At 35.5% G+C, this 48,467-nt stretch carries 43 protein-coding genes and 3 pseudogenes; 15 read left to right on the top strand and 31 right to left on the bottom strand.

Going from position 1 to position 48,467, the window contains the following annotated elements; translation table 11 throughout:
• Nucleotides 1–474: 474 nt before the first annotated feature.
• Nucleotides 475–1,683, top strand: a complete 1,209-nt coding sequence (locus BM211_RS14820) for an alanyl-tRNA editing protein (RefSeq protein WP_090998302.1) — start codon at nucleotides 475–477, stop codon at nucleotides 1,681–1,683.
• A gap of 19 nt (nucleotides 1,684–1,702) precedes the next feature.
• Here the strand turns inward: BM211_RS14820 and BM211_RS14815 are convergent, their stop codons facing one another.
• From BM211_RS14815 to BM211_RS14775, 8 genes are all read right to left on the bottom strand, one after another.
• Nucleotides 1,703–2,290, bottom strand: a complete 588-nt coding sequence (locus tag BM211_RS14815; protein ID WP_090998299.1) for an HAD-IA family hydrolase — start codon at nucleotides 2,288–2,290, stop codon at nucleotides 1,703–1,705.
• 48 nt (nucleotides 2,291–2,338) lie between these two features.
• Nucleotides 2,339–3,424 carry an acetyl-CoA C-acyltransferase gene (locus tag BM211_RS14810; protein ID WP_090998296.1) on the bottom strand — a complete coding sequence of 362 codons (1,086 nt, stop codon included), beginning with the start codon at nucleotides 3,422–3,424 and terminating at the stop codon, nucleotides 2,339–2,341.
• Nucleotides 3,417–4,880, bottom strand: a complete 1,464-nt coding sequence (locus tag BM211_RS14805) for an acyl-CoA synthetase (protein ID WP_090998293.1) — start codon at nucleotides 4,878–4,880, stop codon at nucleotides 3,417–3,419. The genes BM211_RS14810 and BM211_RS14805 overlap by 8 nt, the downstream gene beginning before the upstream one ends.
• A 191-nt stretch (nucleotides 4,881–5,071) precedes the next feature.
• Nucleotides 5,072–5,620: a biotin transporter BioY gene (locus tag BM211_RS14800; protein ID WP_090998290.1), complete on the bottom strand. Its 549-nt coding sequence runs from the start codon at nucleotides 5,618–5,620 to the stop codon at nucleotides 5,072–5,074.
• A gap of 120 nt (nucleotides 5,621–5,740) precedes the next feature.
• A complete protein-coding gene (locus BM211_RS14795; RefSeq protein ID WP_090998287.1) occupies nucleotides 5,741–7,354 on the bottom strand; it encodes a long-chain fatty acid--CoA ligase in 1,614 nt (537 codons plus the stop codon).
• Nucleotides 7,355–7,652: 298 nt separating this feature from the next.
• Nucleotides 7,653–8,300, bottom strand: coding sequence for a 2OG-Fe(II) oxygenase (locus BM211_RS14790; protein ID WP_090998284.1), 648 nt, complete (start codon nucleotides 8,298–8,300; stop codon nucleotides 7,653–7,655).
• A gap of 312 nt (nucleotides 8,301–8,612) precedes the next feature.
• Nucleotides 8,613–9,176: a GNAT family N-acetyltransferase gene (locus BM211_RS14780; protein WP_090998279.1), complete on the bottom strand. Its 564-nt coding sequence runs from the start codon at nucleotides 9,174–9,176 to the stop codon at nucleotides 8,613–8,615.
• Nucleotides 9,177–9,200: 24 nt separating this feature from the next.
• On the bottom strand, nucleotides 9,201–10,214 hold the full coding sequence (locus BM211_RS14775; RefSeq protein ID WP_035434108.1) for a S66 family peptidase: 1,014 nt from the start codon (nucleotides 10,212–10,214) through the stop codon (nucleotides 9,201–9,203).
• 328 nt (nucleotides 10,215–10,542) lie between these two features.
• Here BM211_RS14775 and BM211_RS14770 point away from each other — a divergent pair, with 328 nt between their 5' ends.
• Both BM211_RS14770 and BM211_RS14765 read left to right on the top strand, forming a co-directional pair.
• Nucleotides 10,543–11,433 carry a hypothetical protein gene (locus BM211_RS14770; protein ID WP_035434107.1) on the top strand — a complete coding sequence of 297 codons (891 nt, stop codon included), beginning with the start codon at nucleotides 10,543–10,545 and terminating at the stop codon, nucleotides 11,431–11,433.
• Nucleotides 11,434–11,683: 250 nt separating this feature from the next.
• Nucleotides 11,684–12,151 (top strand): VOC family protein, encoded by a 468-nt coding sequence (locus BM211_RS14765; RefSeq protein WP_035434106.1) that lies wholly within the window; start codon nucleotides 11,684–11,686, stop codon nucleotides 12,149–12,151.
• Between the two features lie 111 nt (nucleotides 12,152–12,262).
• On the opposite strand, the gene BM211_RS14760 is transcribed toward BM211_RS14765, so the two are convergent.
• Nucleotides 12,263–13,501, bottom strand: coding sequence for an esterase/lipase family protein (locus BM211_RS14760; protein WP_090998276.1), 1,239 nt, complete (start codon nucleotides 13,499–13,501; stop codon nucleotides 12,263–12,265).
• 345 nt (nucleotides 13,502–13,846) lie between these two features.
• Between BM211_RS14760 and BM211_RS14755 the strand changes: the two genes are divergently transcribed.
• The 4 genes from BM211_RS14755 (at nucleotide 13,847) to BM211_RS14740 (ending at nucleotide 16,613) form a co-directional block, all read left to right on the top strand.
• The gene (locus tag BM211_RS14755; protein WP_035434103.1) at nucleotides 13,847–14,299 is read left to right on the top strand and encodes a helix-turn-helix transcriptional regulator; all 453 of its coding nucleotides are present in this window, start codon (nucleotides 13,847–13,849) and stop codon (nucleotides 14,297–14,299) included.
• A 24-nt stretch (nucleotides 14,300–14,323) separates the two neighbouring features.
• On the top strand, nucleotides 14,324–14,692 hold the full coding sequence (locus tag BM211_RS14750) for a hypothetical protein (protein ID WP_035434101.1): 369 nt from the start codon (nucleotides 14,324–14,326) through the stop codon (nucleotides 14,690–14,692).
• A gap of 83 nt (nucleotides 14,693–14,775) precedes the next feature.
• Nucleotides 14,776–15,504 carry a hypothetical protein gene (locus tag BM211_RS14745; RefSeq protein ID WP_090998273.1) on the top strand — a complete coding sequence of 243 codons (729 nt, stop codon included), beginning with the start codon at nucleotides 14,776–14,778 and terminating at the stop codon, nucleotides 15,502–15,504.
• A gap of 341 nt (nucleotides 15,505–15,845) precedes the next feature.
• Nucleotides 15,846–16,613, top strand: coding sequence for an ANT(4')-I family aminoglycoside nucleotidyltransferase (locus BM211_RS14740; protein WP_371261884.1), 768 nt, complete (start codon nucleotides 15,846–15,848; stop codon nucleotides 16,611–16,613).
• A 165-nt stretch (nucleotides 16,614–16,778) separates the two neighbouring features.
• On the opposite strand, the gene BM211_RS14735 is transcribed toward BM211_RS14740, so the two are convergent.
• Genes BM211_RS14735 through BM211_RS14725 form a run of 3 tightly spaced genes read right to left on the bottom strand, consistent with a single transcriptional unit; the run spans nucleotide 16,779 to nucleotide 18,314 of the window.
• Nucleotides 16,779–17,024 carry a DUF2164 domain-containing protein gene (locus tag BM211_RS14735; protein WP_035434096.1) on the bottom strand — a complete coding sequence of 82 codons (246 nt, stop codon included), beginning with the start codon at nucleotides 17,022–17,024 and terminating at the stop codon, nucleotides 16,779–16,781.
• Between the two features lies 1 nt (nucleotide 17,025).
• The gene (locus BM211_RS14730) at nucleotides 17,026–17,499 is read right to left on the bottom strand and encodes a peptidoglycan recognition protein family protein (RefSeq protein ID WP_090998267.1); all 474 of its coding nucleotides are present in this window, start codon (nucleotides 17,497–17,499) and stop codon (nucleotides 17,026–17,028) included.
• Nucleotides 17,500–17,510: 11 nt separating this feature from the next.
• The gene (locus tag BM211_RS14725) at nucleotides 17,511–18,314 is read right to left on the bottom strand and encodes a protein phosphatase 2C domain-containing protein (RefSeq protein WP_090998265.1); all 804 of its coding nucleotides are present in this window, start codon (nucleotides 18,312–18,314) and stop codon (nucleotides 17,511–17,513) included.
• 155 nt (nucleotides 18,315–18,469) lie between these two features.
• On the opposite strand from BM211_RS14725, the gene BM211_RS14720 reads away from it, so the two are divergent.
• Nucleotides 18,470–19,279: a YitT family protein gene (locus tag BM211_RS14720; RefSeq protein WP_090998262.1), complete on the top strand. Its 810-nt coding sequence runs from the start codon at nucleotides 18,470–18,472 to the stop codon at nucleotides 19,277–19,279.
• 34 nt (nucleotides 19,280–19,313) lie between these two features.
• Here BM211_RS14720 and BM211_RS27180 read toward each other — a convergent pair.
• Nucleotides 19,314–19,560 (bottom strand): annotated as a pseudogene (locus BM211_RS27180) (glyoxalase); the annotation flags it as partial.
• A 329-nt stretch (nucleotides 19,561–19,889) separates the two neighbouring features.
• Between BM211_RS27180 and BM211_RS14715 the strand changes: the two are divergent.
• Complete coding sequence (locus tag BM211_RS14715) at nucleotides 19,890–21,449, top strand: PAS domain-containing sensor histidine kinase (protein ID WP_090998259.1); 1,560 nt, start codon at nucleotides 19,890–19,892, stop codon at nucleotides 21,447–21,449.
• Nucleotides 21,450–22,079: 630 nt separating this feature from the next.
• Here BM211_RS14715 and BM211_RS14705 read toward each other — a convergent pair.
• Nucleotides 22,080–22,685: a hypothetical protein gene (locus tag BM211_RS14705; RefSeq protein ID WP_035434090.1), complete on the bottom strand. Its 606-nt coding sequence runs from the start codon at nucleotides 22,683–22,685 to the stop codon at nucleotides 22,080–22,082.
• A 403-nt stretch (nucleotides 22,686–23,088) separates the two neighbouring features.
• Here BM211_RS14705 and BM211_RS26505 point away from each other — a divergent pair, with 403 nt between their 5' ends.
• Nucleotides 23,089–23,235, top strand: coding sequence for a hypothetical protein (locus BM211_RS26505; RefSeq protein WP_218160810.1), 147 nt, complete (start codon nucleotides 23,089–23,091; stop codon nucleotides 23,233–23,235).
• Between the two features lie 39 nt (nucleotides 23,236–23,274).
• Here BM211_RS26505 and BM211_RS14700 read toward each other — a convergent pair whose 3' ends face one another.
• The 7 genes from BM211_RS14700 to BM211_RS14665 form a co-directional block, all read right to left on the bottom strand.
• Nucleotides 23,275–24,348 carry a WD40/YVTN/BNR-like repeat-containing protein gene (locus BM211_RS14700; RefSeq protein WP_090998256.1) on the bottom strand — a complete coding sequence of 358 codons (1,074 nt, stop codon included), beginning with the start codon at nucleotides 24,346–24,348 and terminating at the stop codon, nucleotides 23,275–23,277.
• 345 nt (nucleotides 24,349–24,693) lie between these two features.
• Nucleotides 24,694–25,665 (bottom strand): formimidoylglutamase, encoded by a 972-nt coding sequence (gene hutG / locus BM211_RS14695; protein WP_090998252.1) that lies wholly within the window; start codon nucleotides 25,663–25,665, stop codon nucleotides 24,694–24,696.
• Entirely contained in the window at nucleotides 25,644–26,915 is a 1,272-nt protein-coding gene (gene hutI / locus BM211_RS14690; RefSeq protein ID WP_090998249.1) for an imidazolonepropionase, read from the bottom strand. Before hutI ends, hutG begins: the two co-directional genes overlap by 22 nt.
• A gap of 12 nt (nucleotides 26,916–26,927) precedes the next feature.
• On the bottom strand, nucleotides 26,928–28,586 hold the full coding sequence (gene hutU / locus BM211_RS14685) for a urocanate hydratase (protein WP_090998246.1): 1,659 nt from the start codon (nucleotides 28,584–28,586) through the stop codon (nucleotides 26,928–26,930).
• Nucleotides 28,587–28,602: 16 nt separating this feature from the next.
• Nucleotides 28,603–30,120: a histidine ammonia-lyase gene (hutH, locus tag BM211_RS14680; RefSeq protein ID WP_090998243.1), complete on the bottom strand. Its 1,518-nt coding sequence runs from the start codon at nucleotides 30,118–30,120 to the stop codon at nucleotides 28,603–28,605.
• Nucleotides 30,121–30,229: 109 nt separating this feature from the next.
• Nucleotides 30,230–30,670 carry a hut operon transcriptional regulator HutP gene (hutP, locus tag BM211_RS14675; RefSeq protein WP_035437001.1) on the bottom strand — a complete coding sequence of 147 codons (441 nt, stop codon included), beginning with the start codon at nucleotides 30,668–30,670 and terminating at the stop codon, nucleotides 30,230–30,232.
• Nucleotides 30,671–31,149: 479 nt separating this feature from the next.
• Nucleotides 31,150–31,842: an aspartate/glutamate racemase family protein gene (locus BM211_RS14665; protein ID WP_090998237.1), complete on the bottom strand. Its 693-nt coding sequence runs from the start codon at nucleotides 31,840–31,842 to the stop codon at nucleotides 31,150–31,152.
• Nucleotides 31,843–32,099: 257 nt separating this feature from the next.
• Here BM211_RS14665 and BM211_RS14660 point away from each other — a divergent pair, with 257 nt between their 5' ends.
• Both BM211_RS14660 and BM211_RS14655 read left to right on the top strand, forming a co-directional pair.
• The gene (locus BM211_RS14660; protein WP_090998235.1) at nucleotides 32,100–32,399 is read left to right on the top strand and encodes a hypothetical protein; all 300 of its coding nucleotides are present in this window, start codon (nucleotides 32,100–32,102) and stop codon (nucleotides 32,397–32,399) included.
• A gap of 301 nt (nucleotides 32,400–32,700) precedes the next feature.
• Nucleotides 32,701–33,132: a DUF2621 domain-containing protein gene (locus BM211_RS14655; RefSeq protein WP_090998233.1), complete on the top strand. Its 432-nt coding sequence runs from the start codon at nucleotides 32,701–32,703 to the stop codon at nucleotides 33,130–33,132.
• A 26-nt stretch (nucleotides 33,133–33,158) separates the two neighbouring features.
• Here BM211_RS14655 and BM211_RS14650 read toward each other — a convergent pair whose 3' ends face one another.
• Together BM211_RS14650 and BM211_RS14645 are read right to left on the bottom strand one after the other, a co-directional pair.
• Complete coding sequence (locus BM211_RS14650; RefSeq protein ID WP_090998230.1) at nucleotides 33,159–33,665, bottom strand: CcdC family protein; 507 nt, start codon at nucleotides 33,663–33,665, stop codon at nucleotides 33,159–33,161.
• 92 nt (nucleotides 33,666–33,757) lie between these two features.
• On the bottom strand, nucleotides 33,758–34,465 hold the full coding sequence (locus BM211_RS14645; RefSeq protein WP_090998227.1) for a cytochrome c biogenesis CcdA family protein: 708 nt from the start codon (nucleotides 34,463–34,465) through the stop codon (nucleotides 33,758–33,760).
• Nucleotides 34,466–35,031: 566 nt separating this feature from the next.
• Here BM211_RS14645 and BM211_RS14640 point away from each other — a divergent pair.
• Nucleotides 35,032–35,940, top strand: a complete 909-nt coding sequence (locus tag BM211_RS14640; RefSeq protein WP_090998225.1) for an EamA family transporter — start codon at nucleotides 35,032–35,034, stop codon at nucleotides 35,938–35,940.
• Nucleotides 35,941–36,058: 118 nt separating this feature from the next.
• Here the strand turns inward: BM211_RS14640 and BM211_RS14635 are convergent, their stop codons facing one another.
• The 3 genes and pseudogenes from BM211_RS14635 to BM211_RS14620 form a co-directional block, all read right to left on the bottom strand.
• Nucleotides 36,059–37,957 carry an FtsX-like permease family protein gene (locus BM211_RS14635; RefSeq protein ID WP_090998223.1) on the bottom strand — a complete coding sequence of 633 codons (1,899 nt, stop codon included), beginning with the start codon at nucleotides 37,955–37,957 and terminating at the stop codon, nucleotides 36,059–36,061.
• Between the two features lie 135 nt (nucleotides 37,958–38,092).
• Complete coding sequence (alsR, locus tag BM211_RS14625; RefSeq protein WP_090998220.1) at nucleotides 38,093–39,022, bottom strand: acetoin biosynthesis transcriptional regulator AlsR; 930 nt, start codon at nucleotides 39,020–39,022, stop codon at nucleotides 38,093–38,095.
• A gap of 441 nt (nucleotides 39,023–39,463) precedes the next feature.
• Nucleotides 39,464–39,775, bottom strand: a pseudogene (locus BM211_RS14620) (NUDIX domain-containing protein); the annotation flags it as partial.
• Nucleotides 39,776–39,924: 149 nt separating this feature from the next.
• On the opposite strand from BM211_RS14620, the gene BM211_RS14615 reads away from it, so the two are divergent.
• The gene (locus tag BM211_RS14615) at nucleotides 39,925–40,131 is read left to right on the top strand and encodes a DUF3903 domain-containing protein (RefSeq protein ID WP_090998214.1); all 207 of its coding nucleotides are present in this window, start codon (nucleotides 39,925–39,927) and stop codon (nucleotides 40,129–40,131) included.
• A gap of 596 nt (nucleotides 40,132–40,727) precedes the next feature.
• On the opposite strand, the gene BM211_RS14610 is transcribed toward BM211_RS14615, so the two are convergent.
• The 5 genes from BM211_RS14610 to tkt all read right to left on the bottom strand — a co-directional run bounded on the left by BM211_RS14610 (nucleotide 40,728) and on the right by tkt (nucleotide 47,319).
• Nucleotides 40,728–42,491 carry an ABC transporter ATP-binding protein gene (locus tag BM211_RS14610; RefSeq protein ID WP_090998211.1) on the bottom strand — a complete coding sequence of 588 codons (1,764 nt, stop codon included), beginning with the start codon at nucleotides 42,489–42,491 and terminating at the stop codon, nucleotides 40,728–40,730.
• A complete protein-coding gene (locus tag BM211_RS14605; RefSeq protein WP_090998208.1) occupies nucleotides 42,491–44,242 on the bottom strand; it encodes an ABC transporter transmembrane domain-containing protein in 1,752 nt (583 codons plus the stop codon). The genes BM211_RS14610 and BM211_RS14605 overlap by 1 nt, the downstream gene beginning before the upstream one ends.
• A 127-nt stretch (nucleotides 44,243–44,369) precedes the next feature.
• On the bottom strand, nucleotides 44,370–44,594 hold the full coding sequence (locus tag BM211_RS14600) for a YneF family protein (RefSeq protein ID WP_035436970.1): 225 nt from the start codon (nucleotides 44,592–44,594) through the stop codon (nucleotides 44,370–44,372).
• Nucleotides 44,595–44,671: 77 nt separating this feature from the next.
• A complete protein-coding gene (gene sirA / locus BM211_RS14595) occupies nucleotides 44,672–45,112 on the bottom strand; it encodes a sporulation inhibitor of replication protein SirA (protein ID WP_090998204.1) in 441 nt (146 codons plus the stop codon).
• Nucleotides 45,113–45,318: 206 nt separating this feature from the next.
• The gene (gene tkt / locus BM211_RS14590; RefSeq protein ID WP_090998201.1) at nucleotides 45,319–47,319 is read right to left on the bottom strand and encodes a transketolase; all 2,001 of its coding nucleotides are present in this window, start codon (nucleotides 47,317–47,319) and stop codon (nucleotides 45,319–45,321) included.
• A 673-nt stretch (nucleotides 47,320–47,992) separates the two neighbouring features.
• On the opposite strand from tkt, the pseudogene BM211_RS14585 reads away from it, so the two are divergent.
• Nucleotides 47,993–48,301 (top strand): annotated as a pseudogene (locus BM211_RS14585) (hypothetical protein); the annotation flags it as partial.
• Nucleotides 48,302–48,467: the final 166 nt, after the last annotated feature.

Below are 48,467 nucleotides of genomic sequence, written 5' to 3'. Positions count from 1 at the left end.
TTGTACATATTTTTAGCGTTTTGGCAAGATTCTTGAAAATAAGAATACATACGATGTCCTTTTTTAATCCAAATCTGAAGAGTTTTATAATTTTTTTGATTTTCCGTTGTCATTTTTTCACCTCCTTGTTAAGGATATTATACCAAAACAAGAACGTACGTTTCTATTTATTTACTTGAAAATAAAATATTTTTTCGATTCACCTCACCACCTTCACATATGTTTAAAGGTGGGAGTCCTCTCGAAACATATGATAGAATTATAAATTTCTCGACATATTAGTTGCTGCTATGTAGAATACAACAAGACTACTACTTGCTTTCTACTTTTGTTTTTAACCTTGCCTATGTCAGAAATAGGCCCTGACCGCTTCTAGGCATGGCCAGATACTCTCGCCCATCTAAAAAGAAAAAGGGTTTTTAGGTTGATTTTTAAATTTGTATTTATAAAGTTAAGATTGAAAGGAGCAAGGTTGTGAACCACAAATTATTTTATGCAGATCCATATTTACAAACCTTTACAGCACAAATTACAAAACAAGCTCGTGACAAAGACGACAATTTATATGTTGTATTAACACAAACAGCTTTTTATCCAACGGGCGGTGGTCAGCCCCATGATACAGGGCAATTAAATACAACTCCGGTTATAAATGTAGAAGAAATAGATGGTGAAATTCGTCATTACGTTACCGAAGAGATATATGAAGATGAAGTAACGGGATATGTTTCTTGGAAACGTCGTTTTGATCATATGCAACAACATGCCGGGCAACATATTTTGTCCGCTATATTTTGGGATCACTTCAACATTCCAACAATCGGATTTCACTTAGGAAGAGAAATCGTAACAATTGATTTAGAAACTTCTGACCTCTCTCTCGAAATAGCTGAGGAAGCTGTAAATCTTGCTAATCAAATTGTATTTGAAAACCGTCCAATTACAGTTCAGTGGGTAAATCTAGAAGAAGCAAAGCAACTTCCATTACGAAAAGAACCAACTGTAACAGAAAATATTCGTGTTGTGATTATTGAAAATCTTGATTTTAACGGATGTGGTGGTACGCATCCGAAACAAACCGGTGAAGTCGGTCCGATTCAAATTGTCAATTGGGAGCGTTATAAAGGAAACATTCGTCTAACATTTGTTTGCGGATGGCGTACAATTGAACTAATGCAGCGCAATCAATTCCTCGTAAAAGATGCCATGCAACAATTACATAGTAAAGAAAGCGATATTCCAAACAAAATAATGCAGCTCCTTTCTACTCAAAAGGAAAATGAAAAGGCGTTGCAAGCAGCCAATGAAAAACTCATTCTTGTAGAAGCAAATGAATTGTTACAGCAAGCAGAAGAAACTTCATTTGGCAAACGAATTGCCGTTAGCTTTACAGATCGCTCTATGCATGAACTTGCTAAATTAGCAGCTATCCTTACAGTAAAAGATGACCACGCCATTACATTTTTTGTTACACAAAACGGCGAAAACTTACAATGTATTTGTGCATGTGGCCCAGCTGTTAAGCTAAATATGAATACCCTTTTAAAAACAGCCCTTCCTCTTATAGAAGGAAAAGGCGGAGGGAATCAAAAAAGCGCACGCGGCGGCGGGAAAGCAACTGTTACAGGCGAAGCATTTTTATCACACCTTATTCATATACAAAAAGAAACACAAGAAGCATAAATTTCTTCTTGTGTTTCTTTTATATTTGAAGACTCTTCTCTTTCATAATATGAAGTAGCTGATCATATGAATCGATGTAATAATCTGCTTCTGGAATTGCTTCGTTTTGAAAGGCACATGTTGTGATTCCTAGTTTTGTAGCTGGTATAATGTCTAACGCACGATCTCCCACAACGAAATGAATAGCTTGCTTCTTTTGCATATGAATATATGCTTCTGGATTCGGCTTTTTAGGGAATCCATCTTCCCAGCCGATAATTTCAGAAAAGTAGTGTAACCATCCATAGTACTCTAAGATCCGCAATACTTCTTGCTTCGAATTATGCGTTACAATGCAATTACAATTCGCTCTTTGTAACACTTCCTCTACTCTCGGAAACGGTTGATATTCCGATGGATGCAACGACCTTTCCATTTCTAATATTTGATCAATTTGCTGTTGTGATAACCCAAAATATTTTACAGCATGCGTAAATGAAATCTTTAATTGTTTCATAACCTCATCTTCATGTATGTGTTCCTCTACAACTCTTTTAAACGTACGTACAAATACACGATAACTATCTACTAAAGTACCATCAAAATCCCATAGTATATTTACCTTCATGCATATACTCCTTTTGGAATGATAATTAAATTAGATTACATGTAACCATTACGCTTTAAACAATAGTGCAAGTCCAACCCCTCCGCCAATGCCTAATGTTGCAATCACGTATTTCGCCTGTTTTCTTTGCACTTGATAAAATAATCTTGTTACGAGCATTGCTCCCGATGCACCGTATGGGTGCCCGGCAGCAATCGCTCCGCCGTTTACATTTAATTTTTCATAAGGAATGTTTAACTCCCTAGCACATGCAACAATTTTGGAAGCAAACGCTTCATTCATTTCAATATAATCAATATCGTCCATAGTAAGATTCATCTGTCGCAATAATTTTTGCACCGCAAATATCGGTCCACTACCAGGGAAATGAGGATCAACGCCCGCAACAGCACTATGTACAAACCGTAGTACCGGTTTATACCCAAGCTTTCCCGCTTGCTTTTCACTCATAATAAGAAGTGCACACGCTCCGTCGTTCACTCCACATGAATTTCCTGCTGTCACTGTCCCCTCTTGTAAAAAGGCAGGACGTGTTCGTTTTATAATTCTTTCATAATTCATACAATGTTTAACTGTTTCGTCTACTATAATATGAGAAACTGGCACAATTTCTTCTTGTAGATATCCTTTTTCTAATGCCACTAATGTTCGTTTATAGCTCAAACATGCATATTCATCTTGCATCTCCCTAGTAATTCCGTAACGCTTCGCTACATTCTCTGCCGCAACTCCCATATCAGGATCACCTATATGCTCAGGTGAAAAACGAGCTCGCTTTTCAAATTGTGAGGTACTTACACTTTCCACTCCACCAGCAACGTAACAAGTTCCTGCTCCGCCTTGAATTAGATGACATGCCAACCGAATTGCTTCCAATCCTGCACCGCACTGGCGATCAATCGTCACCCCAGGTACACTATACGGGAGACCTGCCTCTAATGCTGATAGCCGAGCTATATTCCCTCCAGGCCCGACAACATTTCCGAATATAACATCATCGATTTCGTTTTCGATTCCTTTACTTATATATGCAAGTAAAGGAGCTGCCAATTTTTCAACGGAATATTCTTTAAACATACCATTTATCTTTCCGATTGGAGTGCGTTTCGCTTCAACAATTACTGCTCTATTCATACGTCAACTCCTGCTGTTCAAACATTTCTTTTACTTCTGTCCGCGCAATTTTCCCACTACTTGTATGAGGAATGACATCTACAAAATACCACTCTGTCGGAATTTTATAGGCAGATAACCTTCCCAAACAAAATTGCTTTAGTTCCTTTTTTGATACTGTTCCTTTAACTAGTACTATCGGTTTTTCTCCCCAATACATATCCTTCTTACCAACAACCACTGCTTCCTCTATACTTGGATGCATCTGCAATACACTTTCAATTTCTTCAGGAAAAATGTTGATTCCGCCAAAAATTATCATATTTTTTTCTCGACCTACAATATATAAAAACCCATCTTCATCAACATAACCTACATCATGAACCGTCATCCATCCATCATTCGTTACGTGAGAAATAGGTGCATCGTCTATTATATACCCCATAAAAAACTGTTCACTCTTGACATAAATTGTGCCGACTATTCCTTGCTCTACTTCTTGTCCGTCCCCATTTCGAATACTAACCTTTACATTATGACATGGCCTTCCAACTGAAGATGGTTTATGTTCATTATCATGATGAGATAGTGCTGTAACAAAACTTAATTCGGATGCCCCATAAAATTCATATCGCTTTGTATTCGGAAAAAACTGTTTGATTTTTTGCTTTGCTTCAGCTTCCCATTTTGCACCTGATGAAATAATTTTTATCTCTCGTTCTATCACTCTTTCTTCTTTGTATAATGATTCTAACATCGTTGGGACTGTATACATAACAGAAATATCTTCATTTTTTAATAATGAAAGCACACGGTTTGGAATGAATTTTTCTGTCATGTATATCGTTTGTCCTATAAATAAAGCGCTCATTGCACCGTATAAAAAGAGAGAGTGAACAAACGTTCCAGATAGCAACACTGTCTCATTATTATTCATATGAAAATCATGAACATTACAAGCAAAGCTTTCTACCCATGATTGTTGTGAGCGGAGAAACGCTTTTGCTTTTCCAGTTGACCCTGATGTGAATCCCAAATAAAACGGTAACTCTCCTACTTTTTCTATATCATTTACTGTAATAGAGGCGTTTGTTATTCTCTCAGACCACGTACTAATCGCGAATACTTTACTATTTGTTTGAGGCAATTGATTACGTTTATGCTGTGCTACAACTATTATAGAAGGCTGTACAATTTGGAGCCGTTCCTCCAGTTCATGAATACTCCACTTCGGATCAAGTGGTACACAAATCCAACCTGCCATAGCAGATCCAGCGAATATTTGTAAAAATTCTACGCTATTATCTAGCAAAATAGCAATCTTTTTATTACATGATTCTTCCTCGTGAAGCCAATTTGCCACTTTGCAAACAGACCTATACCACTCTTTATATGTAACAATTCTATCTTTTGTTTTTATTGCAATTTTGTTCGGTTGGTAATAAGCATGTGCTGCATAAGATTTTGTAATTCCCACCTATTTCACTTCCTATTCTATATATCTATTTTAATTTTTCAACATATAAGTCACCGCTATGCAGCATACAACATGACCGCTTCTATGCATGGCCAGACGCTCTCGTCCGCCTAAAGAGAAAGAAGGTTTTTATATCAATTTTTTAATTTGTATTTATATATAACAAAAAGAAACACGTATTAACGTGTTTCTTACTTGGTATGATAAATTGTTCGTTTCAATGAACGTTGCAGTCTCGTTACAAGAATTGTCGCAAATACAGCCTTTAATAAATCTCCTGGTAAGAACACAACACTTAATTTCGCTGCTTTTACTACACTTATATCCATCACAAAAGCTTGTACGATAACACCAAAGAAATATACAACGAAAATGCCACCAATAATATTAATTAAAAATAACTTCAAAAATGATACGTTGCGAAGACGTTCTACGAAATATCCAATCACAAACGCTCCGATAACATATCCCATTAAATAACCGGCACTTGGTCCTACAAAAACCGAAAATCCACCGCGGCCTCCAGCTAACAACGGTGCACCCGCTGCTACAACAAGTAAAAATACGAATTGGCTAAGAGCCCCCAAGCGAGATCCTAACAAACCACCTGCAAGCATAACACCAAGTGATTGTAATGTAATCGGTACAGGTGTAAATGATAAAGCAATTGGTGGTAAAAGTCCTAACACTGCCATAATGGCACTAAATAAAGCTACAAAAACTAAATTTCTTGTATTCATATTGTGTTTTCTCCTGTTTGTAAACTATAAATGTAAATAAGGTAACATATCACATCTGATATGTTACCTTGCCCTTTTTATATTGTCAACCAAAATATAATTATAGTTTACAATCACTATTCAATCTTCTACATAATATTGCTCCAATTCTTTTCGGAGCGCTTGCTTTAAAAATTTTCCGACTGAAGTTTTCGGAATTTCTTTCAGAAAGACAATCTCATCTGGTAGCCACCATTTTGCAAATTGCGGTTTTAAAAAGTCATATAATTCTTCTTTTGTAACAGATTGATCTTGTTTTAGAACAACGCATGCAACAGGGCGCTCTTGCCACTGTTTATGTGGTACTGCAACAACAGCCGCTTCAAATATGGCTTCATGCGCCATTAAGGCATTTTCTAAATCAACAGATGAAATCCATTCTCCCCCGCTTTTAATTACATCCTTCGTTCGATCAACAATCTTAATACACCCTTCTTCATCAACCGTAACGACATCTCCTGTATATAACCAGCCATCTCGAAATCCCTCTGCTGTTCGCTCGTCTTTATAATAACTTGACGCAATCCAAGGAGCACGTAAACATAGCTCGCCCATTTCTTGTCCGTCCCATGCTACCTCTCCCTTTTCCCCAACAACTTTCATTTCCACACCAGGCACTAAATAACCTTGCTTCGCACGTATCGTAAGTTGCTCTTCATATGGCAATTCATTTTCATAACTTTTCAAACGTGCAAGTGTAACAAGCGGACTCGTTTCTGTCATTCCATATGCATGCACAAATGGGACGTTATATTTTTGCTCGAAGGCTGCAATCACACTCTTCGGCGCAGCTGCACCGCCGCATAAAAACCGCTTTATATTTGATAAGTCATAATGATTCTTTTCTAATTCTTGCAGCACACCAAGCCAAATTGTTGGGACGCCGGCTGCTAATGTTACTTTTTCTTCTTGCATCATCTCTAATAAAATTTTCGGTGTAAACATTGGTCCAGGAAGAACTTGCTTTGATCCAAACCATGTTGCTGCAAACGGTAATCCCCAAGCATTTACGTGAAACATAGGAACAACCGGCATAGCTGCATCACTTTCAGAAAGTGCCGTTGTATCTGCAAGGCCAAGCGCCATACTATGTAAAACTGTACTGCGATGTGTATATACGACGCCTTTTGGATTACCTGTTGTAGCTGATGTATAGCACATACCAGCTGACATATTTTCATCAATGTCTTTTAAAAATGGAAAATTAGGATCTCCTTCTTCAAGAAGCTGTTCATAATGGTATACAGGTTGAAGTGATGTTTCTGGAAGCTCTTTTTTATCGGTCATAATGATATAGGCTTGTACAGTTGATAATTCCCCTTGAATTTTCTCAACAAGCGGTACCATATCTTCGTCTATGAGTAATATGCGGTCCTCCGCATGGTTAATAATATAAGAAATATGCTGCGAGGATAAACGAATATTAATCGTATGCAGGACAGCACCAATACTAGGAATCGCAAAATATGCTTCTACATGACGATGGTGATTCCATGCTAATGTGCCAACTCGTTCCCCTTGCATCGCACCTAACTTTTGCAATGCACTAGACAATCGTCTCGTCCGCTCACCTAATTCCTTATACGTTAGCCGTGTAATTGTGCTATGTGTACGAGAGATAATTTCTTTCTTTGGAAATAATTTCTCTGCTCTTTCAATCATCGAACTAATTGTTAATGGCACATCCATCATCATATTTCTTCTCCTCCCTTATAAAAACGCTTTCAATATTAAGTATTATAAAATGACTTATTAACAGTTCATTGCATTCATGCAAGCTGCCATAAGTATAAAAATTGAAAGTGATTTTGTCAATATTTTTGGAAAATTTAGATAAATATTTATATATTTTTTTGAATGAAAGCACCGCTAAACATTAATGGCAATATCAACTAAAAGAGAGCCAATTCTGGACTGTACCCCAATTGTTAGATACAACTAATAATTGGAGGTGCACTTCTAACGTGTTAGCGTTTACGTGGTGAGTAGTTGACTACAAAGGTCTCCTCCTCATCCATTGCGTCGCAACCCATTTTTCACCTTTGATAACAGGTGCACTTCCATGTAAAGTGAGTTTGTTTAATGATGCATCCTGATAAAAATATTCGAAATATACCGCCATTCCTTTTTTCGGAGATACAGAAAGGTTGAGTTTAGGAAAGAAAGTCTCTCCGCCTTCTTCTACATCATTTAAGTACATGACAAGCGTACTTATACGATTGTTATTTGCTGACGCACTGTTTTCTGCAAAAAAATCATAATGCGCTTTATATTCTTGACCAACCGTATACTTTAAGACCTGCAACCCTTCACCGTGATTGGCAGGAACACTCATGATCGAAGCAATTCGTCTTTCGATTTTAGTAGCGGCCTCACTTTCTTCTAAAAACGTACCACTACTCGTCCGAATATCATTTATGTTGCGTGAAGCACCAATTTTAGAACGCTTTATTTTATTTTTAGACATTTCCATTAACAATTCACACTCTTCATCACTTAATACATTTGCTAACACAACAACAAGAGGCTCTTCTATTCTTGAAATAATTTGGATTTCTCGATCCTCTATTACAATTGTGTTTCCAATGTGGTTAAAAATCGTGAGCTCCTTATTTTCAACTGTTTGATTTTCAGTTGTCATGTTCCCCATCTCCCTTAAAAATGATTGGATAGTATGAATATATCACATTTTTCACACTATTCAATTTTTTAAGAAAATTAAAACAAATAATGTTCCGTTGTATTTTAACTATTGTCATAAAAAAACCTCGACTCACTTTGGAATCGAAGTTCATTATTTTTCTCTCTATCTCATATTGCATTAAGAAGAGTGTGGTTCACCTACACTCGTAAAAACCGCACTCTCGGAGAATATGAAGTCAAAACGGGCATACCTCTAGATGATTAAGAAAGTAGCAGAAAAGAAGAGTAAATCACTCTATTACTCTCCCTTTTATATATCATATTCCTCTCGCAAAATCGCATATATTTTCGTATCTCGATATGCTCCCTTTACAAACATATCTTTTCGCAACATTCCCTCATATTGCATTCCTAATCGTTTCATCACTCGTTCGGATTGTACATTACTAGCATGACATCTTGCTTCAATACGATTTAACTGTAATGTTTCAAATCCATAACGAATAAATGCCTTTGCTGCTTCCGTTGCAATGCCTTTCCCCCAATAGTTTGGTGATACTGCATACGCCAGCTCTGCCTTATGATGATTCTTGTCATATTCGATGAAACCACACGTCCCGATCATCTTTTTTTCGTTTTTCAGTTCTATTCCGTAAGCCGCCATTTCTCCTTTTTCATATTGATCCAAGATTGACTGTACAAATATTTGTGAATCCTGTAATGTTTTATGCGGATACCATACTGTATACGTCCCAATCTCTGGATTTGAAGCATATTCAAATACATCAGCAGCATCTTTTATTGTTAACGGTCGTAAACATAATCGTTCTGTAATGAGTGTTGGATATTTTTCTGAGATATTTCCATATTCCATTCCTGTCATTTCCTCTCTACATTCCTATTTAAAATGCTGTGTAATTACACCTTTACCATTTTCCACTTCAATTTCTGCAAATGCGCCGTTTATAAAGGTAATTTGCGGAGGCTTATGACCACAGTCTACATCATAAACAATTGGAATTTGCAGCTCATCAGTAAGTTCTGTATATACATCTTCAGCGGTATATTCATTCACTGGATGATTGGCAGCACTGCGCCCAAATAAAATGCCTGAACAATTATCAAGCCACCCTGCCAACTTCATTTGAACCAACGTACGTCGTAAATCAGTAGTCGTTAACTCACAATTTTCAAAGTACCAAATGAGCGGATCATCATGAAAATGGTTCTCCCTAAACTCTTGCACATTACCAAATGGCGTGCCAATGAGATGTCTAATCACATCAATACATCCGCCAAGCAATCGACCTGTAATGTTCACATTCCCATTCGAAATTGTTTTCCAATTTGTATCTTCTGTTAAGTGAAACACACACGGTGATGGATTATTATGTTGCCATTTCGCTTGATATTTCTCTGAAGAATATTGAGTGATTGAATCCCCTGCTTCCGTTGATAATACACTTTGCCACATTGCTGTTGTATGATCAGAATATTCGCCTCTTACATCTACAAAATTCGTCCCGTGAGCAGTCGCTATTCCTGTTTTTAACGTTATCGCTAATAATAAAACACTCGTATCTGAGTATCCCAATAACCATTTTTTATTTATCTTTTCAAAATCAATATCTTCTATTATTTCAATTAACAATTCACCACCCCAAGGAGGAATGATAATATCAATGTTCTCATCCTGGGTCATTTCCATAAATTCATCTGCTCTTTTTTTCACACTAGCAGACTTAGCTTTCTCTTGTGTCCAAACTGTTTCTCCGCAAACGACTGTATATCCTTTTCTTTCCATACTTTCACAAGATTGTTTAAACATATTATGTAACGCTTCATTTACACCAGAAGAAGGTGCTGTAACCCCAATTGTTGCCCCTTTTCGTAAAAACGGATATTGTATCATATGTATTTCTCCCATTCTTTTCTATATATTTAGATTTGTATTCGTGAAACTGCTATTAAAATCCTTCATTTCAAGCAATCACAACTGCTTACATTATCATCTCATATCTGTAAAACTTGCTATTCAGCTGCAAAAAATAGAAAAGGAAGTAGGAAAAACATTCTTCCCCCAAACGCTAAAACCAAATCATAGATTTTTCAATCTAATACTAATTGATTTTAGAATCCAATAAAGTGCCCCTCGATTTAAACTAAATTTAAGTGTTAATATTTACCTGATAATATTATAATTTCTTATATGGAAAATATATAAGAAACGGAGAATTATCATGCTGAATATAGATATTAATCGTTTTACTGATATTTGTTTTGAATATCAACAGTCTAGATTTTATGTTAGCAGAATACCTGAAGATTTCTTATCAGTTGCAAAAAAACGTTTCTCTATACCAAAGGATGATCAGATTATTGCTTTTTTAAGCTGCAATATGGTTGGTTCGGGGAAATATGGTGTTTACTTTACAAGTTCAGGTTTATATTGGAACAATTGGTTATTAGGTAAAGGGAATATGAAATGGGATAAATTAAATGAAGTGCAACAAATTGAAGTTGATAAAGATGGTTTTTTATCTTTTGATGCCCAAAAAAGTTTTAATATTAACCTGAGTGATTATCCACCACTGTTATTTAAGGAATTACTTATAACTCTTAAAAGTTCATTCCATAATTCAAAGCAAAATGATATACATCCAGTTATAAAAATTGATGAGATAAAATCAATCTGCTCTTTATTTGAGACGTATGATGAATTATTAGAACCTGATAATGGATTGTTTGTAGACACTCACATTTCAGACAAAAAGTTAAAGGAAATTGGAGCACGATATATTGTTTCAAAAGAAGAAGAAATCATTGCTTTTTTAGATACATCTGTCCTTGGTAATTTGGGTAAAGGATCGGATGGAATATTAATTTGTCAATCAGGTATATATTTTAGAGAAACTTTTGTACACTTGTATTTTCCATGGCATGTCTTTAGGGATATCCCTATTACTTTGATTTCAAACGAGTTAGAAATCGGAAAAGGAAACATATTTCATCTTCAACATGCTAGAATGTCTAATCAAGAGATTTTATTATTCATCAAGAATTTAAAACAGCATGTTACTGCTTTATATGAGGAAAATAAGTGTTTATCTAATATAAAGAATCGCCACTAAAAATAAGTTAATATTTTGTTTAATTTAAGTTTGAATATAAAAAAACGCTATACTTTTTGTAGGAATATACAGAAAGTATAGCGTTTTTTTATACTTGAGTGTAGTGAATATTCTTGAATTGGTGGGAAAGCATGGTTCATTACGCTACCTCTAAAGATATATAGAATTTTAATACTTTTAGTGGATTTAATATTGTTTTTACATTGCTATACTCTTAATATCCAATAACAAAGAGTAGGGGGAAAACGACATGATTAAAGGATTGTATGAAGCACACTTACCAGTTAGTAACTTGCAAAATTCAATTGAATTTTACCGGAAACTAGGATTGAAACTTGCTTGGTGTAATGAAGACACTGCTTTCTTTTGGGTTGAAAAAGGGAAAAGTTGGTTGGGCTTATGGGAAGGAAATGAGTATGAAACTCAATACCATCCTTCCTTACGACATATTGCTTTTCGAGTTTCATATGAAGATATAAAAGACTCTTTAAAGTGGCTACATTCTATTCAAGTTGAAGCTGTCCCATTTGGTAATAGAAAAACTATTAAACCATTTATTCGCCCACATCAAGGTAATGTTTCAGTATACTTCAATGACCCAGATGGTAATAGTTTGGAATTAATCTGTTATGTTGACGTGCCTAATGAATTAAAACATATTACAGATAAGTTGTCCTTCGTAGATTGGGAGGAACTAGTTAATAATACATTTAAATAAGAGATTGTAAGATAAGCTTATTTCACTAAACGGAGTCACAACACATCACTATCAGGCTAATATTTTGTGGAACAAGGGATTTCTTAAGTTGATGGATGTGTGGTACTCCCTCTAATTCAAAGGTAAACGATATATGTTACTAGCAACTTCATTATAAAACGAATATATATCACTAATCCCTAACGTATCCGCAAGATCGATTCCAATAAAATCGATATGATCCCAATTATATTTTGTCGCGGTATAATTCCAGACACCTTTTTGAGCGTTTCCTGCATACGGCTGATTTCGATGCCCTATCGGATATTGTGACGAAACAACACTAACAAGTCCATCATTTGGCCACCATTTTTCGTTAATAATTGGCTCTGCATATCCTTGTGTAAACTTTCCAATATGTAAGCCAGACAAGTACATAAGTGGATTCATCGTCAGTAAAGGGACAGAATATCCCGTCAGTAATGAACGATATGTCGCATCTCCTGTATAGGAAAAATAATATACGTCATCATATGTTTTTACCCATTGATTAAGCTCTTTAGATCCAGCTGTCGTTAAATCGTATGCACTAATATCTTTACTTTTCCAAACGGAACTATTAAGCATTCGATCCGCATATTGCAAGAAGCTCTCTCCTTGTTTTCGCTTTAATCCCCATTGTTCCAATTTAAAGTCATAGCCAAATGTTTCTGGATTATTACCTGATAAACTAGCAATCTTTATTACAAATTCTTTAATAAACGAAGACATCGTTTCTTCATCTGCAAACGTAGAACCGTTATGCGGCGTACCAATGCTTGTTACACTCCGTACCCAATCTTTATTCCCTTCAAATAACGGTGATATTCCTACCTCTGGATGTTGTTTATAATACTCTCGTTCTTCTAAACTTCCCTCCTTTAATAGTTGCAATAAAACCCTTTCTGTTTGACCACCCATGCTATGTCCAACGAAATGAACTTTATGTTGATTATCCCATTGGCTATATACCCCTGAAAATGTTTTTCCATAACGGGCATGTCCATGCGCTCTCGCATGTGCTTCTCCATAATCAACTGTTCCACCTTTTAAATACGAATATAACTCTGCTGCACGATCCCAATTGCTTGAAAATGGTCCAACCGAAGCTGTATATGTTCTATACCCTTGTCGATTCAAATTTGTCTCGATATCTTTAAAACCGCCCCAATACTTAAAACCAAACAATTCATCACGGCCCCAACCACCTAAACCATGAATAAGAACAATCGGTTCTTTTTGATTTTGTTCCTCTGCTTTTAATTCAACCGGTGACCAAAGTAAACCAATAATAAGTAAAATCGAAAGCATTGCCTTTACGTGTCTCCTCATAAAAAACCTCCTTTGTTTTAATTAAACTTTACTGAATTTTCTGTTATTTTTAAAGACATAAATATTTTTCTCAACATTTTTTGTCATATCTTTTTATAACTTTAGGAGATCATTTGCGTAGTTTTTAAATGATAAATAGTGTCTGTGTAGTAAAGGAAGTGAACTACGAAATAAGCATTAGTGGACATTAGAAAGGTTAAAAATCATACTCTTTGAGACATAAGCAACTATCAGTTACCTTTTATAAATCTTCCCCCAATATGCTTCCTATTTACAAAAGGTAACTGATAGTGTAATATTACACTATCAGTTTAATTGAACACTAATTCATGGAAGTGATGTTATTTGAATAAAGAAACTGTAATTGATTTGATTTCTAAGAATGTTCGTCTGATTCGTCTTGAAAAAGGATATTCTCAAGAAAAAATGGCTACTGTTCTAGGAATTTCTAAAAAGACATTGGTTCAAATTGAAAAAGAAAGAACATTAATTAGTTGGACGAATGCTATCGCAGTTTGTGCCTTATTTAAGGATGGGCAAATCTTAAAACACATTTTAGGAGAAGAACCTTTTGAGGTAATCGAAACACTAGCCCACGATGGTATGAATACGCCAAAAGTAAAAACATTAGGCGGAAAAATGTTTTGGAATGAGATTGCGAAAAAAGGAAAATTTCGAGTACAACAAAATGTGATTAGTCAACATTTTCGTATTTTAGATGATAGTGATTATAGATGGTATAGCACGTTTGAAGAGGAAGATGTTATAAATCATTTTCACGAATTAACTAACGAGTAATTAAATTTTAGAGGAGAAATTACAATGGAGAAGAACAAGAAAGTCACTATATTAAACAGTATATTAGTAGGAACCATCATACTAAATCTATTTATCTTTACTTCACGTATGCGCTTTTTCCCTTGGTTTATTGAAGATGCATGGGGATATTTAGGAGTATTCCTTACTGCACCAATTTTAATAGGTATTTATTTCATACTAAGGCGTTTTCACAAGCAACAACTAGTCACAAATATAAACAAGGCAATTCCATTATTTGTCGCAGTAACATCATTGATTATTGTGTTTTCGCAGATAACAGATTTTTTAAATAATGTTGCACTTGTAGTTAACGTAACTGCATTATTTTTAGCAGCATATTTCCTATTCAATCAAAATAAAGGAAAAAAATAATTACGGGTTTAGAATATCTATTTATTTTATAATTCCATAATAGCATTCACATATAATGAAGTAGAATTAGGCGGTTATGAAATATGAAAAGAACAAAAATAACATATAGCATAATGTTTAGTTTATTACTATTAACATCATGTGATATATCGAATAAAGAAATTGAACAAAAAGCACAAAATTATACAAAAGCGGAGTATGGTATGTCTGTTAAACTAAATCAAGTTAACAGACATAGGACCGGAGATATTTTTCATTTTCATTTACTTAGTCCAGAATTGCTAACAGCTTGTGTGCAGCAAGTAGATGAACCACATTTGCAATTCCAACTATATTTCGATGGGCGAATCTCTCCAAAAGTAAATAATGATAACTATAAAATCAAAAAAGAAGCGTATGATTTACAAGAAAAATTCAATACATATTATAAAAAGAAAGGGAATAATACTATATTTACGTTTGATCAAATGCAGACGGGGGATATTGTTTTCAATAAGAAGACTGAGAAAGAAATAGCAAAGAAAAATTCGAAGCATTATGTTACGGCAGTTTTTAGAAGTAATATCTTTTTAGATGTAAACAATCCTGCACATATGGAAAAATTAGCGGAGGTTGCAAGAAGTATTCAGGAATTTAATAAAACAATTGAAAATAATAAGATTAGTGTGGATGACATAACGATTCAGCTGCCAAATGCTAATAAGAATTTATTACAAAATATTATAGTAGATTATGTATTAACGGCTGAAGAAGCAAAAAAGGCCCTTGAGAAAAAGGGTGATTATATGAGAGCTTTACAGCTTACAAAGTGAAAAAGGAAATCATTTCGATTTCCTTTTTTGTATTCTGTTCATACACCAGAAGATCATTGATGAATGTTTACCTATAAATACTTAATTTCTTTAACGTACAATTTTCTTTTTTGGTCGTGTCGGGCCTTTAACAATAAAACGCCATATTCATCTTTGACTAAACACCCCATTCTATTTACAATAAAATTTATAAAATGGATTTTATTACCTCCCTGTTTTATTATTTAGAAAGGTGGTGTATGTAAATGACACCAAATAAAGTCCCTCGTTAAGCCCGCGGGCCTCCTTGACCATCTATATATAATCCCATTTAATATTTTTATAAAAAAGGAGAAATGTATATGATTGGTCCAGAAAAAATTACTAGAGAAGAAAGAATGAAAATCGCTTATACGATAGCAAATCAAATATTAGAAAAATTTGGTTCGAACGTTAAAGCTATTGGTATTTACGGTTCTTTAGCCAGAAATACAGATGGCCCATATTCAGATATTGAAATGAAATGTATTTTAAATTCCTTGGAAGATGGCTTTAGCTATGAATGGACAGCAGGCGATTGGAAGGCAGAAGTAAACTTTGATAGTGAAGAAGATATTATAGAAGAAGCCACTACAGTAGAAGAAAATTGGCCACTTACTCATGGACAATTCTTCACGATACTACCAATATATGACCCTGAAGAATTTTTCAAAGAATTAAAACAAAAAGCAAGTTCTGTAGATCACACAATTTTTAAAGAAGCAATTTGTAAAACATTAGTTGAAGAAATGCACGAATACATTGGGAAAGTAAGAAATATAGAAATTCAAGGACCTAAAACATTTTTACCTACTTTAGCTATAAAAATAGCAACTACAGGTGCGATGATTTTAGGATTACACAACAAACAATATTTTACGACGTCAGCTCAAGTATTACCTGAGGCTATAGCTTTTACAGACAAGCCAGAAGGATTTGATGAACTTTGCGAAATAGTGATGTCAGGTTATCTTTCTGAACCTAAAGAAATTATTCATGTTTGCGAAAACTTTTGGAAGGGTTTATTGAGTTGGTCAATTAAAAATGGTTATGTAATAAAGTGTTCAAATGATATACCTTTTAATGGATAACTCATGACATGTTCAAGCAAAAGCATCCATTGTAAATAGGATGCTTTTGTTGAAAAACAATCTAGTGTAGCATAAATCTCGATTGAATCTTAAGTCTTTAAGACTACATGATAAACACTCCTCGTCAATCAAATGAAACGAGGAGCATTTTTATGCACATTTCTTCTATTTAATCGGCTTTTCCAACACATATAAATCTTCTTCTAAATTAGTAAGTTTATCTACAACAAGTTTTGTAGCATCACCTATCGCTTGATTATATATATGCGGCCCTAGTTCTTTTATCATTTCTTCAATTAAACGTTCTGCTTGAAAACGGCCGATTTCTCCTAAATCTTCTTCTTCAAAAAATTGTTGAATATGTTCTACAATTGTTTCTTTTTTCTCATTTGGTAATTTCATAAACATCATATTATAGAGCTCCTTTTTCGTTATTTGATAGAACATGGCGTAGTGTTTCCATTGAAAAACGCGTTCCGGGGCACGTTTTTGTTACCCCATTTAATTCACGATGACCGAGAACGTGTTCGCTATTTAAAGAAAATTGATACATGAACTGTTGACATAGCCACTGCAAAGAAGTCATTTGCAGTGGTGTTGGATCATAGACGTCAAAATTTCCAGATATGCATATCCCTATACTTTCTCTATTATAACCTTTCGCATGAGCTCCTATATGCAGCCCTCTTCCTTCGTAAATAGCACCATTTTCTTCAATAAAATAATTATATCCGATCCCGCTCCACCCTCGAATATTTTGATGGAATTCATGTGTCTTATATACGCCCCAGTCATCTTCCGCTGTGTGATGAATGATAATATTTGTTACAGCTTGCAATGGCTGAAGCGGATCACGAAAAGATAAATGCACTTTCTGAATGCGCATAGTCTCACCCTTTACAAATGAATGATAATTGCGGTTTTATCATCTGGATGAATAAGCTGTTTTGCTTCTAATTCTTCTATTATTTTTATGTATTTCTTAAAACCATGGTCCCACACAAATTGTGCACTTGTTTCAAGCGGCCAAACAGGATGAAACAAGCCATCTGAACAAATAAATAGATTCGTAATTTCTTGTCGTAACAGTTTCCCATGTTGAATATAAGATATTACTTCATTCATCCCGTTTGCAACAGAATATCCGTTTAAAGTATTTGCCATGTAACGATTGTAGCGTAATTGCTCTTTTTTATCATTAAATATTGCTTCATTTGGAACAGAAAGTCCCTTTTTACGGTCTTCCTCCCGTTGTTGCTTTGCCCGTTTACTAATGCCTTTCACTGTGTCTTTTGTAAGTACTTTTACGGATCCGTCAACAAATTTAACAACAATCATACAATCTCCAAGCTGCGCATATTCTATTGTTTTATCTGTAATATGAATAGCAGCAACGCAAGTACACCAAAGTTGATCCTTTTTTGTCATATCAATATGATATAATTGCATTTTTTCTTGCAGTAACTGATTTGCTATAGCAACTTCAGTTTGTAATGAACCTGCACTTAAAATCGATTCAAAGTGTCGCTGAAACAAGTGGGAAGCCAAATATGCTCCGTTATGACCATTCTCATCTTGAAAATCAATTACCGGCGTCGCCCCATCACATACACCATATAATTGTAAAGCTTCATTACAAATTAGTGCATCTTCGCATTCTTGTTTTAATGGACTTGTTTGTTGAAAAAACTGGACCTTCATATCCCTCTCCCCTTTACAATAAATCGCTTTCAATTTTCGAACTAATCTAATTTCCCGAAATAAACTGTTTTCCCTCAAATCTTACAATCTCATATATAATTTTGAATTATTGTCAGTTTGTACATATAGCATCTTTAGTGAAGGACGGGAGAGATATGAATCGATTACTCGGAGTAATTTTAGGGTCTGTAGTTGTAGCACTTTCTTTTAATCTTTTCCTTATCCCCCACAAGATTTTAAGCAGTGGGATTAGTGGAATCGCAATGATCATTGGAATCTTAACTCCCTTTAATACTGGATTAGTAAACTTTTTACTAAACTTACCTATTCTTATTTTAGGGTATATTGGACTTGGAAAACGATTTATTGGCTATACAATCATATCCGTTATTACACTTTCGGCGGCATTATATGTGATTCCTGTACATGCAGTGGCAACAGATGCACTACTTTCTTCTTTATTTGGTGGTGTAATTGCCGGGGCAGGTATTGGACTTGTTTTCAACTGCTACGGTTCAACAGGTGGTTTTGATGTTATTGGTATGTTACTTACACGTAAAAAAGATATTCAACTTGGCGGATTCTTAATCATACTTAATGCTATTGTAATCGTTATTTCTGGATTTTTCTTCGATTGGGATACTGCCTTAAACAGCTTATTATCTATTTTCGTTACAGGGAAAGTAATTGATGCAATCCATACAAAACATCGAAAAGTAACGCTAATGATTGTAACAGGTCAAGCAGAAGAAATGAAAGAAAAGCTCCTTTCAAGTCTTGTACGGGGTATTACATTACTTGACGGAGAAGGCGCATACTCAAATGAGAAGAAACGTGTACTAATGACTGTTATTTCTAGGGAAGAACTAGCAGGTATGAAAGCTATGATTTCTGAAATTGATCCGCAAGCATTCGTGAATATTACAGAAACCGTGGAAGTATTAGGATTATTTAGAAGAGGATAAAAGAACGAGGTGGAACTGCATCCACCTCGTTCTTTTATTCATTTTTCCGTTCCATAAATTCAATTCCCAAATGGATCTAACACATAAAACCTTGTAACATCAGAACGTGCTGGATCGACTATAACAGAAACTCCTTCTTGTGTTACATTTTCTTGAAAATATTCTATCTGTTGAACATAAAACGCTGGATGAGCTTTTTTTGCAGGAGAAAAATTCTGCTCTACTCCAATGTGTAACTCCTAGCTCCCACAGAGAAACCAACACCCTCTCATTTTTTCAATCGCAAAATAAAACTTACAATTCAAAAAGATTTAATGAGAAATTGACTATTTATCCTTATCACGTCTATACTCTTAAATGATATAACATTAGCATCGTTATATCTTTAAAATGAAATATAAACACAAGTTAGAAAATCGACATAAAACCCCTTTCTTGTTAGGTGCGCAAAAGCATCTAGCCCTGCATAGAAGCGGTCAGGACCTTTTTCTGCCACATACAAGGGTGAAAACAAAAGGAGAAAGTAAGTAGCGGGCATGTTTTGTTCTGCCTAGCAACAACTTATATATCATTTATTTTTAATTATTATATATATGCGGAGGAATCATGAATGCGAAGGAATAGATTTACGTCTGTTAAAAAAAGCATATATCTAAAAAGACGCGCTACTATTTCAAAAAATAGAATGAAAGCGACAATAAAAACAAAACAAAATAAAGAAAATTTCACATTAACAAAACAACAATTTGATTCACTTCTTAAAGACACAGTAGATGCTATTGTTGTTCTTGATTTAGAGCTTCGTGTAATGAAAGTAAACAAGGCTTTTGAAACTCTTTTCGGCTGGGCTGAACAAGAAATGCTTGGAGAAATAATACCTACTATCCCAGATTTCTCAAAAGATACATACAACAAACTATATCAAGATCTTGCACACAATAAACTGTTTACGTCTAAAGAAACAATTAGACAACAAAAAAGCGGGAATTTAATACATGTCACTAATTTTATCTCCCCTATTGTAAACACATATGGAGAAGTAGTAGCGTTTGTAAGTAGCTTAAGGGATATTACAGAACGAAAAAAAATGGAACTTGCATTAAAGGAAAGTGAAAAACGCTTACGAACTCTTATAAATGCGATGCCAGCGTTTATTCTTTTGAAGGATGAAGAAGGAAGATGGCTTGAAGCTAACGATTATGCAATTTCTAGTTTAAAATTTGAAAATGTACCGTATCGCGGTAAAAAAGATAGTGAGCTCATCCAATATAATGAGTCCTATCGTAACTCCTTCTTATACTGTGAAAAATCCGATCAATATGCATGGCAGAAACATGAGAGTATGTGTCGTGAAGAAATTATTATTCATGCTGACTCTACTCCTATCATTCTTAACATTATAAAAGTTCCTCTTTTTCATCCTGATGGATCGCGAAAAGGGATTGTCATTATGGGACAAGATATTACAAATTTAAAGAAAACAGAAGAATTATTAAAAAAATCCGAAAAGCTCGCAGTTGTTGGACAGCTAACTGCTGGTATTGCCCATGAAATACGAAACCCTTTAACCTCTTTAAAAGGATTTTTAAAATTGCTAGAACCTGATATGAATGAAAACAACAAATGGTATGCTGATATTATGCTAAGCGAAATTGCTCAAATGGAATCTATTACAAATCAATTTATGGCAATGTCTAAACCACAAGCCATATCCATACAACCCTATCAAATTCAAACATTAATCGAGGAAGTGGTAACATTTATTTCACCAACAGCAATGATGCATAACACACATATCACCATGAATCACATGTCCTCTTTACCAGCAATTCAATGTGATGGAAATCAGCTCAAGCAAGTATTCATTAACATATTAAAGAACGCAATAGAAGCAATGACTCACGGAGGGACTATTTCCATTCAAACAATGAACATAGAAAATCATTCTATAGTAATTAGCATTACAGATGAAGGTTGTGGAATTCCACAAGATCGCATTTCACGATTAGGTGAACCTTTCTATAGTTTGAAAGAAAAAGGAACTGGATTAGGTTTAATGATGTGCTATAAAATCATTGAAGAGCATAATGGAAAATTACAAATTACAAGTGAATTAAATAAAGGAACAACTGTAGATATTCAGTTACCTATCTTCTCAAAAGCGAAATAAAGTGAAACTTTAATCAGCCCTCACCAATCAGGCTTTTACGGGCAGTTTATCTCCCACCTAACTTCTTCAGAAAAGCGGAAGCGGCTCGCTCAGAATCGCAGGACGTTGGAGTACAGGGCGGAGAGGCGCTTTTTGCCTCGTCCGAGGGGGCGAAACGACCGGAGATTCTAGCCGCTAGAGCTGGACAACGCTTTCGCCGAATTTTGAGGTGGGAGTATTACTGCCCACAAATAGCGGGATAAAAAAGAAGAGCAAACAGAATTTACTTTCCTGTTTGCTCTTCTTTTTTTATACAATACTTCACTAACTTTGGAATCTGCACTACTTCTAAGAGGGGCACCGCCAGCATTTTGGAAAAGAAAAAAGACGCATAATGGTAAGTGTGCTGTTTGTACGTTGTTAGCCGTAATAGATGCTGTAGGATAAGCTATAGGAGAATTAAAGCTACTAATTTATAATGAAAATAGGGCACTTATTCTACTTCAATTTTCATTTCATTTGAGCCTTCTTTTAGAATAAATTCTGATTCATACAATGGTGGGATAATGTTACCGTTTTTTTCTTTATCTTCGTGCATATATTTCAGATGTGAGGGGCATTTCTATAGTTAATTGTCTCCTCTATTCAATCTTAGTAGTTAAACACTCCTAAAGAAGAAATTGCGTCATTCCATCCATAATCATTCAGGTTAATGGTACGTCCCCAATAAGAGTAATTGTCCCAAGCGTAAGTAGCTCCCCCATAACTAGCATGTTCCCAAACTCTTGTATAGCCACTAGCTGCAGTACTAATTGAAGAAATTTGATCGTTCCAGTAATTACCGACGTAATTTGTGTAAGTTCCTATTGCATAAGAAATACGGGATCCACCTTTATTAATATCCCAGTAGAAATCAGTATAATTTGGTCCAGTACCCAGAGTAGTCAAGTTTTCTTTCTCGATTAGTTCTGCTTTTGGATTTTTATATTCACGGTGTTTTTCGTATTCTTTATTTTGAACAAATTGCTGAAATTCTTTTTCATTGGTGAATCCATACTTAATTTCTTTTCCATTCTGATCTTTCGAGAAGAAGATATGTTTTACTTGACTATCTTGGACGGGAGAACTTGCTTTTTTCCCATTAATCAGAACAAATTGACTTTTCCCCTCTTCAGCAAAGGTTGAGGGTGCTGCTGAAAAAAAGACTGCAATTAGAGCAAAGCACATCAAGACAACCGATTTAAGATTTCTTCTCATCAAAATCACCTCATAAATGTATTTTTAGGGTATTTATACTTTTTTGTAATAAAAACAAAATACCCCTTAGGTATTCTATCACTTTTGAGGTAAAGGATGTATAAAAAGTAAAATTTTAACAAATCGTGGTTAAAATTTAATAAAAATAGAGTTAAATTTTACACATAATACTGGGGTACCGCTACATCACCATCAAGCTAAGAAAAGCAAATACCCCAAAACGAAGAAAATGAGCCGAACTCTTATGAATAAATGTGAAAGAAATAAAGGTAAATGACATACAATCTATGCTGTTTCCAATATGAATTTGGGCAACTGATATCTTAGGAACTTTTTTGGCAAAAAAACTATATTATAAAGAAAAATCTAATATGGCAGATTTAGTTTGCGAGCAATTGAATCTTTGAAATTTCCGACCAAATTTCAAAAATATAAAAGGCAGGTCTTTTATTTAACTAATGGAAAAGAGAAGAAAATTGAAGTGCCGAAAAAAGAAAATAAGAGTAAAGATATTGTATTAGATGATATTGTCATTGATTTAAAGAAATAAAAAGAGAGACTGCTTAAATAAAAAGGCAGTCTCTTTTTGTTAAGAACTAGTTACGAGCAACGCATGGGGATGCTGTGTTTTATATTCCTCTTTCCATGGAATGTTTAGTTGTTCCCACGTTTGTCCGCTATCCATAGATTGAAAAACACCATTATTATTTAAAGTGTAAAACGTATGAGGATCGGCTGGATTTGTTGCAATCATGGAAATAACTGTACCGATTGCAGATGGTAGTCCTTGATGAACTTGTTGGAAAGGTGTATCTTTCGTTTTTCGATAAATATAAGATTCATAAGGAATCCGATGGTGAGCTAGATCAGCACTTGGCGCAGCAGAAACGAGGATCGTATCACAATCAGCAGGATCGATAGCCATACTGTATAAATAATGATGTCCTAATCCTTCACTGCATGAAGTCCAGCTACTTCCGCCATTATAACTTTCGAGATAGGCACGATCAGGACCGCTTATAAATCCGTCACCGCATGATGCATAAAGACGATTAGGAGCAGCGGGGTGCATAAGCAATTGATGGGCATCGATTGGAGCACCGAATTTTTTATCTTCCCATGTTTGTCCATTATCTTTACTTTGAATAACGGCCCCGGCTTCAATTGATACATGTAGCGTATCTTGTTTATTTGGATCAACTGTAATCCATCGTACATGATGCGTGAAAGGACGAGGGGGGAATGCCCACGTATATGAAGAAAGTAATGATTTCATGTTTTTACATTCGTTCCACGTTTCACCACCATTTTCTGAGGAAAATAAGGCACTAGGTTCTGTACCGACATAAACGACGCCATAGCCATTAACTTTCTTATTGGAGCTTACAGTTATCGCAGTAATAGAAGAATGTAAAATACCATCTTCTTTAGGGAAATCAAAGTAACGGTAAGAATCGCCAATCGGTCTCCAAGAATCCCCCCTATCGTCACTTAACCATAACCCCCGGCCAAACGTACCGCAATATATACGGTTGGATTGAAATGGGTCTACCGCAATACAGGTAGGCTGCATACCTTGTAAATGGTATTGAATTTGATACGCTTCGTTTTTTTCTTCTAAGACAACAAGTTCTCGTTCCATACAGAGGAATAACCGTTTCAAAACTATAACCTCCTTGAATTTTTGTTTATTATTAAACAATATGAAAGAGAAAAAGAAGTAGTCTATTTTTTTGTAAAGAAAAAGCACTCTTTTGAGTGCCTTTCTTCGACTTGATAACCATTTTACTTTTATATTGGACTTACATCCAAATATAATTTTACCATATTTATCTATTTGATTAGTTGAGAAATAAGTATGACTTTATTTTAAAACAACATTTTTATAAAGTGAAACTTTAATCAAAGAAAGGAGTTTTTATGTCGTTTTTGTAACTTGTATATATAGAACGAAAAAGAGCTAACTCGTTATTCCGTTAAAACGAAATTTCGAATTGGCTCCTTTATCTCATATATTTACTTGCTTACGTACCGTTTCACGTGCCAGTAAAAAACTCATAATGACCTGTGCTGCAACGCGGCTCGTCATATCACGGAAATCAAGAGTTGGATCGATTTCCACAATATCCATACCTGCTACAAGTGGTTCTTGTCCAAGCACTGTCATTGCATCCAGTAATGTCGCACTATCCATACCACCTGGTCCGATTGCTGGGCATCCCGGTGCAAATGCTTGATCTAAAACGTCCATATCAACAGATACATAAATAGATGTTACCCCTTGACGACGCAATAATTCAACACTTTCTCTAATTATATCTTTTATATGACGCTCTCTCACATGTTGCATCGTATATACCGTTACACCATGCTCTTTTGCATATTTATGATACGTATGAGCATTAGAAAAGTTTCGGATTCCAATTTGCACCAATTGCTTTCCTGTAATAACATCATTTTCTAGTAAACTGCGAAACGGTGTCCCGTTTGATGGTCCTCCGTCTTCTAAGTTACGTAAATCATGATGAGCGTCAAATTGAATAATTCCAACTTTTCCTTTGCTGCTTGCAAACCCACTTATACTCGGAAAGCTAATCGAGTGATCTCCGCCAAGAACAATCGGCACCATCTGTGGATTCGATTTTGTAAGACTTTCTAGCGTTTTCGCAATGCGAACATGACTTTCTTTTATATCCGTAACGTGCATTGTAATATCACCGCAATCATAGAGGACACTTTCTTTCATATCATGCTCTTCTGTAATTGCATACGTACTATACGCATCTAACATTGCTCGAATTGTTTTTGGTGCAAAGCATGCACCTGAATGACTAATGGATGGTTTTGAAAGCGGAGCACCAATTAATGCCCCGCCGAAGATTTCTTCACTTTCATCCCAGTTCTTAATGATATCGCTCCATTTCGTTACTTCACGATCTATAAACTTTGCATTTTTCTTTAAATAGTGGTGTTGTTCCAAGCTTTTTCACCTCGTGTATATGCAATATTCCCTTGTTTCCATACTGTATTTACATGGCTAACACCATAGTGGTACGGTACATACGCATAATTGTATGCATCCCACAATACGATATCTGCCTTACGCCCAACACGGATTTTCCCAGCAACATCACCGCGATTAATCGCATATGCTGAGTTTACTGTTACAGCATTCCACACTTCTTCTGGTGTCATTTTTAGTTTCAACATCGCAATGCTCATAATTAGTTGAATATTTTCAGTCGGACAACTACCAGGATTAAAATCAGTCGCTAAAGCCACCGCTACACCATCATCAATCATTTTACGTCCTCTAGCAAAACTTTCTTTATTTAAATAGAATGTTGTCCCTGGAAGTAATACAGCAACTGTATCCGAATTTGCTAACATTTCAATTCCTTTATCAGATGCCCCGACTAAATGGTCAGCTGATGCTGCACCAATTTCAGCTGCCGCTTCTGCACCGCCAAGCGGATCAATTTCGTCTGCATGAATTTTCACATCAAAACCAAGTTCTTTTGCTTTGCGTAAAAATTCTTTTGACTCTTCAACAGAGAATACTCCTGTTTCACAGAAAATATCAACAAACTCTGCCAATTGTTTTTCTTTAATTTCCGGTAATAAATCGAGCATCCACTGTAAAAATTCTTTCGATTTTCCCTTATACTCTTTTGGCACTGCATGAGCTCCTAAAAATGTTGACACAACATCAATTGGATGCTGTTTCTGAACCTCTGCCGCCGCCTCTAATTGTTTCCACTCTGTTACATCATCTAATCCGTAGCCGCTCTTCGCTTCCATTGTTGTTACACCAAAAGATAACATACGGTCTAAGTGGAATTTTGCCTTTTCAACAAGCTCTTCCTTCGTCGCTTGTTTTGTCGCATTTACAGTGGAAAGAATGCCGCCGCCTTGTTCTAAAATTTCTAAATACGGAACACCTTGTAATTTCAGAGCAATTTCATTTTCGCGAGAACCGCCAAATACAAGGTGTGTATGCGGATCAACAAGACCTGGTGAAACCATTTTCCCTTTACAATCCACAACTTCTTTTGCATGTAACTCTTTTGCGTATTCCATTGTTCCTACAAAAGTGATCACACCATTTTCAATACCTACCGCACCGTTTTCAATGACAGGAAGCGTATTCATCCCTTGCCGTCTTAGTAGTCCATCTTCTTGATCCATTGTTAATAATTGACCAATATTCGTTAATAGAATGTCTAACATAGCTTTTCCTCCTTACTTCATCATCGGAATGTTAACGCCTTTTTCTTTTGCTGTTTGCACTGCAAGATCATAGCCAGCATCAACGTGACGAACAACACCCATTCCAGGGTCAGAAGTTAACACGCGCTCAATTCGTTTTGCCGCCGCCTCTGTTCCATCTGCCACAATTACCATTCCCGCATGAAGAGAATATCCCATACCAACACCGCCGCCGTGGTGAACAGACACCCAGCTTGCGCCGTTTACACTGTTAATTAACGCATTTAAAATTGGCCAGTCAGCTACCGCATCACTGCCATCTTTCATTGCTTCTGTTTCACGATTTGGCGAAGCAACAGATCCGCAGTCTAAATGGTCACGACCGATAACGATCGGTGCAGATAATTCACCTTTTGCTACCATTTCGTTAATAATGCGGCCAAACTTCGCACGCTCTCCGTATCCTAACCAACAAATACGGGATGGAAGTCCTTGGAATTCAACTTGGTCACGTGCCATACGAATCCAATTACATAAATGCTCATTATCAGCAAATTCACGTAAAATTACTTCATCTGTTTTATAAATATCTTCTGGATCACCAGAAAGTGCTACCCAGCGGAATGGTCCTTTTCCTTCACAGAATAATGGACGAATAAATGCCGGAACGAACCCTGGGAAATCGAATGCATTTTTTAAGCCTTCGTCATATGCAACTTGGCGAATATTGTTTCCATAATCAAATGCAATTGCACCGTTCTTTTGCATAGCAAGCATTGCTTCCACATGCTTTTTCATACTTTCTTTTGATAATTGAACATAACGATCTGGATCCTCTTGACGAAGTACTGCTGCTTCTTCTAATGAATAACCAACTGGAACATAACCATTTAATGGGTCATGAGCAGATGTTTGGTCTGTTACTAAGTCTGGTGTAATGCCGCGTTTTACAAGCTCTGGCAAAATTTCAGCTGCATTGCCTAATAGTCCAATCGAAATCGGCTCTTTCTTTTCTTTATACTCCTTCGCAACCGCTAATGCGTATTCAAGAGATTCTGTATACATATCACAGTATTTTTTTTCAATGCGGCGATCGATGCTGCGCTTATCAACGTCGATTGCAATGACAACCCCGCCGTTCATTGTAACAGCAAGCGGCTGCGCTCCGCCCATTCCGCCAAGACCAGCAGTAATTGTTAACGTTCCTTTTAATGAACCGCCAAAATGCCTGCGTGCTGCCTCACCAAATGTTTCGTAAGTTCCTTGTAAAATTCCTTGTGTACCAATATAAATCCAGCTACCAGCTGTCATTTGGCCATACATCATTAAGCCTTTTTGATCAAGCTCACGGAAATGCTCCCAATTTGCCCATTTTGGCACTAAATTTGAGTTTGCTAGAAGAACGCGCGGTGCATCTTCATGAGATTTAAAAATTGCTACTGGTTTCCCAGATTGAACTAATAACGTTTCATCGCTCTCTAAATTTTTAAGAGATTCTACAATTGCATGATAGCTATCCCAATTACGAGCAGCACGGCCGATACCACCGTATACAACAAGCTCTTCTGGCTTTTCTGCTACTTCAGGATCAAGATTATTCATAAGCATACGAAGTGCTGCTTCTTGTACCCAACCTTTTGCATTTAATTCAGTACCTCTTGGCGCACGAATAGTTTGTTTTACGTTTTCCATTGTAATCTCTCCCTTATTATAGTGTTGTATTTGCATTTAAACGGTCCATTGTCCAATTCGTTGTTTTTAACCAATGAGCCGTGTTTTCAATATCGGTTGAAAAGATACGATCGTTTGTAATCGATGGTACAATTTGACGAACTTGATGATAAAATACTTTCGTTTGCGAACTCATTTGTTCAACACCGCGGTACTCAGCTGCTTGCATCGCACAAATCGTTTCAATTGCTAATACACGGCGTACATTTTGAATAATTTGATGTGCATGACGCGACGCAATTGTTCCCATACTTACATGATCTTCTTGATTTGCTGATGATGGAATGGAATCTACGCTCGCTGGATGAGCTAACGTTTTATTTTCTGAAACAAGTGCTGCCGCTGCATACTGCATAATCATTGCACCAGATTGAAGACCTGGTTCTGGACTTAAAAATGGTGGTAAATCGTTTAACTGCGGATTAACAAGTCTCTCAATGCGACGTTCAGAAATATTCGCAAGTTCTGCCATTCCAACCTTTAAAAAGTCCATCGCAAATGCAATCGGCTGCCCATGGAAATTACCGCCTGAAATCACTTTTTGACCGCCGTCAAAAATAAGTGGATTATCTGTTGCAGCATTCATTTCAATTTCTAATTTTTCTTTCACGTAATTCAATACTTGCCAAGATGCTCCGTGTACTTGCGGGATGCAGCGAAGTGAATACGCATCTTGTACACGAAGTTCTCCTTGTTTCGTAACAAGTTTGCTATCATGAAGCACATTACGAATTCGATTCGCAACTTCTACCTGCTCTTTATATCCACGTGCAAGATGAACATCTTCATCAAACGCATCAATAATGCCTTGTAATCCTTCAATTGTCATTGAAGCAATTAATTCCGCTTGATAAGCAATTGCCTCTGCTTCTAAATAGGCAACAATACCTTGAGCTGTCATTGCTTGTGTTCCGTTAATAAGCGCCAAGCCTTCTTTTGCTTCTAATGTAATTGGTTCTAATCCTTCTTTTGTTAGAGCAACCATCGTATGGATACGCTCACCTTTATAAAACACTTCCCCTTCTCCTAATAAAGCAAGCGCAAGATGCGAAAGCGGTGCTAAATCTCCGCTTGCTCCAAGCGAACCTTGCTGCGGAACTACGGGATGAATTTGACGATTTACAAGTTCAAGAAGCATGTTTACAACAAGTGGTCTAACCCCAGAAATCCCTTTTAGCATTGTGTTCGCACGCAACACAAGCATAGCTCGTGACACTTCTTCAGAAAACGGCTCACCAACACCACATGCATGAGATTGGATTAAATTATGTTGAAGTGCTTTCACATCTTCTTTTTGAATCAGGACATCGCTAAATTTCCCAAAACCTGTTGTAATGCCGTAAACGACTTTCCCTTCTTCAACAATCTGTTCTACTGCTTGCCTGCATTCTGTAACTTTTTGCATACTATTTGAACAAGCAGTTACCTGCTCTCCTTCAAACATTATTCGTTTCATTTCTTGCAGTGTTAATGAATGTCCAGTTAATGTAATCATAATTTTCCTCCTTATAAACAACACAAGGGGACCTTACCTTTTTAAGACAGACGAATGTCCTAAAAAGTTGTAAGGCCCCCTATTAACTAATAAACTATGGGCAGTTTTTTTATATGTGATTAATACCTAATCCAATCGCCTCATGCTCTGATCCTTTCACAGGCGCACCTATCGTACCATATAATGCAACAGCAACCCATTCGCCTTCTTTCTCACCGTCGTATGGTGTGCCGCGCACAATCGCAAATCGAAGCCCTACTGTACGAAGAACGTCTGCTAACTGAATTTGTCCTCTCGTTACTCCGTACAACGCTTCCATAATTGCATGGTAAAGCGCATGTGTTTCTCTGTAAACGTCTGTTTCAATAACATGGTTACTACGTGCAGCTGTTTCCATTGCGGCAACAACTTTTTGCGAATTCATTGAACCGACTTTTCCCGTACAATATTTCCATCCTTTAGGTAGAGATAAAATGGGACTCTCGTGTTCCTCCGCAAGTGCAAGCAACATCGCCATGCGACCAATTCGTTGTGTTCCATGAAGAAGCATGTGACTCTCTCTTTTCTTTTGAATAGTTTAAATATTTCTTAATTTAAGAATATATGAAAACGCTTAAATCGTCAATGGTTAATTATAAAATAAATCAAAATTAAAAACCGACATAAAAACCTCTTTTTTAGGAGGGGTCGAGAGCATCTGACCGTGTATGGAAGCGGTTAGGGCCTTTTTTTGCCACGTGCGGCGTTTAAAACAAAAAGAGCAAACAAGTGCAAGTTCCTTTCTGTTTTTTTTAACGAACTTAAAAATTAACATAGCAATTTACATTATAATTAACACCTTATTTCGCACGATGACAATAGCTATTGTCACTCTGTTATTTGTAATGCTATTTGCTATGTTATTTTAGACATGTTTTATTAAAAGTGTTGTTATATCAAATTCTTTTCTTTTTTTGTAGCACTCCTTTTGAAACTGTTAAATAAAAAATAGCCTGCAAACGATATTTCCATAGTTCTCGTTGGATTCACTCAACCTTCTAAAGATCTATTAACAGCTTCAACCGCATGAATGAAAGTCGTATCAAATAAAGGAACAGTAGAATCCTCTTGTTTTACTAATAACCCAATTTCTGTACAACCTAATATAATGCCTTCTGCTCCGTTACAAACTAAACGGTTAATCACTTCTTTATAGTAATCCCTTGATCTTTGAGACACTTTTCCTAAACACAATTCTTCAAATATTACTTTATTTACAATTTCTCTATCATTTTCATTTGGAACTATCACCTTTATGCCGTTCAATTCTAATCTAGATTTATAAAATTCTTGCTCCATTGTATATTTTGTTCCAAGTAAACCTACTGTGTTAATTCCTTCCTTTTTGACTTCATTAGCTGTAGCATCGGCAATATGTAAAATAGGGATATTGATTTTTTCTTTTATGTCATCGACAACCTTGTGCATCGTATTTGTGCATATGACAATGAAATCCGCTCCAGCCTTTTCTAATAAAAATGCAGCTTCACCTAATACTTCACCAGCTTGTTTCCAGTTACCCTTTGATTGATAACGTTCAATTTCTTCAAAGTCAACGCTATATAAAATGCATTTTGCTGAATGCAATCCTCCTAATTTTCTTTTTACTTCTTCGTTAATAACCCGATAATACTCTACAGTTGATTCCCAGCTCATCCCACCAATAAGTCCAATATTTTTCATAATTTCCCTCCTCACCAAAAATCTTCCTTGTTAATTATATATAATTTTCGAAATTATAGGCAATATACTTATCACCTTGTTTCCTTTTTCTATCTGTCTTATAATAAAAAACAGAGACTAAATTGAACGTATTTTTCCGCTATGTAAGCTTGGAAGTCCAAGCTTACATTATTTTTTGCTTTTCCTTTTCTTTTAAAAGGAGTATACTAAAAAGGAACATACGTTCTTTTTATTACATACAGTAAGGAGTTTGAACAATGGTATACGACACAAAAATACAATCATGGAACTACACATTGAAGCAATTACAAAAGCATTATACTGGAGGAACAGTTGAAAATCGCAAGCAGTTTGAAGACATGGAACTAATGACTTTCTTTCAAGACAACGAATATATTGCCCTTCCTACACATATTAGCGGCTTATCAGCAGCACGCTTTACTTCTTACTCTATCTTCACTACCGATGACAAAGATCGCAAAGTTGGCACGCTTATCATTGAATATTTAGAAGATGATAATGAAATTTTATATGTTGAACAATTATACTTCGTTTAACTTTCAACGCTTGGTCATATTGGCCAAGCGTTCTTGATTTCTATCAATCCCAATGCTTATAATACTAGTAAAGGAAAACTACTATATATATTCATTTTGATTTCCAAAAACATAAGTCGTTGCTATACAGCAATTCAACATGACCGCTACTTGTTTGCTCCCTTTGTTTGAAACTTCGTATGTGGCAGGAGAAGGCCCTGACCGCTTCTATGCATGGCCAGATGCTCTCATCCTCCCCCAAAAAGTAAGGGGTTTTTATGTCGGATTTTTAACTTATACATATCATAAAGGAGGGTTCTACTTGCTCGAAGGATGGTTCAGTTGGTTTATTGTCATATGGACAGTAATTTTACTAGGACTTATGTCCATTGGTGGATATTTCATGTTCCGAAAATTCTTAAAACGATTACCAAAAGAAGATGGCATGTCTATTTTGGATTGGGAAGAGCATTACATTAATGAAACGCGGCACTTATGGGATGAAGAGCAAAAACAATTATTAGATGAACTCGTCAGTCCAGTCCCTGAACTTTTCCGCGATGTTGCAAAATCGAAAATTGCCGGTAAAATTGGAGAGTTAGCTTTAGAAGAAAAAGCATCAAAAATAACTGAAGATTTAATTATTAAAGGGTACATTGTAGCAACTCCAAAGCGCGATCATAAATTTTTAATAAAAAAATTAAATGAAAAGCAAATTGATTACTCACGTTATCAATCGTTATTAGCAAAATAAAAAACCTCAAAAATTTTTGAGGTTTTTTATGTTAACTTTATATCTTTCTCATCATAAAACTCTGCCTGTTTTTTCATTTCCTTTTGCAATTTCGTAAAGGAACGATACATTGCAATGCGCCAAGATACAATCATTGCAAACGCAAGTAAGAAGAACATTCCACTTAATTGTCCTACATCAAGCGACTGACTTAAATATGATTTAAATGCAATACGAACAACAAGTAAACCAATTAAAATAAAGATAAACGCTTTAGAACGTATTAAATAAATCTCTTGTCCACGCATTTCAAATTTTGACGTTTTAATAAGAAAGATTGAAAAAATTAATCCTACAGCAATTGCTTCTAATATTTCTGATGTTGTTAAGCGAAATTCAGGAAGCAGATACATACAAGCTCCTGTACTCATAAAGATTGGTGGAAGAACAATTTTTTTCAAAGTTGCTGGTTTCTTTGCTGCCTTCAAACGAATAAACATGACTCCAACAGCCATACAAACTGCAATAATACTTGATAAGAGAGCTAAATTCATTCGTACTCACCCTTTGTTTTGGAAATATCAAAAATATAGTTTTATTATTATATGTATTTTTGTTAGTATTTCCAACTCTTCAACAAAAAAAACTAAAACCCTTTAAATCCACCAAATAAATCCGAAAAGAAGATTGTAATTTTTGTAAGGCCATTAAAATATAGTAATACACCCATTGCAATCATAATATAGCCACCGATTGTAACGAACGTTGCACTATGTTTTTTAATCCACGTCATCTTCGTAATAAAGAATGATAAAATAAAGAATGGAATTGCAAAACCAAGTATGTAAGCAATCATATATAACATCGCCGATTGCGGGTTTGTTGCCGCAATCGCAATAACCGATACTAAAATCGGCCCTGTACAAGGCGTCCACCCAGCAGCAAATGCAATTCCGATTAAAGTAGAGCCAAAATAACCACTCGGCCTACTTTTAAATGTAAATTTACGATCTTGCATTAAAAATGTTGGTTTAAACACCCCTGTTATAACGAGACCAAAAGCAACGATAAAAATTGCTCCTAATTGACGAATTAAATTTTGATAATCTACAAAAAACTTCCCTACATAACTTGTTCCAAAACCGATTGCAATAAAAATGATCGAAAATCCAATTAAGAAAAATGCAGTATGCAACATACTCCGCTTCCGAAGCATTGCATTCTCTTCCTTCAAATCAGAAATAGACATTCCTGTTATGTATGATAAAAACGCTGGATAAAGTGGTAAACAACAAGGCGAAATAAACGATAAAAAACCTGCTCCAAATGCTAAAAATATATTAATATCTTGCATATGATGCCTCCTTTCCTCTCAATTAATTGTAACAAAATTCACAACGAATTCCATGAAAAATTCGTGAACACACTATTATCACTATGAATATATTAAAATATTATTCTTCATATTTACATATAAATCCTTTTTAACTTCCCAACATACAAATCACTGTCATGTATAACAAAACATGACAGTGATTTGTTTTAACTCTTGCACGTGGCAAAAAAAGGCCCTGACCGCTCCTATACATAGCCAGATGCTCTCGCCCACCTAAAAAAAGAGGTTTTTTATAAATTTTTTCACCTCGTATGCACATAGTTACTTTATTTATATTTCACTTCATTTACTATTAGAAAATATTTTTTACTATGAAAGTTATATTCATAGTTATCTTATATTCTCAATGAATCTGCCTCCTTTTTTCATCATTATGCATTAATACCATACTTTTATTATTATTCTATAAAATGTCACACTTTTCTTTCAGTTGACCCTCTATTTTTAATTTTGTATACTTCCATCTAGCTATGATTGTTCGTTTTTGGACACATTACCATATAGAAAAGATCGGAGGGATATAGATGCTTCGTTATTCATTACTCGTTTTATTAGGAGCATGTAGTTACGGTATTTTAGCAATCTTTGTTAAATTTGCATACAGCGAAGGATTTTCGCTTGGAGAAGTAATCGGAAGTCAATATTTGTTCGGATGGTTCATTTTACTTACGATTACATTATTATTCTCTAGACATCGCGTACCATTCAAGCAAATGATTATTTTATTTATTGCAGGAACATCAGCTAGTTTAACAGGTATTTTTTATTACGGTGCATTACAAACTGTACCCGCTTCAATCGGTATTGTTTTGCTGTTTCAATTCGTATGGATCGGCATTATCATTGAAGCAGTTGCAACGAAAACATTACCTTCTAGAGAAAAATTGATTTCTGTACTATTCTTACTCGTTGGAACATTTCTTTCAAGTGGATTACTTGAACAATCAGCAGGAGCAATTGACATAAGAGGAATTTTCTTCGGATTATTATCAGCAATAGCATTTGCCTTTTATATTTTTGTGAGCGGAAGAGTAGCTGTAGAAGTTCCATCATTGCCTCGCGGTTTAACACTTATGGCCGGCGCGTTAACATTAGTAATGATTATTTTCCCACCAACATTTATATATAACGGCACACTTGCAAGTGGACTTTGGAAATATGGATTAGCATTAGGGACATTTAGTATTGTCATTCCAACTATTACTTTTACAATTGGTATTCCTAAGATCGGTTCTGGTTTAGCAACTATTTTAGGTGCTGCTGAACTTCCAGTTACAACAATCATGTCAGTGCTTCTTTTAAGAGAAGCCGTACTGACTTCACAATGGCTTGGAGTTGCCCTTATTCTTATCGGTATTACTATTCCACAAATTGCTTATAAAATGCGCGGACAATACACAAGGCAGCATACACATAAAAAAGTTGCTGCATAACAAACCGGACTTCACTAAGAAGTCCGGTTTTCATTTTCTGTTACCTTTCAAAGTACTTATACTTTGCCATTCACTTCAGTTGAATCTCATTGTATTGAAATCAAATGCAGCGATATCATCACATAATTTGTTTTTTCAATTGTATAAAATAGCGTCTTCTTAATAATAAAAAGTACCCTATATGAACGAGTAAAAATAGTCCAATGACGATCAGTGAAGACCGAAAAATTGGTGTTACAAATAATGTTTGCAATGTTGTAAAGGCAACACTCGTATGCAAAATAGCGATAACAATCGGAATGAAAAATAACGCACCCATTTGCACTGTTATTATTTGTTTCATTTCCCCTTCATCCATACCGAGTTTCAAAAGCGATTGATAATATTGTTTATCCGTTTCTAAGTCGGTAAATAAGCGGAAATATAAAAAGCTTACGGCAGATAAATAAAAAATAACTCCGACAAACAACCCGATAAATAGCATCATACTTGTCAATTCTTTAATCTTATTATAAGTGATCACACGTGATGAAAATTCATACTGCCCTTTTTGATTCAGTTGCTTTTCTAACCGCTCAGCTACTTGCGTTGTTCCCTCCCAACTCTTTACTGTATATCCTGTATAACTCGCTGTTTTTTGACCACCCATAATCCGCTGGTTCATTTCGTTGGAAACAACAAAAATCTTCCCAGGAAATACACCGCCTGAAAAAATATTCTGTTTCAACATTGAAGAAACATGAATTTGTTTTCCACTTTCTTGCAAAGTTACATCTGATTCTTTAGAAGAATCTAAAACACTACTTTCCATTCCAAAAGAAGGAACGCGAACGGCTTTATTTCCTGTTAATGACACCGTTTCGTAACCAAGCTGCTTGGCAAACTTATTATAATCATTCTGACTCATGATTACAGCTGGTTGCGAATCGTTGGAAATAGACTGAACTTGCAACTGTGCGCTTATTTTTTTATACGTAACCTTTTCCTTTTGAAAAGTGCCTTCAATCTCCTTTTCATATTGCGCTTTCTGTCCTTGATGTTCATTGTATGTAATCAAACTAAATGCAAATGGAATATTGTTCATCGACTCGCTCTTTTGCGTTTCTATAAAAGCAGCAAACGTTCCAATGGCACAAAAAGCAACTGTCGACACAATCGTTACCATAAAAAACATACGTGCATTATCTTTCATGCGATATGCTAACATAGAAAATGATAATAAATTCGTTTTCTTCCAATAGATAGGCTTCGATTTCTTTAAAAACGTTATGATAAACACACTAAGCTGCGAGTATAAAAAATACGTGCCAATGATTACAATGGTTGGCACCGGAATCAATAAAAACGCAATAATGCCAGGATTCGCTGTTATTGATAAAAAATATCCAATCGCTATTAAAATAGCCGCTACTATTGATAAAAGAATGGATGCTTTCGGTTCAGGTTTTGGCTTTTTATTTCCTTTTAATAACGAAATTACTTTTTTACTTTTCACAAATAAACTTGTCGTAAAAGCAACAATGAAAAACAATGCTAAAAACACAGCAACTGTTAATTTCATTGCTTGCCATGGCATATAAAATGGCAAGCTTTTCAACCCCATTACTGTACTAGCTAACAGAAAAAATAACTTTCCAAATAAAATCCCAAAACCAATACCACTGATGAGAGCACTTATACCAACGATCATATTTTCAAAGAAAATTACTCGGATTAATTGCCAACTTGTAATACCATGAATCACAAAAATCCCAAACTCTTTATTCCTCAGCTTTAAAAATGAACTAACAGAGTAAAAAATAAAGAAAAAAGAAAAGAAATAAATAATATATTCCGCAACAAGCATTCCTTGACGAATAATTCCTGGAAACTCTTTACTTCCATCGACATCAGGATGATAAATAAATAAAGCATACAAAAAGAAAATCATAACTGAAAATGCACTACTCAAAAAATAAGCGGCATACGCGCGTATATTGCGACTAACATTTTTAAACGCGAGTTGAGAAAACGTCATCTTCTTTTCCCTCCCACGTTTTTTGTACTTTCATCAAAATAGGTATCACCATGAGTATGTCATCTCCTTATTCTTTCTTCTCTTTTTACTATAAGAAAAAAAGAAAAAGGAAAACATCGAACTTTCTTACATACATTATTGCATTCTTACAGTTTTGTCATTTTTCTCGTCATTTTGTAAATGTGTCATCACATTGCCTCTCGCTATTCTTAAAAACTCTTGTAATTCTAGATTTATATTCGCCTTTCGGTATGCAACAGCTAATTCTGCAACAATTTTAGAATCACGGATTTCTTTGTAGACAACTTCTGATTGATATAATTTATTTGCAGACACTGGTATTACCGTTATCCCAATCCCAGCAGCAACAAGCCCGATAACCGTTTGATATTCTGTCGCCTCTTGTACAATTTGCGGACTAAACCCTGCATCACGGCATAAAGAAAGAATATTATCATATAAAGTCGGCCAAACATTTCGAGTAATAAAAACAAAAGATTCGTTTTGCAAATCTTCAATATAAATTGCTTGTTTATTCGCAAGTGGGTGTGCTTTCGGTAAACAAAGTGTACAAGGAAGGTGTTGCACTGTTTCTAACTGTAATAATTGACTTGTAATAGGTGGACGCAACATCCCAACATCAATTCGATTGTCATGAAGTGCATCTACTTGTTCTGGTGTAGACAATTCATGCAATACAACAGATACATCTGGAAATTTTTTTCGATATTCCCGAACAATTGGCGGCAAAATATCATACATCGCCGATCCAACAAACCCAATAGACAGCTCTCCAATTTCTCCCCTTTGTGCTCTCTGAGCAATTTCAACTGCCTTATCAATCTGTATAAAAGCTTTTTTTACTTCTTTTAAAAATAATTCCCCTGCTTCTGTTAATTCTACTCTTCGTTTCGTTCTTGAAAATAACGTTACTCCCATCTCTTTTTCTAATTGTTGAATTTGTTGACTTAGCGGAGGCTGCGTCATCTGTAAGCGAGCAGCTGCCCTACCAAAGTGAAGCTCTTCTGCTACAACAATAAAATATTGTAAATGCCGTAATTCCATATCGTACACCCTTTTTTATTAATATATATAATAAATTAATAACATAAGAATGATATATAAGACAAATATTTTTAAAGAATTCATACGGTAATATCCCTAAATATTTTATTGATGGTATTAACAATTACAGCAAGTCTAAATATAAGTTAAAAAACTGACATAATCCCCTTTCTTTTGAGAAGAACGAGAGCATCTGGACATGCATAGAAACGGTCAGAGCTTTTCCTAACACATGCCGGATTGAAAACAAAAGGAGAACGCCAAGTGTAGGTCATTTTGTTTTCTACATAGGAACGACTTATATGTAGAAAAATTAATATATGTAGCTCACTTATCGTATTTCAGAGTTTATAAAAATAAAAGAAAACGCATATAAGAGAGCGTTTTCTTTTATTTCTTTCGCTATTCAATTCGTTCATGTACATTTTCGCATTTCTCGCCTCAATCATTTCCTAGTGGACATTCAATATTCACACATCGATGCAACAACTCATAATCTTCCGGAAATGAAAGTGGAAGATCTATTAATTCATCCAGCCGTTTCCACTCAATTTTATAAATCAATCCATCTGGATCTTGAATTTTTCTTTCTCCCCCTACTATTTTCACAACATAATAATGTACTTGTACAGGGACGTTAAACGTAACACCTATTTTTTCATACACCATTTCAATAACTTCAACGTGATAACCTGTTTCTTCCCATACTTCACGTATACAGCATTCTTCTAGCGTTTCTCCGTATTCCAATCCAACGTTTCACTACTTTCTCCCTCCCATACATATTATTCTGTATTTCACTTATTTTCCCCTCGAAAAAAGAGGAAAAAACTTATAATCTATCGAATATTTCTAGCAACTTCATTGACAGCGCATTCCTAAAAACAGAAAGGAAGGATTTTGTGAAATTTTCTAAGTATGTTGTGGATTGTGTATTTTGTGAAAAAAACCGAGGAACAAGACAAGCAACCGTGACCATTGCTGCTTCTTCTAACACATTGGCAATTCAAAAAATAACTGAAGAATGCCAGCGACGTTTTGGGAAAACATTATTATTAAAGACAGAAGTTAAAAAAGAAGAATTCATAACAGAAACAACAAAAAGCTGACCAAAATGGTCAGCTTTTTGTTCTCCGATCATATGTTTTCTTTCCGTACATATTATCACATGAAGATTAGGGGCATCCTCTATGAGATCGGGATCTTTCCATTATGTACGTTCCATAATGAATATCGAACAATATTTTCTGTATAATCTACAACAAATCATCCAGAAAAAGGGAAGTTTCGTTCGCATTTTTAGAAAAGGGATAGGGATATTACCGGTAATACATCAAACATTCGAATGTTACACTTAATATAATATAGTAATCTTCTTCATATCGGAAATATGTATTACATATATAATTAATATGTAATACATATTAATAGATTAATAAAACCCTCTCTTTATGAGAGGGCGAGAGCATCTGGTCGTGCATAGAAGCGGTCAGGAACTTTATCTGCAACATACAAAGTTTAAAACAAAAAAGCAGCGGCGTGCAGATCATGTTGTATTTTGCATAGCAGCGATTACTATCTCGTAAAGTTAAAATGAATTTATATCATAGAGAGTAGGGTTTATGAGCAATGAATCGTAGTACTCCCCCTTCTATAATCAAGTTATTTCTACTATTTTTTAGAAAAAGCCTTCTAAGCCTTATTCTCACAAGGCTTTCTGAAGGCTCCCATTATTCTGCAGTAAATACATATTGTAGTATAACCCTTGTTTCGCCAGCAATTCTTGATGTGTTCCTCTTTCAACAATTTGACCATCGTGCATCACAAAGATTTGATCTGCATCTTGAATTGTAGATAAGCGATGTGCAATCGCGATAGTTGTTCTCCCTTTTCGCATATGCTGCAATGCGGTTTGAATCGCTTCTTCTGTTTCTGTATCAATATTTGCTGTTGCCTCATCTAACACTAATACTTTTGGATTTGTTGCAATCGTTCTTGCAAACGCTACAAGTTGTCTTTGGCCACTTGAAAACGCTGCTCCTCTCTCAACCACTTCTGTATCATATTGATTTGGCAACTGTTCAATAAATGTATTTGCCTGTACAAATTTCGCAGCACCTTCCACTTCTTCATCTGTAATACCTTCATCATACATACGAATGTTTTGCTTCACTGTTCCAGCAAAAAGAAATGCATCTTGTAGTACAAGACCAATACGTTTTCTTATCTCCATCTCTTGAAAGTTCTCTAACCGCGCTCCATCAATTACAATTTCACCTTTATTAATGTGGTAAAACCGCATCAATAAGTTCATAATTGTACTTTTCCCACTACCTGTATGCCCAACAAAAGCAACATTTTGCCCAGGTTTCACATGGAAGGACACATTTTTAAGCACATCACGTTTTCCATCATAAGAAAAGGTAACATCTTTAAACTCAATTTCCCCTTCCATCATTATAGGGGCTGCATCACCTTGTTGTACTGGCGCTAAATCCTTTTCATCTATTAACTGAAACACACGTGATGAAGATACTAGCGCTTGCTGAAAGAAAGATAATTTCATCATCACTTCATTTACTGGATCAAAGAAACGATGAATGTAGTTTACAAAGGCATATAATACACCCACTTCAACAGGGCTATGCATTGCATCAATTCCAAACAACGTGATCACCAATACAATTGCTAACGTATGAACAAGATCAGTTGCTGGGCGTAATAACAAAGCATCTAATTTCAAATTGCGGCGCCCCGCTCCATAATGTTTTTCATTCACTTCTTCAAATTCTTTACGCATCCGTTTCTCTTGTCGGAATACTTGAATAATATTCATACCTTGAATCGATTCATTCAATTTTGCATTTAAAATACTTAATTGATGGCGAAGTTCTAAATAAAAAACTGAACTTTTCCGACGATAAAAAGCCATGATTGTAATCATAATCGGAATGAGTAGTAATGAAAACAGTGCAAGTTTCACATCTAATAAAAACATAGATATTAAAATACCAATTAAAAAAACAATATTCTTTACAAAGGTAGATAGTACACTTACATAGAAATCTTTAATTGCTTCTGTATCGTTTGTTATTCGCGAAACTAGCGTTCCAATTGGTGTACGATCGAAGAAGCTAAGCGATAAACTTTGTACATGTTCGTATACTTCTATGCGCAGATCTTGCACAATTTTAAAGGCTATATTTTGGAAATACAATAAATTTAAATACGTAAACAACACCTTTAATAAATGAAACACTACATAAACAATAAATAGCGTTATTAACACATTTTGTTCAAATTTTTTTGGGACTAAGTGGTCATCGATAAATACCTTAATTAAAAAGGGCCCCATCATTTCCGCAATAGTTGCACCAACTAAATATAAAAACGCAAAAGTGAGCAGTTTTTTATAAGGCTTCAAATATGATAATAGGCGCCATAAATCACTTTGTTTTTTTTCCTGCATCATACTCCTCCTTTCTCAACTAGCGCTTCTAATTGCTGACTTTCATACATGTCCCTATACCATCCATCTTGTTGCATTAAACTTTCGTGCGTACCACGCTGCACTATCTTTCCATCATCAATAACAAGTATTAAATTTGCATGTTGAATCGCACTTAAGCGATGGGCTGTAATAATAGTCGTTTTATTTTGACGTTCACGTTTTAATGATGTCAAAATCGTTTCTTCTGTCTTTGCATCTACTGCTGATAAGCAGTCATCTAAAATTAAAATTTCAGCATTTGTTAATAATGCACGGGCAATCGAGATACGCTGCTTTTGGCCGCCAGACAAGGAAACGCCGCGTTCACCAACGACAGTTTCATATCCTTCTGGAAATTTCGTAATATCTTCATGGATACATGCAATAGCAGCTGCATGTGCAATATTTTTATATGTAGCACTAGGTTTTCCAAATGCGATATTTTCACCAATACTTGCAGAAAATAAAAAGTGATCCTGTGGTACATATGAAATGGAAGAACGAATAGCGTGTAGTGTCAAATCTCGAATATCATTTTCCCCAACTCGTATGTTCCCGTCAAAATGATCATATTCTCGAATTAAACATTTTAATAATGTCGTTTTCCCTGATCCCGTACGTCCTACAATTCCTAACGTTTCTCCTTTTCGTAAGGAAAAATGAATGTCTTGTAGATTTATTACTTCATTTTTCTTATACGAGAATGTGTCAATATCAAACTCAATGTCACCACTTGCTACTTCTTCGCTTGCCCCTTCTCTATTTACCACATCAGAAACTTGCATAAATAAATTTTGAATACGATCATACGACGCACGGCCACGCTCCATAATATTAAACAGCCAACCAAACGCTAGCATCGGCCATACAAGCGTACCTAAATAAGTAGTAAATGTTATAAGTTCTCCTATCGTAAGCTCTCCGCGAACAACCAATACAGAGCCGTAACATACTGCAATTAAAAATGAAAAACCTACAATTAAAGCAATTGTTGGATCAAATAATGAATCAATGCGAGCAACGAGAATATTTTTATGTACCACTTCTTCTGATTTTTTTCGAAATGATTGCAAATCTTCTTTTTCTTGACCAAGTGAACGAATTACCTTCATTCCACTCATACTTTCCTGAACTTTATCATTGATTTCTGAAAATGCCTGCTGCGCTTTATGAAAGCGACGATGTAACAAAGTTCCGTAATAATTTGTCGAGATAGCTACAATTGGCATTGGAATTAAACTGAGCAACGTCAACTTCCAACTAATTGTAAACCCCATCGCCAAAAGAACACATCCGCCACCTGTTAATGAATCTACAAGCGTTAACACCCCAGAACCTGCTGTTTGCTGTACCGCTTGAATATCGTTCGTTGCGTGGGCCATTAAATCACCAGTTCGGTGTTTTTGATAAAAGGATGGACTCATATTCGTAAAGTGCTCATACAGTTTTCGCCGTAATTGACGAGCTAATTTTAAGGAAGAGCCAAAAATCATTATTCTCCATGCATAACGCAAAATATAAACCAATACCCCAGCACCAACTAAAATTGATACCCATTGTAATAACTTTTGAGTCGTTAAAGATTGATTGCTAATTTCATCAACAATGATCCCAATTATTTTTGGTGGTACGAGTTCAAGAAGAGCAACGCCAAGCAATAAAAAACTACCCATTATGTACGCTCGCTTCTCTTGTTTAAAAAACCATGCTAAGTCTAAAAAAACCTTCATTGATATACCTCCTATCCCAAATGAGCGGTGTTTTCAGTTTATCAAAAATACTGAATTTTTTAAAGTTTAAAACACTTCAGAAAGACAATATGAAAGGGCACTCCAATTGGAGTGCCCTTTCTAGCGCTTATTTCAGTTGTTGTTTGTTCATTGCGCTCATCATTTGATTGATTTTCTTTTGGGATGGTTTTTGTCCCATTTGCATCATCATCATTTTTAACATTTGTTCATTAATTGGTGGATTTTTTTGTAAATAGTTCATCATATATTTGCGTGCGATAAAAAATCCTAACGCTACGCCTGCAGCTAGTCCTGCTAATACGCTCAATAGAACAATTACCCAAGTTGACATATATTTTCCTCCTTCATGTTGTCTACCTTACAGTGTACTAAAACCTTTTCAATAAGACAAGATTGTATTCGACATTTTTATATATAAGTACGCGCTTGTTTGAGAGGATTTAGCCATCCATACTGCTTATTCTCATAATCCATCGCAAGAAATGTCATTTCACATTTTCTAAGCACTTCAAAAATAGCAGTTTCTAACTCAACATTTTCAGAAGTATACATTCGGATATGCTGTGATTTAATACGCACTTCCCCGTACACATTTTCATTAGACACCGTGTGCATATATCCATTTCTTTCGTATGTCCCATATGTTCGCAGAGCTTGTTCCATTTTATAATGTAATTTCATTACTTGTAAAGGCAACGTTATATACTTCATTTGTTTATACAACACTTTCTTTTCTGAAAGGGAACGAGACTGTGCAAAACGAGCAAACAAATCAAATAATAAAAACTCACGACCGAAATACGCCTTCGTAATATCTTCTCGAATTAAGTATAGTTCATACGCTCTCATACTTTCCCTCCCGCATTGGACAACTTTATTTCCTTCATTATATAGAAATAAACACGCAATGATTGTCTGACTGCGGAGAAAGAAAAAACTTTTTCTGTCGAATATAGCAAACTTCCATCAATAAAGTTTTACTACCTCAAAAAATAACGGATATTTTCTTTTACATAGAAAAATCCCTCCATGCCGGAGAGATTTTCCTAAAATCATTATAGCATTTCTTTTACTTTGCGAACAACGTTTTCTACAGTGAATCCGTATTCTTCCATAATCTTTTCACCAGGAGCAGAAGCACCGAATGTATCGATACCTAATACATCTCCTTCAAGACCAACGTAACGATGCCATCCGAAAGAAGCACCCATTTCAATTGCGAAACGTTTCGTTACTGCTTTTGGTAATACAGATTCTTTATATTCAGCTGATTGTGCTTCAAAGCGATCCATAGACGGCACGCTAACAACAGATGCATCAACACCATCTTTAGCTAATGCTGCTTGTGCTTCAATTGCTAAGCTTACTTCAGATCCAGCTGCAAGTAAGATTACATCAGCAGTTTCTTTCTTACTTGAAGAAATTACATATGCACCTTTAGCAACTTTTTCATACGTATTTTCAATTGCACCTTCTAATGTTGGAAGGTCTTGACGAGTTAAGATTAATGCAGTCGGTGTTTTTGTAGATTCTAACGCTAGTTTCCAAGCTGCAACAGACTCGTTACCATCAGCAGGACGAAGAACATCTACATTTGGCATTGCACGAAGCGCTGCAAGCTGTTCAACTGGCTCATGCGTTGGTCCATCTTCTCCAACCGCGATACTATCATGCGTGAACACATATGTTACCGGCAGTTGCATTAACGCAGCAAGACGAATTGCTGGACGTAAGTAGTCAGAGAATACGAAGAACGTACCACCATAAGTTTTTAAACCGCCGTGAAGTGCGATACCGTTCATTGCTGCACCCATTGCGAACTCACGTACACCGTACCAAATATTTTTACCGCTATAGTCTTCTCTTGTGAAGTCTTTTTCTTTGTTCATATATGTTTTGTTAGAACCAGCAAGGTCTGCAGATCCACCAAAGAATGATGGTACAGATTCAGCAATTGCATTAATAATTTGTCCTGAAGATGAACGAGTTGCTGTTTTTGAACCGATTTCGTATTTTGGTAAGTTCTTATCCCAACCTTCTGGAAGAAGACCTTTCACTGCTGCTTGCAGTTCAGATGCTAATTCTGGGTATGCTTTTACATACGCATCATGCATTTCATTCCATTCAGCTTGCGCTGATTCACCAGCATCTTGTACTGTTTTACGGAAGTTTTCATACACTTCTTCTGGTACATGGAAGTCTTGCTCATATCCCCAAGTATATGCTTCTTTTGTTAACTTCGTTTCTTCCACGCCAAGCGGAGAACCATGTGAAGCTGATTTTCCAGATTTGTTTGGTGAACCAAATCCGATTGTTGTTCTTACTTCGATTAATGTTGGACGTTTTTCGTCAGCTTTTGCTTCTTCAAGTGCTTTCGCAATTGCCTCGATATCGTTTCCATCTTCAACACGGATTACTTGCCAGCCGTATGCTTTATAACGATCTTCTACACTTTCAGAGAAAGAACGATTTAAATCGCCATCTAATGAAATATCATTAGAATCATATAGCACAACTAGACGACCTAATCCTAAATGAGCTGCTAATGAAGATGCTTCAGAAGAAACGCCTTCCATTAAGTCTCCATCACCGCAAATTGCGTATGTATAGTGATCAACAACATTATACTCATCACGATTGTATTTCGCCGCTAAATGTCTTTCAGCCATCGCCATACCAACAGCTGTTGAAATACCTTGTCCAAGTGGACCTGTTGTTGCGTCTACACCTGGTGTGTGACCGAACTCAGGGTGACCTGGTGTTTTACTTCCCCATTGACGGAAACTCTTTAAATCATCGATTGTTACGTCATAACCAGCTAGATGCAGTAAGCTATATAGTAACATTGAACCATGACCTGCAGATAATACGAAACGATCACGGTTAAACCACGTTGGGTTCTTTGGATTATGTTTCATAAATTTCGTCCATAATGTATACGCCATTGGTGCTGCACCCATTGGCATTCCTGGATGACCAGAGTTTGATTTTTCAATCGCATCAATGGATAATGTGCGAATCGTGTTGATAGAAAGTTGTTCGATTGAATGTGTCATGCTATTCTTCCCTTCGCTTATATTAAAGTTAACGTTTTACACCTCTATATGATATCTTTCCTTGCAAGATTATACAACATGTATCGACAAATATGTTGATGTTTTTTCGAATTTTGTTCAAAAAACGTACTAATTTCCACAATGTATAGGGTTTCAATCTGCTATACTTTTTTAGGTTTTCACGTTTTTTTAAAAGAATGTGGTCAAATTAAAATATGTCCTGCATAACAAAAACTCTAACAAACAAATCATGTTTTACTGCAAATAATCCTTACATGTAAGCCATTATTATCTTTAAACATTACACCTGAAATAATGCAAATATTTTCTCCACCACAACGAAATTCTATAGGTTTTTCAATACACCTAATATTCAGATGATTTCAACACAACCGTTACATCTACGTATCGTTCTAATTCTTTTAGTATTCGATTTTCTTTTCTAATACCACCCCTATCATGTACAAGCATTAAGTGCCTTCGCGTCGCAAACTGTAACTTACAAATTGTAGATAAAATCTCATTCCCTACTAGACTTTATCCTATGCTATTTTGTTTTCTTCTATTAATAACATATGTGTATAAAAAAATAGGAGTAGCTTTTTATCGTCATCTCCTACACCAAGTCGAAAAATATGCAATTTGAGTATATGACGTGAAATAAATTGGCATAATCGATCGATATGTACATGATTATAAACCAGCTGACGATGAAGTTAAAACATTTGGAAATGACATCATAAAAGAGTACAAGAATAAAAACTATATTAAAGACTTATCTAATCATGAGTATATGCTTACAAATATTTTTAAATCTCAAGTAGTTGAGAGAAATACGAAAGAAAAAGCAATGAAGGATTTTGCTTTTGACTTCTGGCAAAACTCAAAATACAACTACCGTGGCGTTGATAAAACAACAAATGAAGCTACTTTAGCAAATGAACGCCAATTGAATAAAGCGGTGAATAAAATGAATAAATAATAAAAAGAGCCCTTCTCACATGAGAGAGCTTTCTACTTTATTCATTAAATCTTGTGAAAAGGTATCTTCTAAGTATCTAAACGCTTCAACCTCTTCTTTTGTCATTTCCCTTACATAAATTGATTCAAATCAATAGTTTTTGTTCATATTTTGCTAAAAAAATACT

The sequence above is a fragment of the Bacillus sp. 491mf genome (genome assembly GCF_900112415.1).
Classification (GTDB): Bacteria; Bacillota; Bacilli; order Bacillales; family Bacillaceae_G; genus Bacillus_A.
Note: the sequence above shows the minus strand (reverse complement) of the source record. Positions and strands in the feature narration are given on the sequence as shown.

What these genes read in the sequence shown, in the direction of transcription:
- BM211_RS14815 (WP_090998299.1), bottom strand. Translation starts at nt 2,290, where the DNA reads ATGAAGGTAAATATACTATGGGATTTTGATGGTACTTTAGTAGATAGT.
- BM211_RS14810 (WP_090998296.1), bottom strand. Translation starts at nt 3,424, where the DNA reads ATGAATAGAGCAGTAATTGTTGAAGCGAAACGCACTCCAATCGGAAAG.
- BM211_RS14800 (WP_090998290.1), bottom strand. Translation starts at nt 5,620, where the DNA reads ATGAATACAAGAAATTTAGTTTTTGTAGCTTTATTTAGTGCCATTATG.
- BM211_RS14795 (WP_090998287.1), bottom strand. Translation starts at nt 7,354, where the DNA reads ATGATGATGGATGTGCCATTAACAATTAGTTCGATGATTGAAAGAGCA.
- BM211_RS14790 (WP_090998284.1), bottom strand. Translation starts at nt 8,300, where the DNA reads ATGACAACTGAAAATCAAACAGTTGAAAATAAGGAGCTCACGATTTTT.
- BM211_RS14780 (WP_090998279.1), bottom strand. Translation starts at nt 9,176, where the DNA reads ATGGAATATGGAAATATCTCAGAAAAATATCCAACACTCATTACAGAA.
- BM211_RS14775 (WP_035434108.1), bottom strand. Translation starts at nt 10,214, where the DNA reads ATGATACAATATCCGTTTTTACGAAAAGGGGCAACAATTGGGGTTACA.
- BM211_RS14770 (WP_035434107.1), top strand. Translation starts at nt 10,543, where the DNA reads ATGCTGAATATAGATATTAATCGTTTTACTGATATTTGTTTTGAATAT.
- BM211_RS14765 (WP_035434106.1), top strand. Translation starts at nt 11,684, where the DNA reads ATGATTAAAGGATTGTATGAAGCACACTTACCAGTTAGTAACTTGCAA.
- BM211_RS14760 (WP_090998276.1), bottom strand. Translation starts at nt 13,501, where the DNA reads ATGAGGAGACACGTAAAGGCAATGCTTTCGATTTTACTTATTATTGGT.
- BM211_RS14750 (WP_035434101.1), top strand. Translation starts at nt 14,324, where the DNA reads ATGGAGAAGAACAAGAAAGTCACTATATTAAACAGTATATTAGTAGGA.
- BM211_RS14745 (WP_090998273.1), top strand. Translation starts at nt 14,776, where the DNA reads ATGAAAAGAACAAAAATAACATATAGCATAATGTTTAGTTTATTACTA.
- BM211_RS14740 (WP_371261884.1), top strand. Translation starts at nt 15,846, where the DNA reads ATGATTGGTCCAGAAAAAATTACTAGAGAAGAAAGAATGAAAATCGCT.
- BM211_RS14735 (WP_035434096.1), bottom strand. Translation starts at nt 17,024, where the DNA reads ATGATGTTTATGAAATTACCAAATGAGAAAAAAGAAACAATTGTAGAA.
- BM211_RS14730 (WP_090998267.1), bottom strand. Translation starts at nt 17,499, where the DNA reads ATGCGCATTCAGAAAGTGCATTTATCTTTTCGTGATCCGCTTCAGCCA.
- BM211_RS14725 (WP_090998265.1), bottom strand. Translation starts at nt 18,314, where the DNA reads ATGAAGGTCCAGTTTTTTCAACAAACAAGTCCATTAAAACAAGAATGC.
- BM211_RS14720 (WP_090998262.1), top strand. Translation starts at nt 18,470, where the DNA reads ATGAATCGATTACTCGGAGTAATTTTAGGGTCTGTAGTTGTAGCACTT.
- BM211_RS14715 (WP_090998259.1), top strand. Translation starts at nt 19,890, where the DNA reads ATGCGAAGGAATAGATTTACGTCTGTTAAAAAAAGCATATATCTAAAA.
- BM211_RS14705 (WP_035434090.1), bottom strand. Translation starts at nt 22,685, where the DNA reads ATGAGAAGAAATCTTAAATCGGTTGTCTTGATGTGCTTTGCTCTAATT.
- hutI (WP_090998249.1), bottom strand. Translation starts at nt 26,915, where the DNA reads ATGTTAGACATTCTATTAACGAATATTGGTCAATTATTAACAATGGAT.
- hutU (WP_090998246.1), bottom strand. Translation starts at nt 28,586, where the DNA reads ATGGAAAACGTAAAACAAACTATTCGTGCGCCAAGAGGTACTGAATTA.
- hutH (WP_090998243.1), bottom strand. Translation starts at nt 30,120, where the DNA reads ATGATTACATTAACTGGACATTCATTAACACTGCAAGAAATGAAACGA.
- hutP (WP_035437001.1), bottom strand. Translation starts at nt 30,670, where the DNA reads ATGCTTCTTCATGGAACACAACGAATTGGTCGCATGGCGATGTTGCTT.
- BM211_RS14665 (WP_090998237.1), bottom strand. Translation starts at nt 31,842, where the DNA reads ATGAAAAATATTGGACTTATTGGTGGGATGAGCTGGGAATCAACTGTA.
- BM211_RS14660 (WP_090998235.1), top strand. Translation starts at nt 32,100, where the DNA reads ATGGTATACGACACAAAAATACAATCATGGAACTACACATTGAAGCAA.
- BM211_RS14650 (WP_090998230.1), bottom strand. Translation starts at nt 33,665, where the DNA reads ATGAATTTAGCTCTCTTATCAAGTATTATTGCAGTTTGTATGGCTGTT.
- BM211_RS14645 (WP_090998227.1), bottom strand. Translation starts at nt 34,465, where the DNA reads ATGCAAGATATTAATATATTTTTAGCATTTGGAGCAGGTTTTTTATCG.
- BM211_RS14640 (WP_090998225.1), top strand. Translation starts at nt 35,032, where the DNA reads ATGCTTCGTTATTCATTACTCGTTTTATTAGGAGCATGTAGTTACGGT.
- BM211_RS14635 (WP_090998223.1), bottom strand. Translation starts at nt 37,957, where the DNA reads ATGACGTTTTCTCAACTCGCGTTTAAAAATGTTAGTCGCAATATACGC.
- alsR (WP_090998220.1), bottom strand. Translation starts at nt 39,022, where the DNA reads ATGGAATTACGGCATTTACAATATTTTATTGTTGTAGCAGAAGAGCTT.
- BM211_RS14610 (WP_090998211.1), bottom strand. Translation starts at nt 42,491, where the DNA reads ATGCAGGAAAAAAAACAAAGTGATTTATGGCGCCTATTATCATATTTG.
- BM211_RS14605 (WP_090998208.1), bottom strand. Translation starts at nt 44,242, where the DNA reads ATGAAGGTTTTTTTAGACTTAGCATGGTTTTTTAAACAAGAGAAGCGA.
- BM211_RS14600 (WP_035436970.1), bottom strand. Translation starts at nt 44,594, where the DNA reads ATGTCAACTTGGGTAATTGTTCTATTGAGCGTATTAGCAGGACTAGCT.
- sirA (WP_090998204.1), bottom strand. Translation starts at nt 45,112, where the DNA reads ATGAGAGCGTATGAACTATACTTAATTCGAGAAGATATTACGAAGGCG.
- tkt (WP_090998201.1), bottom strand. Translation starts at nt 47,319, where the DNA reads ATGACACATTCAATCGAACAACTTTCTATCAACACGATTCGCACATTA.